Raw genomic sequence first — 56442 nt, forward strand, 5'->3', positions numbered from 1 at the left:
TGCGCCGCCGCCTGCTGCGCCGCCTGTCGCGGCCGCGCCGCCTCCCGCAGCGCCGCCGCGTCCCGGAGGGTCCACGGCCGGCACGCCTCCCCCGCGTCCCACCGCGGCGCCCGCGCCTGCCACGACGCGATCGGTGCCTCCGCCCGCAGCGCCTTTCCGCGCGAGCGAGCGCCCGCCGGCCCCGCAAGCGGCGGATACGGCGGAGCTCGATCGACTCCGCGCGGAGCTCGCGCGGAGCAAGGACGAGCTCACGCGGAGCAAGGACGAGCTCACGCGGAGCCGTGACGATCTCGCGCGTAGCAAGGACGAACTCACGCGCAGTCGTGACGAACTCACGCAAACGAAGGACGCGCTCACGCACGCGCAGGGGGAGTCCGCGCGTCGCGAAGGTGATCTGCCGCGGTTCCAGCAAGAGATCGAGTCGCTCCGGGCCGAGCTCGCGCGGACCCGCGACGAGAGCACGCGCCTCGACCAGGAGCTTCAAACCTCGCGCGTGAACACGTCGCGGCTCGAAGCCGATCTCGCCAAGGCGAGCGAGGGATCGGCCGACGTGGTGCGGCTCAAGCGCGAGGCCGAGGAGCTCAAAGCAAAGCTCTCCGCGGCCATCGCGGCGACGGCGACGATGCAAGGCGGAGGCGGCCTGACGGGCACGGCGGCGCTCACCGCCACGTCGCGCCTCGGCGGCGTGTCGAGCCGCGAGTTCCTCGATCTGCGCGAGGCCCTGAACAAGAAGGACAAGGAGATCCTCGCCCTGCGCGAGCAGGTCTCGCAGCGGGACAAGGAGCTCATCGAGCTGCGGGATCAGGCGCTCGTGCTGGAGCGCGAGAAGGCCGATCAGCTCGATCGCATGATCGAGTTCGAGGGCTCGCGCGAGCAGAGCGACGCCGAGCTGAGCAAACTGCGCGACGATCGCACGGCCCTCGAGCAACGCGTGACGAACTTCCAGATGCTGCTCGAGCGCGTCGAGGAGAAGCTCGCGACGCGCGACGCGGAGCTCGCAGCCGCGCGGCTCGATCGAGAGGCCGCGATCGCGATGCGCGAGGAGCAGCTCCGGACGTCGAGCGAGACGCTCGCGCAAGCGATCACCGACGCGGAGGCGCGGACGCGCGCGAGCGAGGCCGAGCGGCTCGGCAAGGAGCACGCGGCCGCGATCCAGAAGCTCGGCGAGGAGCACGCAGCGGCGATCGCGAAGCTGCGCGACGCGCACGCGGCCGAGATCGGTGATCTCAGCGCGGAGCAGGGCGCAGAGCTCGGCAAGGCGCGCGAGGAGCACGCGGCGGCGATCACGAAGCTCGGCGAGGAGCACGCGAAGGCCCTCGAAGCGGCGAGCGCGGACAAGGCGCAGGCGATCGCAGAAGCATCACGCGCGGCCGACGAGCGGCTCGCGGCGCGTGAGCAAGAGCTCAAGGACGAACACGCGCACGCCCTGGGGGATCTCGAAGCGCGGCACGCGGCGGCGATCAAGAGCGCCGAGGAGGCCACGCGGAAGGCCGTCGCGGAGCAGGAGGAGCGAACGCGCGCGATCGAGGCGGCGCGCGCCGCGGAGGCAGAGGAAGAGCGCGAGGTCCGAAAGCGCGCGCTCGCCGAGCAGGAGACGACCCTGCGCGCTGCCGCGGCCGAGCTCGAAGCGCGCATCACCGCGCTCGGGGCCGAGCTGGAAGAGGCCCGCAGCGCGATCGAGGCGGCGCGTCGGGACGAGGGCACGGTCCGCGCGGATCTCGCGGCGCGCGTGGCCGACGTCGCGCGGCTCGAAGAAGAGCTCAAGAAGCGGGAAGAGGAGCGCGACGCGCTCGCCGCCGAGAAGGCGACGCTCGTGGCCGACGCCGTGAACGCCGCGTCGCGCCTCTCGCGCGTCCGGGCGCGCTGGGACGAGGACAAGCTCGCGCTCGGACGCGCGCGCGAGTCGCTGCTGCAGGCCGTGGAGAGAATCCAGGACGTCGAGTCGCGCTCGATCGACGCGGAGTGAGCCGAGCGGCCGCGCGGCCGCTCAGCTCGATTTCGCGCGGAAGGCCTCCGGCAGGAGCGCCGCGAGCGACGTCATCCGCGAGAGCCCATCCCGATCGGCGACCGCCATCCGGATCGGCAGGTCCTCCGCGAACTCGGCGAGCGTCTGCCGGCACATGCCGCACGGCGCGCCGATTGCCGGGCTCTCCACGCCCGGCCCGAGCTTCGACGTCCCCGGCGTCACCACCGTGAGCGCGATCGGTGCCCGCTCGCCCGCGGCGACCATCTGCACGATCGCCGATCGCTCCGCGCAGATCGAGAGCCCGTACGACGCGTTCTCCACGTTGCAACCGGCGAAGATCCGACCCGACGCGGTGAGCACCGCGGCGCCGACCTGGTAGGCCGAGTACGGCGCGTGCGCGCGTGTTTGCACGTCGAGCGCGGCGCGCTCGAGCGCCGCCCAATCGATAGTCGTCTGCAGATCGGTCAAGCCGCTCCTCCTCGCCAGCTCCCACCGCCGGTGATCGCCACGCCAATCTTCTTCACCCAGGCCGAGAGCAGCGCCGTGAACCGGTCGCGCGACTCCCGCGCGGTCGCCTCGACCTCGGCGTGATCGAGCGGCGTCGGGCTCAGGCCCGCCGCGAGGTTCGTGATGCACGACATCGCCCCGCAGCGCACGCCCATGTGCCGCAGCGCGATGACCTCGTGCACCGTGCTCATTCCGACCGCGTCCGCGCCGAGCGTCCGCAGCATCGCGATCTCGGCCGGCGTCTCGTACGACGGACCGAGCAGGCCCGCGTAGATGCCCTCGTGGATCGACACGCCCGCGTCCGCCGCCGCCTCGCGCGCGAGCGCCGCGATGCGCCGATCGTAGGCGTGCGTCATGTCGGGGAAGCGCGGGCCGAGGCCGGCTTCGTTCGGCCCGACGAGCGGGTTCTGGCCTGTGAGGTTCAGGTGATCACGGAGGAGCATCAGGTCCCCGGGCTGGAACGTGGGCCTCGTACCGCCGGCAGCGTTCGTCAAGAGCGCCGCGCGACACCCGAGCCGCGCGAGCAGCCGCGCGCCGAACACCGCGCGCTCGGGCGCGTGGCCCTCATAGAGGTGCACGCGGCCTTGCAGGCAGGCGACCGGCACGCCGTTCGCGAGGCCGATCCAGAGCTTGCCCGCATGTCCGACGACGGTCGACACGGGCATGAACGGGATTTCGCTGTAGGGGAGCACGACGTGCTCCTCGAGGCGCTCGGCCCACGCGCCGAGCCCCGAGCCGAGCACCACGCCGACCACCGGGGTGAGCGGGCTCTTCGATCGGATGACGGCGACGGCTTCGTCGAGGTGGGAGATCAGGCTCATTTGTCGGAGGGTAGTACAGGCCGACGGGCGGGGGAAACGTTTGCCCGCGGCCGTCGGGCCGTCCGTCCTTTCCTTCGTCGCTTCGAGAAGGGTGCAGGGTTCGGGCGTCCGTGATAGGGTGCGCGCCCTCCTGCGACGTCGAGGGGCTCACGCGCCCAACCTCGCGCGTAGCCCGCTCCTCCAGAAGCTTCCCAAGGTGAATCCGATGAGCACGTTCGAAGAGTTCCTCAAGGCCAAGGCGATCAACCCGCGCAGGATCCTCGCGGCGTCCCAGAAGATCGAGAAGCTGCGCCCCGAGGATCGGGCGATCCGTCTGACCAAGCGCCTCGCCCGCAAGAGCGAGGACGGCGCGAAGAAGAAGGAAGGGCTCAAGAAGCCCCGCAGCGGCCGCCCCGTGACGGACCGCGCGATCGCGTCGGCGCTCGCGGGCAAGCCCGTCAGCGGCCCGAGCAAGACGCGCATCCTCCGCGCGGTCAACCACATCCTCGAGCAGAAGAAGCAGGAGAAGGTCGACCTCAAGGCGCTCTTCCCCGGCGAGAAGAAGGCCGCCGCCGCGGCCTGAGTGACGAGGCGGGGGTGAGGCTTCGGAAGACGAAGCTTCGCCCCCGAATTTTTTCGAAGGGTGCATCGCGGACGGCGCTCGGGCCGTCCGTCACAGATCGCCCAGGCGCCTCCGAGCGGACTTGCGCGAAGAGAGGTCGAGCAGGTCGGCGGTGACGAGGGCGACGGTCAATCCCACGGCGATGTAAAGCATGGGCCGACGTTGGGGCCGGCCGCGGGAAATGGACAAATTTCGTGCAAAAGGGCAGGCGGGTGAATGTGGCCCCGCCGCCGCGCAACGGAGCCCTTCGTGTACCCCGTGGCGCTGCCGCGCGCGATCCCCTCGCTGGTCTCGGCGCGTCGCATCATCCCCTCTGCGTCGTTTTTCGCATGGCCGAGCGCGAGCCTGGCCACTCGGGCCTTCGTGGACAGCGTCGACGACGTAGACGAGCTCGTCCGGCGTGCCCGGAGCGGGGACAGGGGCGCGTTCTCGGCGCTCTACCGGATGCACCGGGAGGCCGTGGCGCGGCTCGTGTTCCGCATGCTGGGACGCGCGAGCGACATCGAGGACGTGGTGCAGGAGGTCTTCCTGCAGGTGCACCGGAGCCTCGGCGACTTCCGCGGGCAGTCGAAGTTCTCCACGTGGATCCACCGCATCACGGTGAACGTGGTGCTCATGATCCGCAGGGCCGAGCGCAGCCGTCCGGTGTTCGCCGACGAGCCGCTCGCGACCGATAACGAGCGGGACGCGGGCCTCTTGCCCGACGAGGAGGCCACGCTGCGGCGCCGGCTCGCCGCGTTCAAGCGGCTGCTCGATCGGATCTCCGAGAAGAAACGTACGGTGTACGTGCTGCATGACATCGAAGGCTTGGCGCCGGCGGAGATCGCGACGATCGTGGATGCGCCCGTGTTGACCGTCCGGACGAGGTTGTTTTACGCGCGGCGCGAGCTCGCCGAGCTCATGCGGGAGGAGCCTGCGCTCGCGCAGCTCGTGGATGAAATCGGGGGCTTGGGGGCGCAGCTCGGCGCGTCCGAGCGGAGCCCCCAGGCGTCGAATGCTCTTCCGGCGGAGGGGAAAGCCACGTGAGCGACAACGACCCCGGCACGCGCGCCCTCGAGGTGATGCGCGGCGCGCTCGCCGACGAGATGCCGCCCGCGCTGCCCTGGGATGCGATCGAGCAGAAGCTCGACGAGCGCATCGATCAGGAGGAGCAAGCACGCGCATCCCGCGCGCTCCCTCGCATCGGGCGCGGCGCACGGATCGGCCTCGCGCTTTGCGCGGCCGCCGCGGCGGTGATCGCTGTCGCGAGCTTCGGCGCGCGATCGAAGCACGAAGCGCCCGCCGGGTTTGCCGTCCGGTGGCGCGCGCCCGAGACGATCGCGTTTCTCCCGGGCAGCGAGTCCGAGCGGGATCTCGCGCTCCTTCGCCCCGGGGACGGCGTCGAGGCCGGCGAGGCGCCGCTCACGCTCGTGCAACGTGGGATCGTCCGCGTCACGCTCGCGCCGGGCGCGCGTGCGACCGTCGTCGCAGCGGCCACCGAGGCCGGTGATGCGCTCGTCCTCGGCCTCGAACGAGGTTCCTTGCGCGCGGACGTCACGCCCCGAAAAACCTCCGCGGGCCTCGTCGAGACCTTCGCCGTCGACGTCGGCCGCACGCGTGTCGCCGCGCATGGCACCGCGTTCACCGTCGTCCGCGGGAGTGACGACGTCCTCGTCGATCTCGAGCACGGCGCGGTCGCCGTCGGCCCCGCGGGTCGCCCCGGCACCACCACCGGCCGCCTCCTCGTCGGCCGTGCGCGCGCGTCCTTCTCGCTCGACGGTGGCGAGATCGCTCGCATGCTCTCCGTGGAAGACGCGCCCCCTGCGCCGCCTGCACCCGTGGAGACCACGCCTCCGCCGAAGCCCGTGATCGCGCCGCCGCCTCCGAGCGTCGCGGAGCGCCCGCTGCCGCACGTCCCCGATCGTCCGGACGCACCCCCTCTGCCGCCTGCGCCCGTGGAGGCGCCCTCCGTCGTTCCCGAGGCGCCGCCTGCGCCCGCGCCCGCGCCCGTCCTCACGCGCGCCTCCGTGCACGCGGGCCTCTCGGGCTGCTTCGAGACGCACTACCGCGGCGGCGACCCTTCCGTTCGCCTCTCGGTCGCGGCCACGGTGACCGTCTCGCTCGACACGGAAGGCGCCGTCTCCTCCGTGCGCTTCGACCCGCCGCTCGAGCCTCGGTTCATGCAGTGCGTCTTCGCCGCGCTGCGCCCGGGCAAGTTCGTCGGGACGAGCGGGCCCGTCGCCGTGCCGTTCCAGCTCGGTCAGTGAGGGTTTGCCCGGGCAGCACCCGGGCATCGACAAACCCTCCCCGTTCAGCGGATCGACGGTGGCGCGCCCGTGAGGAGCTGCATCATCGCGTGCGTCTCGCGTGCGCCCATCAGACCGAACTGCACGCCCATTCCATCGGGCTCGGTCCAGCGCACCGTCGCCTTCACCATCACCTCTTGCTTCACGCCCGGTAGCTGCATGAAGAGGTTCACGTTCGCGTTGAAGGGCGCGGGCTTGTCGGTGACGATGAACATGCCGCCGATGCTCAGGTCGCGCGAGAAAGCATCGACGCGCGGACCATCCCCCATCTGGAACGCGACTGCCAATCGAACGACCCTGCGCGGGTGTCTTCGCTTATCGAGCAACACTTTCTCTCCTCGTGCCCCGACGGCGCCCTACAATAAACGGTCGGAGGTCGGAGCGCGGTGGCAAAAAACGAGGCGCGCGTCGCCGGGGGGTTCGGCCGGCATTTCGAGGGCTGGCAGCCGGGGCTCGTCGCCGTCTTCCTCGCCGGCACCGCGGCGCTGCTCGCCGTCCCCCGGTCGGTCCCGCCCGACGGCCTGCCTCTCCCGCTCGTCGAGCCCCAAAAACTCGCCGAGACCGCGGCCAACGACGACGCCCGCGCCCGCGCCGTGGAGGCAAAACCCCTCGACGCCGACGTCCGCGCGCTCGGCTCCCTCCTCCGCGCCTTCGGCCGCGCCGACGCGCGCGGCGACGACGCCCTGCTCGCCGAGCTCCGCCGCCAGATCGGCCCCGCCGCCGCCCGCGCCCTCGCCCAGGGGGACGCCGCCGTCCTCGCCCTCCGCGCCTACCAGCTCCGCGCCTTCCTGCGCGAGGTCGGGAGCTTCGTTCGGACCGGCGAAACCTCGGACGAGCTCGTCGAGCTCGGCGGCCCCTTCGCCGACGTCCTCGCGCGGAACGGCTGGTGCGAGGGCGGCCCGCCGTGCGTCATGCACATGGACGAGCAGGCGCTCCGCGCCTCCTTCAAGCTTCGCTGGAACGAGATCAGCGGCCTCTCGGGCAGCGCGCTCGCCCTCGGCGTCGACGAGAGGCGCGCCCTCTTCGCGTTCCTCCTCGCGCACCCGCCGCGCGTGAGCGCGGGCCTCGAGGAAGGGCGCGCCGCGCAGGATCCGGCGGCCTTCCTGCTCCGCAAAATCGACGAGCTTTCGGCCCTCGATCCTTCTTACCCGCGCGAGTTCGCGCGCGGCGTCGTGCGGTATCACAAGGGCGAGTTCGGCCGCGCGGCCGAGCATTTCGCGATGCACCTCGAGCTCTCGCCCGACGGACCGTACACGCTCCGCGCGCAAAATCACCTGCGCGCCGCGCTCGAGCGCTCGCTCGCCGACTCTCCTTAGCCCCCTGATTTCTGGCCTCGCGCCCCTTGCGGTACGCACTGCCTGGCAACACGTCGTGCCGTGATGTTCCGCCGCACGGTTGATGCAATTCCGTCCTCCGGGACGCCACGCTCGCTCGACACGACGCGGCTCCCGCTCCCCCAACCCATGGTTCCTTGCGCGCCTGCACCGAGCGCGCCCGTGGAGCCCACGATCGCCTTGCCGCGCGACGCCGATCCGAACGCGATCCTCGCGCTCGACATGACCCCCGAGGCGCGCGACTTCTTCGCCTCTGCGCTCCGCGCGCTCGCCGCGTCCGACGTTCCTTTCCTCGTCGGCGGCGCCTACGCGCTCGCGCATCACGCCGGCATGCGGCGGCGCACCCGTGACCTCGACGTCTTCGTCCGCCGTCGCGACGTCGGCGCGACGCTCCTCGTCCTTGAACGCGCGGGTTATCCGACGTGCATCGCCTTCCCGCACTGGCTCGCCAAGGCCTTCGCCGGCAGCGAGCACGTCGACGTCATCTGGAGCTCGGGCAACGGGCTCGCCGAGGTCGACGATCGTTGGTTCGAGCACGCGGGCCATGGCGAAGTCTTCGGCGTCGACGTCGGCCTCTGCCCGGCCGAGGAGACCATCTTCGCCAAATCCTTCATCCAGGAGCGCGAGCGCTACGACGGGGCCGACGTCGCCCACGTGCTGCGCGCGCGTTGCGAGGAGCTCGACTGGCCTCGGCTCGTCGCGCGTTTCGGTGATCACTGGCGGGTGCTCTTGAGCCAGCTCATCCTCTTCGGCTTCATCTATCCGGCGGAGCAGCGACGCATCCCGCCGTGGGTCATGCGCGAGCTCCTCGCGCGCCTCGAAGCCGAGCATGCGGCGCCGCCCGAGGCGGGACGCTTGTGCCGGGGCACGCTCCTCTCGCGCGCGCAGTACCTCGCCGACGTGAGCGAAGGCTGGGACGACGCGCGCCTCTGGCCCGCGGGCAGCATGACGTCCGAGGAGATCGCGCGCTGGACCGCCGCGATCGACCAGCCGCCCCCGCACCCCTGAGCCTCGCGACCCGGTGAGCACGATTCCGGTTGGCTTGTTTCGAGCGATTTGCCAACCATGTTGTCAAAATTTCCGTGTAGCTGAATAAAAACACCCAAAACCGACAAAATAGGACGGCATCCCTTTTGCGAAGAGGGTGGACGCGCTGCTGCTGAGGCAGCCAACCGCCAGGCACCTCGCAAGTTGAGAAAGGGAGCCCCCATGAACCGCCGTCCTCTTCGTCCAGGTCTTCCGGGCGTCTTCGCTGCCACCTCCAGCGTCGTCTTCCCCGGCCTCGTCACCGTCGCCGTCTCCGGGCTCGTGGCCATGGGTTGCCTGGACCGACCCATCGACGTCGTCGATCCGCGCATCACCTCGACCATCGTCGAGGTCGTCCCGCACAGCGGCGTCGACAAGATCGACATCGTCCTCGGCATCGACAACTCGGCCTCCATGGCCGACAAGCAGCAGATCCTCGCCCAGGCCGTCCCCGACCTCGTCGAGAGCCTCGTGAACCCGCCGTGCATCGACGAAGCAGGCTTGCCCCTCCCGGACGCAAACCAGCCGACGAGCCCCAAAGAGGACTGCCCCAAGGATTCGCGTCGCGAGTTCGAGCCCGTGCTCGACATCCACATCGGCATCGTCTCGTCGAGCCTCGGCGGCCACGGCGGCGCGGTTTGCCCCGACATCCAGGCCGAACCGAACTGCAACAACGAGAAGGTCTCCAAGAACGATCGAGGTCACCTCCTCTCGCGCGCCGATGCCTGCGTCGCCGGCGAGGTTGTCCCGACGTACGCCGACAAGGGCTTCCTCGCGTGGGATCCCGAGCAGAAGCTGAACCCGCCGGGCGAGGAGAACCTCGGCACGCTCGACGGCTCCGTGCCCGGCCTCGTGCCCGCGCTCGCCGACATGGTCAACGGCACCGGTCAGGTCGGCTGCGGCTATGAATCCCAGCTCGAGAGCATCTACCGCTTCCTCGTTGACCCCGAGCCCTACGACACCATCGAGGCATCGTCCGGCTACGTGAAGGTGAGCGGCACGGACGACGCCCTGCTCAAGCAGCGCAAAGACTTCCTCCGGCCCGACTCGCTCGTGGCGATCTTGATGCTGAGCGACGAGAACGACTGCTCGATCAAGGAGACCGGCTTCTACTACCGCGCCTCGCACTCCGACGCGATGCCGCGCCCGCGCGCCGAGTGCGCGATCGATCCGAACGACAAATGCTGCAGCTCCTGCGGCCTGAAAGCCCCCGAGGGGTGCCCCACGGATCCGGGGTGCTTCGACGCCAATGGCGACGTCATGGTGCTGACCAAGTCCCAGGACGCCGTCAACCTGCGTTGCTTCGACCAGAAGCGCCGCTTCGGCGTGGACTTCCTCTACCCGACGGACCGCTACGTGAAGGCGTTCTCGAGCCTCGAGATCTCGACGCGCAGCGGCGAGATCGTGGAGAACCCGCTCTTCCCCAAGGCGCGCCCCGCCGAGGGCGTGCCCGTCGTGCGCACGCCGGACCTCGTCTTCATCGCCGGCATCGTCGGCGTGCCGTGGCAGGACATCGCCCGCGATCCCGCAGACCTCAAGAAGGGGATCAAGAACGCGCGCGAGATGGGCGCGGACGGGACCTGGGACATGATCCTCGGCAACCCCGCGCAGGGCGTTCTGCCGACCGATCCGCTCATGCACGAGTCGCCCGACCCGCGCCACGGCAAGCACCCGATCACCGGCGAGCAGACCGACATGACCCCGGAGTCGCCGCTCGGCAACTCGATCAACGGGCACGAGTACGACACGCTGGGCGACGATCTCCAGTACGCGTGCATCTTCAAGCTGCCGCAGGCGACCGATTGCGAGAACGATCCGAAGTGCTCCGAGTGTCGCGACGGCACGGCGAACAGCCCGCTCTGCGATCCGGCCGACCCCATGATGCAGGTCCGCGCCAAGGCCTACCCCGGCCTGCGCCAGCTCGACGTGCTCCGCGGCCTCGGCGATCAGGGCATCGTCGGCTCGGTTTGTCCGAAGCAGGTCGAGGATCGCACCTCGTCCGACTACGGCTACCGCCCCGCGATCGGCGCGCTCATCGATCGGCTGAAGAGCAAGATCGGCGGCCCCTGCCTGCCGCGTACGCTCGACCGCAACGAGAAGGGCGCCGTGAACTGCCTGCTCCTCGAGGCGCGCGCGACCGGCGGAGCTTGCTCGTGTGACTCCGAGCATGCCCGCATCCCCGTTGATCCCTTGCACGCGGCCGCGATCGACGAGGCCAAGGCCCGCTCGCCCGAGTCGAACTGGGACTGCTTCTGCCAGATCCCGCAGCTCGAAGGGGAGGACCTCGCCATCTGCCAGAACGACGTCTCGGATGACCCGGTCACGCCCGCCGGCGAGCCCGTCAGCGGCTTCTGTTACGTGGATGCCTCGACCGACCCGGCCGTCGGCAACCCCGCGCTGGTCGCCCGCTGCGCCGCGTCCGAGCGCCGCATGATCCGCCTCGTCGGTGAGGGTGAACCCTCCCAGGGCGCCACCCTCTTCGTCACCTGCTCGGGGGATTCCAGCCCCTGAGCGGACCCGGACGCACCTTCCCGTCACTGCCCTGCGTTGACGCGCGCTCGGTCCCGGGCGAGACCCGTACCGAGCAGCGCGAAACCGGAGTCTTCACCGCATGGGCACGATCATCCGCCATACCTTCCTGGACTCGAACGGCATCCGCATGCACGTGACGGATGCGGGCCGTGGCTATCCGATCCTCCTCTGCCACGGCTTTCCGGAGCTCTGGTACTCCTGGCGCCGCCAGATCCACGCCCTCGCCGAGGCGGGCTTCCGCGTCCTCTGCCCGGATCTGCGCGGGTTCGGGGGGACGGACGCGCCCGAGGAAATCGAGAGCTACGTGATGCGCGAGCTCGTCGAGGACATCCACGGCCTCTTCGACGCGCTCGGCATCGACAAGGCGGGCGTGGTCGGGCACGACTGGGGCGGCGCGCTCGCGTGGCAGTTCGCGCTGCGCCATCCCGAGCGCACCGAGCGCGTGGCGAGCCTCAACACCCCGTACCTCCCGCCGGGCCCGCAGGCGCCGAGCCTCATGTACCGCGACGCGTTCGGCCTCACGGACAAGACGTTCTACATGCGCCACTTCCAGGAGCCGGGCGTCGCCGAGCGCGAGCTCGAGGCCGACGTGCGCGACACGTTCCAGAAGCTCATGCGCCCTGCGAAATACGCCGACGCCGTGGCGTCGTTCATGACCGTAGGAAATGGCTCCTCGTTGCTCGACAAGATCGGCCCCGGCGAGACGTTCCTTTCGAAGATCGACCTCGACACGTACGTCCGCATCTACAAGCGCACCGGCTTCCGGGGCGGCCTGAACTGGTACCGCGCGATGGATCTCTCGTGGGAGGAGGAGCGCGAGCTCCCGTCGACGATCGACCTGCCCGCGCTGCTCGTGGTCGCGGACAAGGATCCGGTCCTGCGGCCCGAGATGGCCGAGCTCTCGAGGCCGCACGTGAAGAACCTGCGCATCGAGCGCATCGCGGACTGCGGCCACTGGACGCAGCAGGAGAAGCCCGGCGAGGTGGCGAGCCTCCTCATCGACTTCTTCGGCGACCTCCGCGATCCCGCGATGGACTGACGGCGAACCCAGGTTCGTTGGTGCAGAAACCATTCGCGCGTGGCGCCCGCGAGGCCACGCGTCTCGTTCAGGCCGAGCGCGCGATCCGCCGGAATTTCTCAGCGATGCGCCAGGCGATGCGCGTCGCCATGGCCATGATCGGCACCTGCGAGTTCACGCCGATGCTCGTCGGCAGGATCGAGCCGTCGGCCACGAAGAGCCCCGGCAGCTCGTAGGTCTGGCCGTCCGGATCCACGACCCCGCGCCGCGGATCGTTCGCGGCGCGCGCGCTCCCGAGCGGGTGGAACGCCATGCATTCGAGGCGGCGCGCGTCGTAGTTCGATCGTTCGAGCGCGAGCGCGTCGTCCATCGTGCGCACCGGATCTGCGCCCGTCACCGACGTGTAGACCTCGCGCGCGCCGGCCGCGAGCGCCATCTCCGACACGATCGTGATCCCGCGCCGCAGCCGCGCGAGGTCCCGCGGCGCCATCGCGTACGTCAGGATCGGCTCGCGTCCCGGCCCTGTTCGCACCGTGCCTCCGCCCTCGTCGTGCACCATCGCGCCGAACACCGCGAGCCTCTTGACCTCGCGCGCCATACGCCGGAGCCGCGGGCCCACGCCCGGCATGCCTGCCGCGAGCACGTTCACCGCGCTGTACACGCCGACGAGCTTGATCCCTTCGGGCGCGAAATCGTCCGAGTACACGCTCTGCATCGCGCCGTCCCAGCCGCCGATCTCGTCGTCGAACATCGCCACGCAGCGCACGCCCGGGTGCAACGTCACCCGTCGCCCGAGCTTCTCGCTCGCCCGCCCGACGCCGCTCGCCCCGAGCAGGAGCGGCGTGTGCAGCGTCCCGCAAGCCGCCACGACCACCGGCGCGCGCACCACGAACCGGAACGACGGCCGCCCGCCCGCGCCGCCGAGCAGCCGTCCCTCGACGCCCGCTGTGCGCCCGTGCTCGGTGAGGATGCGCGTCGCGAGCGCGTCCGACACGATGCGCGCCCCGCGCGCGAGCGCGCTCGGCAGGTAGGAGATGTCCACCGATCGTTTTGCGCCTGCGGGGCAGGTGAAGTTGCACCGCGCGTTGCCCTCGCACGCCTCGGCGTTGCGGCGCATGGGCTTCATGGTGATCCCGAGCTTCTCGGCGCCCTCGACGAACTTCAGCGTCGATCGCGAGCGCAGCGCGGCCGGCACCTCGCGCACGGCGAGCCGCCGCTCGACGTCCTCGTAGGCCGGCTCGAGCGCGCGCTCGGAGAGCGCGTCGAGCCCGAGATCGGTGACCCAGTGATGATGCACGTCGCTCGGGATCCGGAAGCAGACGCCCCCCGTCAGCAGCGACGAACCTCCCACGGCGCGGCCCATGGTGATCGCGATGATCGGCGTCTGCCCGATGCCGAACGCCGTGGCCATCCCGGACTCGCGGAAGAGCCGGCGCAGCGCCTCGCTCGGCCGGAACCGCTGGTACTCCTCGGGCCGGTAATACGGCCCCTCTTCGAGCACGATCACCCGCAGGCCCGCCTCGGCGAGCAGCGTCGCGACGACCGAGCCACCCGCGCCCGACCCGACCACGACCACGTCGCACGACGCGTCGAACGGCCCCGACAAATCCCGCCCGTGGACGACGGGTTCGCCCGATGGAAGGTCGCTCATGGCGCCCGCTCCGGCGCGGTGGGCAGCCGCCTTCGTGCTGTGGTGCTCGGCCGATCGAACCCCGTCGAGGTGAGCTCCTCGCCCTCCTCGAACACGGCCACGCTCGTCGGCACCTTGAAGGCCACGAGCAGCATGGCGAAGAGCCCGAACCGGCTCCGTTCGAGCGCCTCCAGGTAACTGACCCGCCGCGCGATGGGCAGCCGGCTCATGCGGGAGAAGGCGCCGATCACGAAGAGCGGCATCATCTCCAGCAGCCACGTGAGCACCGCGAAGCCACGGCGTAGATCGCCGCTCGCGCGCCCGACGGAATGGTCGAGCCACGACGCGGCGCGCTCGCAGACGGCAGGGCTCGCCGGCACGATCGCGCCCTTTTCGTCCTCGTCCGCGTACATGGCCTCTGCGTAGGCGAAGACCACCCGACGCGCCCGGGGCGACAGGCCCCGCACGGGCCAATCGAGCCGATCGAGCGCGACGTCGGTCCTCGACGGCTGTCCCGAAGCGACGTCCGACATCGGGCGAAGCGTAGCACTTGTTCGAGAGAATACAGGTTAAAGGGCCGACGAAACCATGCGGCGGGGGGACAAACGCAAAACGCCCCGGGGTTTCCCGGGGCGTTCGACGGGGTGTACTCGCCGAGATCAGTCGATCAGAAGGGGAGGACGCACTGCGTGACGCAGCTACCGCCGTTGCCACCCCAGATGCTCACCGTGCCCTTCGGCGCAAGGATACCGCCGCAGGTCGTGACCTCGACGGCGTTCGGCGGGCAGGGGGGCTCCTCGTCCGGAACGCAGATGCACTCCGGCGGGGCGATGATCGACTGAACGCCGCCCGGCGCCTTCACGCTGCATTCCTCGTGCTCGCCAGGCGGGCACGGATCGTCGCTCGGCGGCTCCTCGACCGGGGGCTCCTCGACCGGGGGCTCCTCCGGCGGCGGCTCGCACTCGCAGGGCGGCGCGACGATGTTCGACGCGCTGCCAACGACCGACGGGCACTCGCAAGGCGGCTCGGCGAGCGACTGCTCGCTCTGCCCAACCCGCTCCCCCTCGCTGACGCTACACCCAGCGGCGAACGCGAAGAGAGAAGCCATCGCAAAGAGCCCGGTGATCGAACGAAGCGTATTCATGGAACGACTCCTACGCGCATTCTCTCGCGCGTCATGAGAACCAGAAACTTCGGATACACGTTCACCGCACAGTGACGCAGCAAGCCGTGAACCCGAATACCTGCGGAGCCCAATTTGGAGTTCCGCGATGACTCTTCTTCTTACCAGCTCCCCTCCCGGAAGAGCAAGGACTTTCGTTTTCCAGCGCTCTCGGCCCGGAGCGATGAGCAGGAATGTGTCACGGACGCCGCTTCGTACGTTTGAACTTCCGTAATGGGACCGTCCGCAGGCATCATGGGGGATTTGGCGCTCGTCCCGACGGCTTCTTTGCAGTTCTTCACGGCCGGCCCCGCAGGGCCTTCATGAAGCGCACGCAAGCTCGGATGACGGCCGGTTTCATGGGCCTGGTACTCTGTCATCGCCATGGCGCTCCGCGTGCTCCTCATCGACGACGACGTCCGGCTCTTCGACCTCCTGTCGAGTTACCTCGAACAGAATGGATTCCACGTGACCGGAGCCCCGGACGGACCCCGCGGGCTCGCCGCGTTGGAAGCCGGCACGTTCGACGTCGTGCTCCTCGACGTGATGATGCCCGGGATGGACGGGATCGAGGTCTGCCGCCGGATCCGACAGAAAAACACGATCCCCGTCCTCATGCTCACGGCGCGCGGCGACGAGACGGATCGTGTCGTCGGCCTGGAGATCGGCGCCGATGACTACGTCGCCAAGCCCTTCAGCCCGCGCGAGCTCGTCGCCCGCATCAAGGCCGTGCTCCGCCGGGCCCGCCCCGAGGTCGCCGGCGAGCGGATCGTCGCGGGCGACATCGTGATCGACGTGCCCGGCCGGGTCGTCACGCGCGAGGGCGAGCTCGTGGAGCTCACGGGCCTGGAGTTCGATCTGCTCTGCGCGCTCGCCCGACGCCCGGGGCGCGTGGTGGCGCGCGATGCGCTGCTCTCGGAGGCGGGGCGCGGGGACGTGATCGTTGGGGAACGAACGGTCGACGTGCACATCTCGCACCTCCGGCAGAAGCTCGGCGATGATCCGCGTTCGCCGCGGCTCATCAAGACGGTGCGCGGCGTTGGCTACGTACTGGCGAAAGAAAAGTCGTGAATCGTCTGTCGTGTTACGTGCGCGCCCGGTTGCAGCGCCGCCTCTTCTTGTGGTTCGGCGTGGCGATCCTGCTTTCGGGCGTGGCGTTCTCGATCGTGATGCTGCTCGTCTCGGCCCCGGGGGGTCCGGCCTGGGCACGCGAGATGGGCCGCGCGCGTGTCTTCTTGGGCGCGCGCTTCGGCGAGGTGTGGAACGACGACCGGGCCCGCGAGGCGCTCGCCCGCGCGATCGCAGACGACCTCGAAGTGAGCGTGATCCTGCGGAACACGAGCGGCGCCGAGCTCCAGGCGTTCGGCCACGGCTGCGGGCGGAAGGCGTGGACGCTCGATGCGCCCGCGGTGCGCGAGGGGCACCGGCTCGGGTTCGTGACGATCTGCGCCGAGCGTCCGCGCGTCGCCGGCCCGTTGCGCTGGCTCGCGCCGCTCGTGGCGGCGGGCATCATCCTGTGGGCGCTCTCGGGCACGGTGGCGCGCAGGCTCTCGCGCCCGCTCGAAGAGCTCGCGCGCGTCGCGGGCGAGATCGGTCACGGCAACTATGGCGCGCGGGCGCGGATGGGCCGGCACGATCACGGCGAGGCGGTCGTGCTCTCGGTGGCGATGAACGAGATGGCCGCGCGGATCGAGCGGCAGATCAGCGATCAGCGTGAGCTGCTCGCGGCGGTCTCGCACGAGCTGCGCACGCCGCTCGCGCGGATCCGCCTGCTCACGGAGCTCACGCGGGATGGCGTGAACGTGCAGAAGAACCTCGACGAGCTCGATCGCGAGATCTTCGAGATCGACGCGCTCGTCGGGGATCTGCTCGCGCAGAGCCGGCTCGATTTCACGGCGCTCGCGAAGGAGCGGCTCGATCCGGTGGAGATGGGCCTGCGCGCGCTCGACCGCGCGGGGATCGGCGCGGAGATGCTCGTCGTCGAAGGGACCCCCGAGCCGGTCCTCGCCGATCCCACGCTCTTCGCGCGGGCGCTCGCGAATTTGATCGACAACGCGAAGAGGCACGGGGGCGGCGTGGTCGCGCTCCGGATCACCGGGGCGCCCGGCGTGGTCGTGTTCGAGGTCGAGGACGCGGGCCGTGGCCTCGAGCCGGGTGAAGAGAAGCGGATCTTCGAGCCGTTTTATCGGCGTCCCGACGAGAAGGCGCGGGAGCAGGGCTCGCTCGGGCTCGGGCTCGCCCTGGTCTCGCGGATCGCCGAGGCGCACGGCGGCAGCGCGCGCTCCGCGAACCGGGAGGAAGGCGGCGCGCGGATCGGCCTCGAGCTTCCGACGGCCCCGCGCCCAAGGGCGTGACGGCTGTGCTAAGCGTGGCGCCGATGTTCCACGTCGAGGCCATTTCGGTTCGCCCCCTGTCGGTCCCGCTGCACGATCCCTTCGTCATCGCGACGGGGCGCGTGACCGTGACGCGCTCGGCGGAGGTGCGCGTCACGCTCGCCGCGGCCGGCGCGCGGGCCGAGGGGCTCGGCGAAGGCGCGGCGCTCTGGCCGGTCACGGTCGAGGATCAGCCGGACGTGCTCGCGGCGCTCGCTGCCGCCGCGGAGCGTTTGTCCGGCCAGTCGATGGTGCTCCCGCAGGTGGACGGCGAGCGCGGGGTCTCGCTCGCGGGCCTCGTGGAGCTCGGGGCGGCGCTCGACGAGGTGCTCGCTGGGAAGCCGGTGGCGCGGGCGGCGCTGGAGACGGCGCTGCTCGACGCGTGGGCGCGGCTCGTCGGGATGCCGCTTCGGCGCCTGCTCGGCGGAGCGCGGGGCGAAGCGACGCGCTGGCTGGAGACGGACATCACGATTCCGATCGCCGAGCCCGCGCGGATGGCCGAGCTCGCGCAGGGCTGGGCGGCGCGGGGCTTTCGCCATTTCAAGGTGAAGGTCGGCAAGGACATGGCCGAGGACCTCGCGGCGCTTTTCGCCATCCAAAGCGCCGTGCCCGACGCGAGGTTTCGGATCGACGCGAACGCGGGGTTCTCCGCAGCGCAGGCCATCGCGATGGGGCGCGCCGTGGAGGCCCGAGGGCTCGTCGTCGAATGCTGGGAGCAGCCCTGCGCCGCGGACGACCTCGAAGGAATGGCGGAGGTGGCCGCGGCGCTCGCGCCGCCGGTGATTGCGGACGAGTCCGTGAAGACGCTCGCCGATCTCGGGCGGGTGCGCGCGGCGCGGGCCGCGGATGGGGTGAACCTGAAGCTCGTGAAATCGGGCGGGCCGCTCGGGGCGCTCGCGATCGGGCGGGCGGCAAGCGAGGCGGGGATGCCGATCATGATCGGCGGAATGGTGGAGACGCGGCTCGGCATGACGGCCGGCGCGCACGTGGCGGCGGCGCTCGGGGGCGTGGATTTCGTTGATCTCGATACGGCGTGGCTGCTCGACGGGGATCCCTACCGCGGTGGATACGAAGCCGACGGCCCGCGGTACGAGCTTTCGGCGGAGCCGGGGCTCGGCGTGATGGCTATCGGGTGATCAAGACGGGCAAACCATCCCCGTCGTCGAGCACGCGGCCGAGGGCCACGTCGCGATAACCTTCGCCCGCCCTCCTCTCCTGCCGCGCCGTCCCCCAGGCCTCGATTTCGTCGCCTTCTCGAAGGCAGGTCTCGGCGAGATCGACGAAGCGAGGTTCAACGCGGAGTCCGCGCGCGGAGAGAAATGCCTCAATGCGCGCGGCCGCTTGGGGGGCGAGCGACCGTGCCCTCTCCTCGGGTGTTCCGAGCGCGACGGCAACACGTTCGCCGCGGACCTCCACCGATTCGGCGCCGTCCACGAGGGTCATGCAAACGGCCTCGCCGTCGTCGAGGAGGAGATCGTCGATGCGGCCCACGAGCCGGAACGCGAGGCAGGGTTTGCCCGAGAGCGGGGCGATGAGCGCGGGCTTCGAGCCGCGTGACACGCGTCCCCGCGCCGAGGCGCGCGCGGCGCGGAGCGGCTCGACCGAGGGCGTGTCCTCGATACGCGCGCTTTTTCGTGCGTCGAGGAGCCGAAGGGCCGCGACGAGCCGCTCGGTGATGCGGGTGGAGGCATAAAGCGGGAAGATCAGGGCGATCCTCGCCACCACGGCGAGGGGGATCATCATGACGAACAGGGGGCCGACGGAGTTTGCGAAGGCCTTCCAGCTCGTGAACGCGACCACGGGTCTCGACGCCGTCACCTCGGCGATCCCCATCGCCGCCACCAGCATGAGCAGCGGGATGCGCAGGCGCGGCTTCTGGGTTCCCTTGTGCCACGCGTCGAGCTTCCCGTGGAGGGCATCGAGGCGCTCGGTAGCTCGACGCAGCAAGCTCCGCCGAAGGGGCGTGGGGAGGGGCAGCGGCACGAGGAGCGGCGGAGGCAGGGGCTCGTAGCGAAAGCGGCGATAAATGGCGAACGTGAGGAGGACGAGCCCTGCCCAGAGGCCCCACGGGAGCGCGAGCAGCATGCACCAGATGCCGAAAAAGCACAGGCCCGCGAGCAGCAAGAGCCCGACCCCGAGGGCGTTTTGCTCGAAGCTGGGTACGTGGACCACCTGATCCCACAGGAAAAACGCGTCGACCACCACCGAGAAGAGGAGGCCGAGGGCCGCGGGCACGTAGAGCGCGAGGGTGCGCGCGACGTCGAGCCACCTGTCCATTTCGACACGCCCACGCAGGGTCCGCAGCGCGTCCGCGGCGGGCAGGGTCGCGGCGCGGCAGCGCGGGCAAACTGAATCCGTCGCCGGGAGGCGGAGCTTGCAGCCGAGGCAGGCCTTGTCGAGATCGTTGCGCACGCGATGCGTCAGTCTACCGCCCTGAACGGGTGGCGCGCGAGGGGCGCGAAGGCGCGTCGTTCGGGCAGGTTTCCGCCCTCCGCGGCGTCTTGTGGGGGCGCGCGGCCCGTGTACGCTTACCTTGAACGCATTCAGGGAGGTATGAATGTCCGAAGGACCGCTTGTCTCGCCGCAGCTCGTCATTCACAGCCGCATGCTCTACACGAGCTGGATCCCCGCCGATCCCAAGGCCTGCGCGCGCCTCTTGCCGGCCACGCTCCGCCCGGCGAAGAACCACGCGATCTACATGAACCAATACGTGGTCGATTCGCCCGAGCAGACGACGGGCTTTGGCGCGTATTCGCTCACGTACCTCGGGCTCGATCTCGACGGCCACGTCGCGCCCGACGGCGTGACCCCGGGCCGGTTTTTCACGCATTATCTGAACTCGTCCGAGCGCGTCCGCACCTACGCGCGCGAGCGCGGCGTGCCGGCCTCGTCCGGCGAGACCTCGCTCGCCATCGAGAACGACATCCTGACGGCCACGACCTCCGTGGACGGCGTCCCCGTGATCCGCTCCCGCGCCCGCGTGGGCAAGGAGATCGGCATGGTCGCCCGTGGCCACCTCTTTTATCTGACGCGCCTCGGCCATCGCATCCTGGGCGGGCGATATCCGTACATCGGGGATCTCGTGACCCCGTTCGAGGTGCTCTCGATCGAGATGCTCGCCCCCGATCATCCGGTGTATGCGCTGCGCCCCGCGTCGCCGCTCCAGGTCGTGCCGGGCGCTTGTTTTTATTCGCCGAGCGACTCGTTCGTGTATCCCGGCGGCGAGGTGGACCTCGGCCCCGCCGGCCATTGAGCGGCGGGGCTCGAGGCGCGGAATCCGGTCAGTCTTCGTTGCCGTGCACGGGGTCGGTCCTCGGCTTGCCGCGGAGGAAGGCCCCGACGGTGACCACGTCGTAGGCGTTTTCCCAGTGCTCCGTGATCAGGCCCCCGCGGAATCGCCACACCCCGCAGAAGGGCACCGCGAGCGTCGCCCCGTCGCGGTGGGCCCGCAAAACGCCGAAGACGGCGCCGAAATGGTCGTTCGCGACGATGTGCTCCACGTCCATCACCAGGGTGCCGCCGGTCATGCGGACGAGCTCGCGCTCGTGGGCGACGGCGGCCTCCCTGCCGACGGCGCGGCCGGCGGCGGCATCCCGGACAAATGCCCGATCGGCCTTGTGCAGGACCATATCGTCGGCCGCGTACTCCCCGATGCGCGTCAGATCGTCGTAAATGGCGCGCAGCGATCGGACGTTCGGATGCAGGGCGGCGGGATTCATGACTGCTCCTGGGTGGAAGACTCGGCGGGCGGCGTCGGACGCCACGTCGGCACGCTCGCGGCAATGTTCGCGATTTCGAGCATCTCCTTGTCGTCCAGCTTGACCTGCGCGGCGCGGAGGTTCTCCTCCAGGTGGGTGATGGAGGAGGTGCCGGGGATCGCGAGAATGGCCGGGGACTTGTGCAAGAGCCAGGCGAGGGCGAGCTGGGCGGGCGTGAGGGCGCGCTTGCGGGCAAACCCGGCGAGGATGCTGTTCGGCCCGGCGAGGGCGCCGTGTCCCATGGGGAACCACGGGATGAACGCGATTCCGCGCTCCTCGCAATAACGCAGGACCGGCTCCCCGGCGCGGTCCGCGACGTTGTAGAGGTTCTCCACGGCGACGATCTCGGTCATCGCGAGCGCCCTTTCGAGTTGCTCGATCGAGACCTCGGGTTGCCCGGAGAGCGCGATATGGCGGATCTTGCCCTGCTCCCGGAGCCGGACGAGCTCGCCGAGCTGATCGGCCAGCGGGACGGCCGGGTCGATGCGGTGGAGCTGATAGAGATCGATTCGCTCGACCCCGAGGTTGCGCAGGCTCATCTCCACCTGCTGGCGCAGATATGCCGGGCGCCCGCAAGGGACGATGTACGGCTGGTCGCGGCGCGTCCAGTCCTCCGGTCCGGAGCGCAAGAGCCCACCCTTCGTGGTGATCACGAGCCCCGCGGGATAGGGGTGCAGGGCGCGGCGGATGATCTGCTCATTGGCGTCCGGGCCATAGGAATCGGCCGTGTCGATGAAATTGACGCCGAGGTCGACCGCGCGGCGCAAGAGCCGGATGGCCGCGTCCGGGTCGGTCGGCGGTCCCCACATGCCGGGCCCGGTCAAGTACATGGCGCCATAGCCGAGGCGTCGCACGGGAAGGTCGCCGCCGAGATGGAACGTCGACGACGGAGCTTTCAGCGCAGTATTCATGGCAGTTCCCCCTCCTGTCTTCTCGATGCACGACGGCGGCAAAATGCCCGCCGTCCTTGTCGGCCGTCCTAGGCCCTCCAGGAACCGACGGCCATTTCCGCCGTGATTCCAGGGCCGAACCCTGCGATGACTCCATGCCCGCCGTCGTGAACGTGGTTGTCCGCGAACAGCCGTCCAATGGAGTCGAGCACCACCACGCTGGCGATGTTGCCGTATTCCGTCAACGTCGCCCGGCTGTACCGGAACGACTCCTGCGGTACGCCGAGGTACTTGCACAGATCGTTGAGGATGCGCGGCCCGCCGGCGTGAATGATGTAGAAATCCAGGCTGCCTACGTCCCAGCCGTGACGTTCGACGAGCTCCCGCAGCACGGGCGCGAGAGGCTTCATCGTCCCCGGGACGCGCTTGTCGAGCCTGAAATGGAATCCCGTTTCTTTCACGAGATACGAGATCCAATCCTCGGTGTTCGGGATGAGATACGCCGCATTCCGCTCCAGCCGGATGCCCTTGCCACCGCTGCCCCGGACGACGACCGCGCCCACCGCGTCGCCGAAGAGCCCGTCGGAGAGGAGCGAGCCGACGTCGTCGTCGGGCGGCTGGTAGCATAACGAGCAGAACTCGCAGGCCACGATGAGCACGTTGCTGCCGGGATGCGCCACGCAGAAGTCGTGCGCGCGGCTGATGGCCGCCGCTCCGGCCGCGCACCCGAGCTGCGCGATCGGGATCTGCCGCGTGTCGTGACGGAAGCCCATGGCATTCACGAGCCAGGCCGTCATGGCCGGCATCATGAAGCCCGTGCACGAGACATAGATGATCGCGTCGATGTCCTGCGCCGTCAGTTCTGCATGTTCGAGCGCTTTTCGTATCACCGGAGGTACCCGGTGCTTGGCCTCGGCTTCGTAAATCTTGTTGCGGCTCTCGAAGCCATGGTGCTCGAGGGTCTGCTCGAGCGGCTGTACGATGTGCCGCTTCTGCACCCCGGTGCTGCTGATGAGCCGCATCGCGAGCCTCAACTGCGGTTTGCCCGCGTGGAGCTGCTCAGCCATCTTCAGCGTGTCTGCCATCGTGACGATGTTCTCCGGAACCGCGACTTCCGGCCTGCACAAGGTGGCCATGATCCCCTCCATGTGTTCGACGCCCGAGAAAGGTCCGGTCGAAGAAAATAATCGCGTGGCCAGCGACGGTGTCTTCTGCCAGGACGAGAACGAACTCTGTGAAAATGGGAGACCGATCCCGTTCACACGGCGTTTCCGCGGGCCCGGACGCCGGGAAGGCTCGCTCTCGACGACATCATTTGGCCTCTTCCCCTGGAGCTTTTCGTGATTCTCGCAGGGCCGCCGCCGCATCCGATTTCGCATATCGCAGGTTCGCGATGACCAGGTCCAAGAGCTCGGTCGCGAAGGTGATGACGTCACGAGCCTGGTACCCAGCGTTCATGAAATCGCGGAACATGGTCTTCGCGAGGACGTGGATCTCCGCGCCTGACATCGATCCTCGTACGGCGCGCGATTCGTCGCTGTCTTCCGGCGGCATGGCCCTGCTCTCCGATCTCTCCGCTCGTGGGAAGACCCATCGATTGCACGGAAGCGAGCAAGCTCCAGACCAGGCGAGCGCGCCCCGGGCGTGGATGAAATTACGGTCGCCGGACTCCACCGTTGTCGCTCATTCAATCGATGAGCGCGAGCGCGACTACGTCTTGTGCGGCATTGTGGGATATCGCGCGAGGCGGCCGGGTAAATGCTGCGCGTTTCATTCGCGGCATATGGGTGCGCCTTGCCCGGCCTCGCTCCGCCGCCGTGGCCATCTTCGAGGGTAGATGCCGGGTCGGGAGCGGTCCCTCTCCACTACGCGCGCCCCCCTCAGCCGCATGGACGGCGCCGTCCTCCGCCACGGGGCCCCTCGCCCTTGCGCGCGTCGGGAGCCGCGCAATCGTCCGTCCGCGTCGCAGATAGTCGCTGCGTCCGCCGCCGTCGTGCCGCGCCGCGCGTGCACATCCGCGCGCTCCGCCCGAAGCGGTTCGGGCGATGCTCCAGGAGGGTCGCTTTCATCCACGCTCGGCAGGTCGCCGAGGGGGCCGATCAGAGGTGCGATTTCAGGAATGCGAGCGTGAGCGCCCAGGCCTGGGACGCGGCGGCCGCGTTGTAATTGCTGCGCGCGTCGCAGAAGAAGCCGTGATCGTGCTCGGAGAACTCGATGTTGACGAAGGGCTTTCCGTGCTTCCGCAGCGCGTCGACCGTGCTCTGCGCCGCCTCCTGCGGGATGAACGGATCCTTGCCGGCCCAGATGAGCAGGATGGGCCCCGCTTGCGTCGCGGCATAAGAGAGCTTGTCGGGCGCGATGCTCCCGTAAAAGGAGACCGCGCACTTGAGCGGGGCGACGCCGTTCGTCACGAACGAGAGGCGCCCGCCCATGCAGAACCCGAGCGCGGCGACGCGGGCCTCCGCCACGGCCGGGTGCTTGGCGAGGTAGTCGGCGGCGGCGCGCACGTCGGCCTCACTCTGCTCGCCCTTGTATTGACCCGCGAGCTTCAGGCTGGGGGCGAAGTCCGCGTAGTTGCCCTCGTAGCCGGGCGTGGTGCGGTGGAAGAGATCCGGCGCGAGCGTTACGTACCCCTCGCGCGCAAAGCGCTCGGCGACGTCGCGGATGTGCGCGTTGACGCCGAAGATCTCCTGCAGGATCAGAATCGCGGGGCGGGGCCCGTCGCCCTCGGGCCGGCAGAGATAGCCGTCCATCGTGGTGCCGTCGGCGACGGGGATCTGAACACGCTCGGTGCGAATGGTCATCGGTTTCTCCTTCAAGGGGTTTGGCTAGGCGAACTCGACGCAGGGGTTTGGCCCGGCTCTTTCGTCGGAGCCGGCTCGGCGTCGGGCTTCGCGCGGAGGACGAGCCAGAGCGCCGCGGGCAAGGCGGTGAAGTCCGCGATCATCGAGAGGACGAAGGCCACGGCGGAGAGGAGGCCGAACTGCCGGATCGGCGGCAGATCCGCCATCCCGAAGGCTACGAAGCCGCCCGCGTTGATGAGCGTCGCGAAGAAGATCGCACGGCCCGAGACGAAGAGCGTGTGCCGGAGCGCCTGCTCCACGGAGCCTGCCTTTCGGCCCTCCTGGAAGTGATAGAAGAAATGGATCTGGTCGTTCTCGCTCGTCCCGAGCACGGTCGACGCGATCAGGATCGTCGCGACGTTCAGCGTCATGCCGGAGATGCGCATCACGCCGAACATGACGAGGATCGCGAAGAGCGAGGGGATCATGGCCATGAGCCGCGCCGCCCCGCTCCGGAACACCACGAGGAACGTGACGAAGATGATGCCGACCGTGAGCTCGAAGCTCTCGACCAGCGTGGGCACGAGGCTCTGCGAGACGCGCGCCTGGAGCGGCGCCATGCCCACGGTCCGGAGCTCGAACTCCTTCAACGCAGGGTTCTTCGCGACGGCATTCTTCCAGTGCTTGTCGATGCTCGCCTGGAGCCGCTCGAAGGCCTCGTGCTCGGTCGCCTTCGAGATGATCGTGAAATGCGTCTGGCCGAGGCCGTTTTTCTGGACGAACCGGCCGAGGAGCGGATCCACGGGCGCGAGGGACTCCAGCGTGCCCGCGAGCTCGTCGAGCGCCTCGGGGTCCTTGGGGAACGCATCGCCCGCGCCGCCGAGGTACTGCATCATGCGCAGGATCGTGGTCGGGCCGATCGCCGCGCCGACCTCGGGATCGGCGACGAGCCCCTCGTGAAACGCCTGAAATCCTTTCAGCGCGTCGGGCTCGGAGACGCTGCCGACCCCGCCTTTGAGCCAGACCTCGGTGACGGAGAGCCCGGGGATCTTCGTCTCGATGGCCTTCGTGTCCGCATAAAGCCGTGATCCCGAGTTGATGTATTCGACGGGATCGGTGAGCAGCCGCATCGGCTTGACGACGCCGGGCAGCCCGAAGAGCGCCACTGCGCCCGCGAAGGAGAGCACGATCGAGCCGAGGACGAGCGGCCAGCGATACCGATAACTCCACCGGGGCAGCGCCTCCGTGAGGCGGACGAACCACGCCGCCGCGACCTTTTGCTCGATCGCGGTCGGGGTCTTCAGGATCTTCTGCAGCGCGGGGAAGAGCGTGAAACAGACGACGTAGCTGAGCGCGAGCCCAACCGCGACCCAGACGCCCATCTGCCGGATGGGCTGGATGCTCGAGACGACGAGCGCCGTGAAGCCCACGGCCGTCGCGAAAACGGACGCGGTGCAAGCCAGCCACTTGTTGGCGAGGGAGAAGACCTGGTGCTCGTCGACGCTGCGATCCGCGGGGCGCTCGACGAAACGCGACTGCAAGTAGACGAGCGTCGCCGTGGTCGTGACGAGGATCGTCATCGGCACCATGGGCGAGACGATCGTGAGGATGCCGCCCGTGAGGCCGATGTAGCCCATGGCGAAGGCGATCGAGACGCCGAGCGTGATCAAGAAGGCCGCGAGCGTGCGCGCCGAGCGATAGAGGAAGAGGCAGAGGCCGATGATGAACGCGGCGAAGAGGCCGAAATACTTCGGCCCGGTCTTCTGCATGTCCTCGTCGAGGTAGATGTTGACGTAGGGCTGGCCGACCTGGCGCAAGGTCTTCAGCGGGGCGCCGTCGCCGCCCGTCGCCTCGATGGCGCGACGCACGGCCGAGAGGGTCTCGCGGCGCTCCTGGCTCGTGTGCACGTCGAGCACGAGGGCGATGGCGAGGTAGCCGTCGCCGGCGAGGCCCTGATCCTGGAAGAGCTTGGTGCCCGAGACGAACTTGCGGAGCGCCTCGGACTGCTCGGGGGTCGGATCGAAGCCGGCCTTGGCGCGGCGGTAAATGGAGAGCGCAGAGTTCGGCTCGACGCGCGGGATCTCCTTCAGCGCGCGTTCGAGTTTGTCGAGACGATCGAGCACCGCAGGCGCGAAGGGATCGTCGGCCTCGGCGAGCAGGACGGCGAACTCACCGGCGCCGAAGACCTGCTCGAACTCGCGTGTCTTGACGTAGTCGGTGTCGCTCGTCGCGATGAGCCGCTCGATCGCGTTGTCCTGCTGGACACGCGCCGCGAACCAGGCCGCGGGCGGGAGGACGAGCGCATACAGGGCGATGATGATCCAGCGGGCCGAGATGATGCGGGTGAAGAGCCGCACGAGCCACCCGGGCGCGTCGTGGCTCGGGCTCGCGGGGCCGTTCGGAGGGCTCGAAGAAGTCGACACGGGACGCTGCTATCACGATCCCGCGCAGGCCGCCCGTCGATCCCGCGGCGTTTCAAGGCGCGGGCGCGGTCGCAGCAGGCTTCGGGCATGTCGGGTTGCCCGCGTCCTTGAGGAGCTGCGCGAGGAGCGCCTGATCGTCGCGGCGGAGCTTGCCGCGGTCGGCCGAGCAGCGGCAGAGGTGGGGCTTGGCAGGATCGACGTCGCCGAGCGCGATGTAGGCCTCGGCGACGCGCAGGTGGTTCTCGATGACGTCGGGGTCCTTCTGCACGAGGCCTTCGAGCAGCTCGAGTCCCGTCTCCGAGTCTCCATTCCGCAGGAGCGCGGCAGGCGCGACCACGTAGAGCGTGCCGAGCATGCGCGTCGCGGCGCCGTTGCGGAAGTTCGGATCGAGCGCGCGGCTGCGGCGCGCGTAGTGCTCGACCTCGCCGACCATGTCGGCCCCGAGCAAGCCCTTGAGCTGCACGAGGCGCCCCGTGACGACGGCGCGCGCGTACGTGTACGCGGCCGTGTCGACCGCGCGCGCGCGCACCTCCGCGTACGCGAGCTGGCGATCTTCCGGGGTGTCCACGCCCGCGGCGATGAGGTCTTCGAGCGCGTCGGCGATGACGAGCGCGTCTTTCGTGGCGACGGCGGTCTCGAGCGCAGCGTTGGCGGGGCCCTGCGCGCCGGTCACGCCGCCCCAGCAAGCGGGCAAGGCCGCGAGGGCAGCGACGAGGAGGAAAAAGGACCAGCGCACGGGCGGGAGAAATAACATCGTCGGCGGGGAGAAGCGCCCCCGCGCAGGCGAGCGAAGAGGCGCTACTTGTCGTACGCAGTGACGACGCCGGCGTAGTCGGCGGATGTCGCGGACTTGAGGGCGAGGATGCCCACTTCGCCGCACGTCGCTTTGCCCTCGCCCTCGCAAATCTTGGCGAGGTTTGCCTGGAACGCTTTGCGTGCGTCCGCGGGCGCGGAGGGGAAGGCGACGACGACCATGGGCGGGAGCTTGTCGCTCGACCAGACGGACTTGATGCCGGCGGCGCCGTCGATCTTGCCGAGCTCGGCGAGCTGCGCGTCGTCGACGAGCGCGCACGCCGCGTCGCCGCTCACGACCTTCTTGATGGTCTGGATTGGGCGGGTCGTCGTGACCAACGTGAAGTCGCCGAGCTTGAAGGCGCCCTTCGAGACGACCTTGTCGATGAACTTGGGATCGTCGGCGTGGTCGCTGGCGAGCGCCTTGCCCTTGCAACCGGCGAGGTCCGCGGCGCTCTTGCTGATGAGGTGATACTGCTGGCCGCCGGCGCGATTGACCGCGACCTGGCCGATGATGTCGAGGTTGTGCTTGGCCTTGAGGCCGAGGAAGGCGCCGAGCGAGAGGATGCCGTACTGAGGTTTCTGCGCGGTGATGAACGCCTCGGCGTTGCCGCGGCTCGTGTGATACTCGCCCTTCGCGCCGCCCCAGCCGTTCTGCTTGGCGGCGACGGAGACGAACTTGTCGACATAAGGCTGGGCTTGCGCCGCGCTCCCCACCCCATGCTCCCGGAGCACGAGGACCCCGACCGTCCCCTCCGCGGCCGCGTCCGCGCACAAGAAACCAGAGGCGGAAGCGATCACGGCGGTGGCGAGCAGGGAGCGAATGACAGTCGTTCGCACGGGTAGACCTCCTGGCTGACTTGGACGAGGGAGCCGGGAAGGTATGCATCGGGAGCCGTACGGACATCGGAAAAAATGAGGGGAGAGAGTTGCTCGGGTGCGCAAAGGTGGGACGGGCGGCGCCATGGGTGAAAATCCTTCATGAATTCGTACTGTTGGGTGGGTACGTCCCGTCCTCCTCCCAGGTGTCCACGAAGGTCACCCTTACATCTCCCCGCATCGCAGCGACGTCCACGGCAGTATGCTCCTCCACACGTTGGTACCGAAGGTCGACTTCCCCACGGCCGACGGGGAGGCGCTTGATCTCGACCCAGTGGAGCCAGCGCGGGAGGGTGGGGCGGACGATCCGAAGCTCGTTGCCCGGCGCGTTGGGCGAGAGGCCGAGGAGAGCGGCGAGGAGGGTGGCCCACGAGGCAGCGGCCCAGGCCTGGGGGCTACAAGCGACGGGGTAACGGACGGGGACGCCGAACGCGCTGCGCGCGAAGCCGCAGAAGAGCTCGGGCATGCGGTAGGCAGGGAAGTGCTGCGAAGCCTCGAAGAGCGCCGTGACGAGCTCGAGGGCGAGGGGCTCCTGGCGGTAGCGCTTGAAGCCGAGGGCGATGAGCGCGTTGTCGTGCGGCCAGACGGTGCCGAGGTGGTAGCCCGTGGGGTTGTACCGAGCCGCGCGCGTGGAGAGGGTGCGGATGCCCCAGCCGGAGAAGAGGTCCTCTTCCATGAGCCGTCGCGCCATGAGCTCGCCGCGCGCGTGCGGGACAACGCCGGCCCAGAGCGCGTGGCCCGCGTTCGAGGAGACGGTGGCGACCTGCCGTTTGTCGCCGTCGAGCGCGATGGCGTAGGCGTTGTCCGAAGGCATCCAGAAAGCCGCGTCGATGGCGTCGCGGAGCTTGGCGGCGCGTAGCTCCTCGGAGGCGGCAAGCGCAGGATCGCCGAGGGCGCGGTAGATGCGGGCCGCGGCGCGGCGGCTCGCGTAGGCGTAGGCCTGCACCTCGACGAGCGCGATCGGCGGTTCGGCGAGGGTGCCGTCGGGATGCGTGATCGCGTCGGTGGAGTCCTTCCAGCCTTGATTGACGAGGCCCGCGTCCGAGCGGCACGCGTACTCGAGGAAGCCGTCGCCGTCGCGATCGCCGTAGCGATCCATCCAGAGGAGCGCGGCGTCGAGGTTCGGGCGGAGCTCGCGGACGAGGTCGAGATCGCCGGTCGCGCGGTGGTACTCGGCGAGGAGGATGATCCAGAGCGGCGTGGCGTCGACGGTGCCGTAGTACGGCGAGAAGGGGACGACGCCGAGGCGCGCGAGCTCGCCGCGGCGCAGCTCGTGCATGACCTTGCCAGGCTCCTCGTCGCGCATGGGATCGTCGCGGCTGCCCTGGTGGCGGTGGAGCAAGCGCAGCGCCTGGCGCGCGGGTTCGGCGGAGATCCAGAGGTAGAGCAGCGCCGTGAGGATGGTGTCGCGCCCGAAGAGGCACGCGTACCAGGGGATGCCAGCGGCGATGAAGGGCGCGTCGGGATCCCCGGAGAGGAGGACACGGAGGTCGTTGCGCGCCTTCGCGAAGATCGCGTTGAAGAGGCTGTTGCTCGTCTCGACGCCGACCTGGCCGGCGAGCCATTGCTTGTAGCCCGTGAGCGCGCGGCGCGGGACCGCAGGGCCGTTCGGGTTCGTCAGCGGCGAGGCGTCGACGCTGACGCCGAGCGTGATGCACGTGGAGCCGCCGGGGCGGAGTTCGATGCGGTAACTCGCGGTGCTCGCCGCGAGCCGGTCGGGCTTGGGATCGAAGCGGACCTCGGTGCGCCGCGCGAGGCCGTCGGCGCCGTCGTACCGGAAGCGCAGGACGGCCGGCATGTGCTCGGGCGCGTGTGGCTTGCCCTTGCGCGCGCCCTGCACGATGCCGCGGACCTCGAACATGTCGGAGAAGTCGGCCTCGAAGTGCAGCTCGACGTCGAGCGTGACGGGGAAGCGGTTGTAGTTCTGGAACGTGAGCGACTCGTTGACCTCGGTGGGACGAACCAGGCGGTAGCGGCGGATCTGGATGGTCTGCTCGTGGACGGCCTGGCCCTCGGGCGTGACGAGGTTCGGGTTCGTGAGGACCTGCGCGCCGAGGAAATGCGCGTGGTCGCTGGAGAGGAGGATGGTCGGGCGGAGGCCCTGGATGGCGAGCTCGTAGCTGCTCAAGAAGCGCGTGTCGCCGAGGTAGAGGCCGTACCCCTCGCGGTTCTTGCGCGGGACGTTGCCCTCGGCGTCCGTGAGCAGGAAGAGGTCGCCTTCCTTGAGCAGGGTGGCCTCGCGGATGTCGCGCGCGGAAGGCGGCGCGTCGAGGGAGACGATGCCGGCGGGCGTGTTCGCCTGTGGCGCAGGCAGGGGAGCGGGCGGGGCGCGGTCGACGGGGGGAGCAAGGTCGCCGCGCGCAGGGCCGTCGTCGGGAGGGCCGTTCATCAGGCCACCTCTTCATGGGGACGCTCGACTTCGCGCGCGACGGCGTCGAGGAGGTCGCTCACGTCGAACGGCTTCGAGAGGACACGGCGGACCTGCGGCGTGAGCCTGAGCTGGGCAAGGAACGCGGAGACGACGATGACGGGCGTGCGCCGCGTCTCCGCCTGCTCCGACAGCTCTTCGAGGACCGCGTTGCCGTCTTTGCCCGGCAGCATGAGGTCGAGCAGGACGAGGTCGGCGCGCTCGCGCTGGACGATCGCGGCGGCCTCGATGCCATCGGCGACGCCGACGACGTCGTAGCCCTCGGCGCCGAGCAGGAAGGTCTCGAGATCCCGCAGCTCGGGGTCGTCCTCCACGACGACGATCTTCTTCCTCGGCACGAAAAGGCTCCTCCAGTCGGTGGGGAAGGCAAACGCGCCCGCAGCGTCGAGCGCGCGGCCGGCCGCTGCACGAGCGACCCCCAGAGACCCAAGGTGCTCGCGCCTCGCCATCAGGGGTTCGCGGAGCACGTACGGTGCCGCGCCCGTGTGGCGGACGCGCACGTGCAGGCGTGCTCGGCGAGGCGCGAGCGCTCCGAAGCGCGAGGAGGCGCACGCGGCGCGGTTTTTCGCGGCGCTTCGGGGGGCGGCCGTGAAGGAGACGAAAAGCGAAATTCGTCCTTGCGCGCGGGGCTTCGGCCGATCTATCTATACGCCCCCGTTGGCCGAGGGGCCGGCGGAGCGATGTCCTTCACGGGAAGGCATCACGCGAAGATGGCGGAATTGGCAGACGCGCTGGATTCAGGTTCCAGTGCCTTAACCGGCGTGGGGGTTCAAGTCCCCCTCTTCGCACTTCTTAAGATCATCTCGCACCGGGCTGATCCTTCCCACCCCCTCCAACCCGACGGCGCCGGCAAGTTCCAGCGGGTTCGAGGGGGTTTCGCTTTCCATGGCCGCGTCAAAGGCTGCGTTGATGCGGTCGACCGTGGCCTGCACGAACGGCGTCACCATCCTGGCCGCGATCTCGCGCTCTTCCGGCGTGTGCTTCGACATCGTCTCCTCCTCCTTCTCGCCCTCGTCGGGCAGCTCCGGGGCGTCTCGCTGGATCCCCCCCGGGTGAACCTTTTCGCTTCCCACCCCCGCAGGCGGCAAGACTGAACGGACGGACCGTCCGTCCGGGGCCGGCGTGTGCGCCGGACCGCTGGACGGGTGCGCCGTGGGGATGGCAAACATGTCGGGGGCGCTGGCGAACATGTCCGGGCTCCAGCAGCCCTTCGGGCTGTAGGCGCTCGCCGGTGGCACCATCCGAACGAACGCCCCGTCCTCAGTGTAGAGCGGCCCGTCTGCGCGGTCCCACGCGTATGCGCTCATCGCACCCGCTTCGCTGACGAATGCCGCATGCAAGTCAGCGTCGTCCTCGTGCTGCCACTCGTCGCAGACGAGACCCGAGGCGTGGCGAGCGCCGCAGCAGATCGCCACCGGCGGCCGCTCTTCATGGAAGACGAGGCCGCCCGGGTGGGGCCCCTCGGCGGCGCGCTCGCCCCGCTCGACCGTGAGGTTTCGCGGGTACATTTCCAGCAACTCGGGGCCGCGCTCCGTCTTGACGACCACCGCCACCAAACGGAGGTCCTCGCCGGGGCGCGCATACGTGGTGTCCCACTTGACGCGGCCGACGGCTCCCGCGTTTTGGCCTCGCACGATGCGCACCCACGTCCCGAGCACGAACCGCTCCGTAAGCTCGCTCCCGCTGGGCTGCTCCCCCTCGGTCTCGCGTTCGCCACGCGCCCTGGGATCCGCCGCCGGTTTGTCGGCGCCCGGTGCCGCTCCGGTGGGTTGGGCCGCAAACTGGTCCGGGTACCACTCGGTCCACGGCCTGTCGACGTCCCACCGATCGGCCGGATTGACGATCCACTCGTAGTCACCCTGCGCGTGCGTGTCGCCGGTCGTCGTCGCCCAGGCGACCCTAACGCCGTCCGGCCGCCGTGCCCCGTGCGGCTCCTCCCCGTCGCAGCGTCCGTTGATGAACGCCTCGCGGTCACAGACGAGGCCCGAGGCGTGGCGCGCGCCGCAGCGCTGAACAGGTGTGCCGCTGCTCTCCTGCTCAGGATCGCGGCTCGCCCGCTCGGGCGCGCTCGTCTCCTGGCCCGTCTCGGTCGGCACCCAGGTGACCCCGCTGTAATGGCACGAGCGTGAGGGTTCTACGTCCGGAGCGTGTTCGGCCAACCCCTGAACGGACGGCTCCCCGTGCTTGTCCTTCTCGCCCTCCTCTACCTCCGAGGCGCGCAGGAGCTGCCAGTCGTCGTCCCCGAACACCTCGGCGTAGAGCCCCTCGCCGCAGTGGATGCAGTCGAAATACGTGCCCGCGAACACTTCGCCGTCTGGCAGGTCGGCCAGCCGCTCACACGACGGACAGACGTTCCACGCCGTCACATCATCCTTGACAGATGCAACGTTCTCTGCATTCGCCTCTGGCTGCACGCCTCCGGCGTTGCCGGCTTGGTCGTCTCCGCCGCGCACCTCGGTCGCCTGCGGCCAGCGGCCGTGCCTTCCGGGAACGGGCGCGTTCGGCTCGGCGAGGTACGCCGTCAAGTCGTCGTCTTCGCGCCACAGCGCACCTTCCGCGCGCCACCATACGAGCCGACCGAGCACACCGTCGCCAGCATGCGGGCGCGCGACACGCTCGTGGCCCGCTTGTTCGCCGCAGGTGTAGCCAAGGCTGGAGGCGTGCCGTGCGCCGCAACGTCCCCGCTCCGCGCGGCTCCTCCCGTCCTGCGCGCTCGAAGCGACCGCCACCGCGCCGAACATGCCCGGCGCCCACGTCTGGCTGCCGTCGCCCGACGTCCCCTGTTCTCCTTCGACTGCGTTCGCCTGGACCCTCCAGACGGGCCCCCTGGCGCCATCCGCCCATGAGCGGAAGAGCGCCCCCGTCTCCACGTCCCACAAGACCGCCGCGAAGCCGGCGTACGCCCGATGGTCTCCTTCCTGGTGCTCCGCCAGGACACACGCGAGACCTGAGGCGTGCCGCGCGCCGCATACACGCTGCCCCTCGCCGCTCGGTTCACCTTTTTCGCGGTCGCCGGCTTGGTCGTGCCCGCCCGACGCACCGAAGCGCTTGGCGAGCACAGCCCGCTCCTTCTCGTTGAGGCTTGCCACCATCGCCTCCGCCTGGCGTCGCAGTGAACCGCCTTGGCGCGCAGGTCGCTGCGGCTCACGTGCGGCCATGGCTTCGACCTTGGCCCACAGCTCGGCGATCGAGGCACGTGGGGCCGCCTCGCCGCTCGGTGCACTTTCGGGTTCGCCGGAGGACGCTCGCTCCACGTCATCACGCCGCGCCCTCTCGCTCTCGTCCCCGTCCTCCGACGTGCGCACAAGTTGCTCGCTGTCGTCCTCCCCTTGCCATCCGAACGCCCAACCGTTCTCCGCTAGCGCCTCGTGATCTCGGTCCTCGTGCGGCTCTCGTTCGCACGTGATGCCGCTCTCCTGGTGAACTGCGCCGCAGAGCGCGCCCAGTTTGTCTTGCTCAAACTGCCCTGGGGCCCAGAGGCGCGCGCCTGCGGGCGCTCGGCCTTGGTCGAGCGCTGCGGGCGACCAGAAGATCGGCCGGCCGTCGTACTTGCGCCGCAGCTCGTCGTTGTCGCCCGCCCACATCAGCAGCGGCCCCATACCGTACGCGCCCACATGCATCCCCGTCGTGTGCGGCGGCTCGTGGCACCTGAGGCCCGAGGCATGCTTCGCACGGCACACCATCTGCGGCTGAATAAGCTCGCCCTCCTCCGCCTGGGCCGCGTCGCGCTGCTCCGCGCGCCGTTCGTTGTCGACCACGAGCCGCAGCGTCGGCCGCTCGTCGGCGCCGGCCTCATCCACCCAGCCGTTGTAACTCGTGAGGCGCGCGCGCCACCCACCATGCTCATCTTGAGCCCACAGCGCGCCGCGCGTGTGCTTCCACCGCACACGCAAGCGCACGACCGGCCCCGCCGTCGTCGCCTCGTGTTCGACATGCTCAGCTTCGAGATCGCAGACGAGCCCCGAGACGTGCCGCGCGCCGCATCGCGCGTCCTCGGTCGCTTGCCGCTCTTGGGCGCGCCTCGCTACGCGCCGAACCGCGCCGAGCATCGCCACGTCCTCCGGAAAGCGCACCACGTTCGAGCCTGCGCGCTCAACGTCCGCGTCGAGCTTCGCCGTGCGCTTCGGCGGCAGGTTCTCCTCCGGCACGGGGTCTCCTTCGAGCGCCCGGTCGGTCCGCTTCCATGGATGTCTGCATTCCGGCGCATCGCCCCACAGCACACGCAGACCGCCGGGGAGCGTCGCGCCGTGTAGACCCGCGGGCCCGTGCTCGGTGCAGACCAACCCTTCCCGCTCGCTCTCGGCGCCGCAGCCTCGTGCCGCGCTCGACGCGCTCACCGTCGCCGTCTGCGGCACGACCCACGACCAGCCCGCGGGCGCGCGCTCGCCCGCTGCTTCCCACGCGACAGGATCACCAGCCACGAGCCCCGCCACTTCCTCGAGCTCCGTGCGAACGAGAGAGGCCGTCGCCGTCTCCGACGCATCCGGCCAGGCCCTCACGCGCCGCTCCACGAGGCCCGCGGCAAGCGCGCGGCCTAGCGCGGTGGGGTCGGTCGTGTTCGCGGGATGGCGCGCAAGCTCCGCGCCGCATCTCTCGCACACGGCGTAGCGCGAGACGTGCCCGCACCACGGGCAGCTTCGTTCGCCGTCGCGCGCCTCGCTCTCGGCGAGCTCGGCCGCGCGCACGACCGCCACGAGCCCCGCGCGCGCCACCTCGCGCGTCATCTCGCGACGCTCCGGCGTCGTATGGTCCCAGTGCGAGCAGTGATGGCCCGCGCCCATGCCCTGCTCCACCGACGCCGCTTCGCTGATCTCCTCCGCACGCTCGTGCATCGCGATCGCCATCCGCTCCAGCGCTCCATCGGCGCGCGCGTCGAGCACGAAGCGCGCGAGCAGTCGCGCCCACGACCCACGCGCGCCCGGCGAGCGTCGCAGCACCCTCCGGAGCACGTCCTCGGCCTCGCGTCCCCCGCTCGGCACCTCTTTCAGCTCGTGGGCCCCACGACGCTCGGTTTGCCGGTGGTCCGGATGAACCGCTGCGCTCTTCTTGGACACGTCGTCCAGCGCGCCCGCGGCCCCCGTCACGCTTCCGCATTCCCCGCACGCAAGTACGCTCGCGGCGCGATCGCCGCACCGCCACCCCGCCAAGACCGGGCGTAGCGAGCCCCCGCAGTCGCACGCAAGCGCCACGTCGACAGCTTCCTCTGACTCCGGCCGCTCGCACGCCGCCTCGCACACCGCGCAATACCCCCACGCACGGTGGTCTTCGCGCGGCGCCGCCTCGCACACCATCGGCCGCCCTCGATCACATGCGGCCTCCTCGCTCCCCGCCATCGTCCAATGGTTACTCGCGCCATAAACCCCCGACTCCGGCGCCAGCGGACAGGCGTCCCACACCCCGAGCACCCAAAATACCCACTGCGCCACAAACCGCTGGATCACGCCGCAAACCTCGCCGAGCGGTCCGCAGCTTTCACGCTCTTCCATTACCGTTCCTCCGTCTTGAACATCTTGAACAACTCCAACTGCACCCCACGCGCCACCTTTCGCCGCTTTTGCCACACCGACCCTCGCCAATTCGCCTGCCGAATGTCCGCGCCCGCTTCTTGCTCCAGGGCGTCCGCTCGCTCCATCTCCATCATCGCCAAGCCCGGGAATTCCTTTCTAAGCCCTGCGGCCGCCCGACGCGCCGCTTTCGCATACCCAAGCGCATGCAAAGCGCTCGCCGGAATCGCCAGCACCGGCCCCATTGCTACCTCCTATTCCGCCGCGCGCGCTCTGCGGCGCTGCGCTAATGTCTACGCGCGTCGACCCTTTCTTATTCTAACCGGTCGGCACCTGTCCACCCATTTTGCTTGACGTGGAATTGTTTTTGGTGTGCGCGCGGCGCCTACCTGGTCGCGGGTTTTTCGTGGCGCTCTCGGGTTCGGCGTCGAGTAGTTCGCGCCAGCCGGCGTTTGTCAGGCGCCCGTCGCGAAGAAGCAGCGCGCGGGCCGCGCGATACCTCCGCTCGACGTCGCGCACCCGCCTTCGACCCGGCAGCGCCACCCAGCGCACGAGCCTGTAGGGCGCCCCAAGGTTGTCTAGCTCCTTGCCCCACGTATCCCCGAGGTCCGCGATCCGCCGGTATTGCAGCCGCTGCTGCTTGCTGAGCGGGAGCCGCACAAGGGGATTTGCCCTGCGCCACTCCACCGCCCGGTAGTACGGTCGATCCACACGCTCCCTCTGGCCCCCGTGGTTTACCTTTTTGGCCTCCGCCGCACCTGCCATGGTGTGGCGAGCGTACCGCCCGGGATCCGGATGGCAAAGCGGGCAATTTTTCGGGTCGGTAGTCCACGTGGTTTACCGCCTGGGCGTGGTTTACCACCTGCGCGGACCGGTCGCGGCGCCGTGGTACCCCTCTCCCGTCGCCGCGTTTCGGCGTAACCCGGAGAGTTTTTATGGCTTCGCTTCCCGCCCTCCCCCCCGCCGCGGCCCCGGCGGCATCCACCCTGGTGCCCGCGCCGCTCATGGCCGCCGAGATGCGGATTCAACATCTCGGCCAGAACAACTCGTACCTGAACCGGCAGCTCCAATTGCTCAAGACCGAGATGCCCAACAGCTTCCCGGCGCGGCTGGCCAGCTCGACGATCCCGGCGCTCGGCCTCGTCGCTGCGGACGCGTCCATCGGCGACGGTGAGGGCTACACGGCGCGCGCCGTCGGGACCGTCGCTTTTGGCGCCGCGGCCGGGTTCTGTCACCTGTTCGGCTGGCACACCGCGACCAACGTGGCGCTCGATGCCGCGAGCGGTACGGCGCTCGTCCTCGCCGCCGAGGGCCTCAAGGGCAGCATCATCGCGCGGCGCTTCGCGGAGAACGCGCCCGAGGCGAGCGGCCCCCAGCCCCCGAAGCCGGCCGCGCGCGCCGCGTGACCCGTTGTCGTCTCGTCGCTCGGAGCTGTTCGCTATGCGCCCCTCCCACCGCTCGGCTTTTTTTGCGTGCGCCGTAACAACCCTCGGCCTCGCCTCGTCGCTACTTTGGCTCGGTGGCGTGCTGCCCTGGTGGGCGGGGCTCTTCGGACTCCTGTGCGACGCGGCGGACGGCGAGATCGCGCGGCGCTCTGGTGGAGTGACCACCTTTGGCGCTCTGTACGACTGGAGCGCTGATTTGGTGCTCTGCGCGCTTGGTTGGGCGCATCTTGGCGGCACCTTCTCGCCCGCCTCGCTCGTCTTGCTCGCGTTCCTTGTGCCCGTCCAGGTTGCCTTGCACCTCAAGCAAGTGCATTTCAGCGGGCGCACCGGGGTTTTTGTCGCCGGCATCTTGCTGGAGGTTTTCGGGCCGTGAGCGATTCCACGAGCCCCGATTTCGACGTCCTGGGCGCTTCGCGCTCTCTTTCAACCCTCGCCAAGGGTGCGCCGGTTGACCGACTGATGCGCGAAGTGCGGGAGGCTGTGGAGGCAGGCTACATCCACGGCAGCCGGGCCGGCGATCAGGCGATCTCCTTCAACGCGCACCTGATTCAGCACAACACCGACCTTCTCGCGGCGAATATCCAGCTTTCAAAGCAGTATTCGGAGCTTTCCGCGAAGCACGAGGCGACCGTCCGGATCGAGGCGGAGCGGAGCGTCGCTCTCAAGCAGATCGACGCGGAGATAGCGCGCAACAAGGAGCTTTTCTCGACCCTAACCGGGCTCTGGAACGATCCGCGTATCGCGCTACTGGTGCAGCGGTTTATTGGCACCGCTGGGCTTGCGCCTGAGGTGCGCACCAAAGCCAAGGTCGTGATTCTTGCGCTCAGCGGCCCCGAGGGCGCCGCCGCGCGTGCGGAGATCCGCAAGCTCTGTCCGGATGCCCCGCATTGGGACGCCCTCGTTAGCTTCCTTTCCACCGTGGAGTGACCCCAATGTCTTCTTTCGGCTTCAATCTCGAAGAGTACGTACGTGACATGTTTGGCACCGGCCTCAACGAGGTGGGCGCCGCCCTCGACGAGGCGATCCAGCTCGATCCCGAGCTGGCGAACATCATCTTCAACGATGGCGACGTCGGCGCCGCGATCGCGGCGCGTGCGCCGGGCGTCCCCGCGAACCAGATCCAGGCCCTCGTTTCCTCGTTGAAGACCACCAACGACGTCAATTCGCGCTTCGCGCTCACGGCGGCGATGCTCACGCGCGGCCCGGACAAGACGAAGCCGAACTCGGCGGCGACCCTCTACGCCACGAACGCGGGCGTCGAATGTGTGGCCTATCCCGACCTACCCGCGCGAAGCTACGACCTCATGCCCCGCGCCCACGGGGTGCTGGACGACAAGGCGATCAGCTTCGACAACGACACGATCCTCGTGCGCGTGATGGCGCACGAGGCGTGCACCGTCCGCAACTTCGTGCTCGTCGGCGGCGGCGGCTTCGAGACGGATCGCCTGTCGCCGTTCCGCAAGGATACGTCGTTCGTGTCGCTGCAACCGGACGTGCCGTGGGATGAGACCCCGTGGGTTTCGCTGCGCTACGCGCGGCCGAAAGAGAAGACCTCTTTCCTTTTCCGCGTGTACCTCGACGAGCCCACCGGCAGCACGTCCGTCTTCCCGGGCCTCGTCGTCCACTACCAGGAAGCCGGCTGCATGCCGATGTGGCGCAAGTGGAACCAGGCGCAGCCCGCCGACCCCGCCACGATCGCAAATGCGCTCGGTCAGTACGCGCAGCAGCGCACCCGGCTGGTTTTGCCCCAGGCCAAGGCCTTCAACCCGCTGAGCAACGTGCTCAACAACAAGCTGCGCTAACGTCTCTCTTCGGCCACCGGCGCGGGGCCTTTCGGCTCCTTTTGCCCCGCGCCGGTGGCCCCCTTTTCGTTTGGCTGTTCGTTCTGCCCTTTTTTTGCAGAGGTGGCCCGTGGCGATTCAAGACGATTCAGGCGCGCGCTTTGGTGAGGTGGGGCGCGGTGGTTCGAGCGGCAGCGGTGGCACGACGAGCCCCGCGCCCACGACTCCCACGGGCCCCACTGGGTCCACGCCTGGGCATGGGCGTCCGGCAAGCGGGCCCCCGCACGGCTTCGGCCAGGACGCCCACGCCGCGTTTGCTGGGTCCGGCGCATCTGACAGCGACGTCGGCGCCAACCCGTTCGTGTTCCGCGTCAACCTCCGCAAGCGGCCCGCCCCCAAGAAGGGCAGCGCGAACAAGAAGCCCACCAAAACCGAGGAGTTCGATCCCCAGGCGGCCATCAACCCGTGGGGTGCGCCGAAAATCGAAAAGCTGCCGGATGGCAGTATTCGCATTTCGTCACCGACGCCTGCGCCCAAGCCGGCCTCGACGAGCTCGACCACGAGCAGCAGCGCCGCGCCCCGACCGGCGCCGCCTCGGCAGATCCCGCGCCCCACCACGGTGCCGGCGCGGCCCACCGTCACCGTCACGCCGAAGCCCGCCCCGGCTCCCGCTCCCGCGCCCAAGCCGGCGAGCCCGCCGCCGGGCGTGCGTCCGCGGCTCGTGCTCGAACCGGTGCGCCTCGACGCGTCGTTCCTGCATCCCGTGGTGTCGCTGCCCCGCGACGACCGGGCCATCGGCGCCTTGCTCTCGTTCCTGATCTACCTCGACCTCGCGACCGGGACCGCCGTGCGCCCGCCGCCGGGGGCCCGGTTTATCCCCGACGTCTCGGCCGACTATTGGGCCGCCCCGAAGGAGGTCTCGACCTCGAACGGCGGCGACTGCGCGCGCCTCGTGCGCGCGTGGGGCGCGTTCCGCGGGGACAGCATCGGGATCGGTCGGACGGAGGCCGGATGGCACGTCTGGCTTTGGGACAACGGCCGGGTTTTCGACCCGTGCGTCGAGGCGGGACACCCCCCGATCCCCTCGCACTGGTACTACGACGCGGCCCATTACCGCATCCAGCTCCCGCCGCGGGACGTCCAACCGCTCTACACGCTCGACGCGACGAGCAGCCAGCCGACCGACGACGAGGCCGCGCTCGTGGCCGAGCTTGAGGCCGCGCTTAACCAGTTGATGGCGGCCGGCTATTCGCCCGATGAAGCCTGGGACGCGCTGGGCTTGCCTCCCCTCGACGTCGCCGGCTTTGCACCCCACGAGCTTGCGGCGGCGACCCCTCCGCCGGCCGATTCGCCGCCGCCGGCAGCGGAGGAGGTAGGCGGCTCGGGCACCTTCGCGCGGATTGCGGGCCAGATCGGCGGGCTCGTCGCGACCTACTTCGGCGGCCCCGTGGCCGGCGCGGCGGTCGTGGGAACCGCCGAAAAGATCGGCGTGGAGCTCGACCGGATGGAGGCCGCTTCCAAGAAGAAGCGGCCAAGCTCGCGCAACCCGCGCAAGGCTACCACGGACGAACTTCACGCCACCGCGCGCGCCGAGCTTCAACGCCTCAGCCCGACCGATCCGCGAAGCAAGCCCGTGGCGGCGATCGCCGCCATGACCGACCCGAACCCGCGGCGGGCTCCTCGGATTCGCCTCTTGTTCAAGCAAGACCCGAAGACCGACCCCAACCCGGTCGACCACGCGCTGATGATGAGCGCCGCGCTACTCCTTGATCAAGCCGGGTTCGAGATCCCGAGCGCGATCGTCGCGCCGTCGCCGGAGCCGAGTGCCTCCGTTTCGTTCGAGTCGCCCGCGCGGAGCCTTGCTCGCTTCGGGCAGGAAGTAGCGGGGCGTCTCCACGCCGCTGAGCCGGGGTGCCCCGGCACCTGCGCGGTGCCATGAAGTACACCGCGACAACGAGTCGGTCCGTGTCTCTCGGAATCGGGCGCGGCTGCGCGCCCCGCCCGGTGCGCCTCGTCGCGGTCTACGAGCCGCCCGCGGGCAGCGCGCCGGGCCCGGATCTTCGCGGCGAAGCTCCACACCTTGTTTTTCGGAGCGCCACGCTCGGTTCGTCGGATTCCGTTTTCACAGGGCTCCAGCGTGGTCGCGAAGGCGACGACCCCAACCTGCCGTTCACGTGGGAGGCCGATTTTGGATCCTACATCGTCCGCCTCCCCGCGGAAGTCTCGGTTGTGGGCGGTCGCGACGAGCACGCGGTTGACATTCGTTGGGCACCCGAGCCCAACGTGTTCAGCCAATGGTTTTGGCTGACCCGGCGGTGCGCGCTCGACGCGCCGGCCTCACAACGTCCGCCGGCCTGGGCGACCCATGTGGAGTTCCTTGCGGGCACGTTCACCGCGGGCCCGATTCCGCTGCCGACCTACCAGCGACTTTCGGTCGCTGCCCTTCTGGCCACGGCCTACACGCTCGACGGGTTCGTGCGCTGGGGGATCGAGCTATGAAACGCGCACCGAAAGCGAAACGGCGCAGGTCTCGCAGCGAAACCGCCTCGGAATACTTCGAGGCGCAGCTCCGCAACGTGCCGGAAGACCTCCAGCCCGTCTTCCGGCGCCGGTGGTTCCTCCTGCGGAAGAGCAAGCGCAAGGAGCCGTGGGAGGCCTTCATGGAGTGGGCCGCCACCGATCAGGGCGAGTTCGAGATCGCTGAGTTTCGCGAGTCGACCGTGCCGAGCGATCGCACGCTCGCCAAAGCGGAAGCGGAAGCCGCGGGCTACTCCGGGGACCTTCCCACCCTGCGCAAACAGCTCGCCTCGCTTCGCAAGTCGCTTAGCGCCGACATGAAGGCCGTGCGAGCCGCCTGCAAGCGCGACGGCGACGAGGCTCGCAAGGTCGCCCATGACCTTCGAGTCGACGCGGCGAAGCGCAAGGCCTCGACGGGGCCGCGCTGTGATTCGGCGCTCGAAGACGGTCTTTCCCCCACGGCCGCGCGCCGCGTCTGCAATGCCGCTCGTGCGGATCTCTTGACGGAGATTCGCCGCGACAGCGCGCGCGCGAGCGCCGAGCTCGCCTTGGCCCGCAGCGCTTGCCGCGTGCGCGTGGCGGGCGTCCTGTCCGAGCACGCTCCGCAGCTCGTCGACACCGCCCGCCAAATCGAAGCCCTTGAGCGCTCCCGTCCCGCTCCCCGCAAGCCGCGGAGGGCGCCGCGTCGTTCTCCTTCCACCCCGTTTTGAGGTTTCACATGCGCTGCTCTTCTTGCGGTTCGGAGTCTTTTCGCCCTACCACCTCTGGTTTCCGCTGCAATCGCTGCGGCGCTCGTGCGCAACGCCCCGCGGCTCGCGCCGCTGCCCCCGAGCCCACGATGCCGCGACCGGAGAGCGCGCAGCACGCTCCCAAGGTGGCCCACGCAGTCCCGCTCCCCGCGACGGAACCGACGCCGGGGCCGTCCGTGTCGCCGGGGCTGCGCGCGCTCATGGGCGAGCCGGCGGCCGCCGTCGTCGAGATCGGCGCGAGGCTGCTGGCACAGGAGCTCGGTCCGGAGGGTGTGGCGGACGTCAAACGCGGCGCGGTTCGACTCCTGGGCGCCCTCAGCCGCGGCTACCAGGAGGGCCAGGCGGCGGCGCCCGAGGTCGACCAGGCTCTCGAACGCATCAAGGCCCTTTTCCAACGCTGAGGAGCTTCTCATGGACCCGTTCACGCTCTCCGCACTCTCCCTCGGCGCCTTCGGGCTCGGCGCGGGCGCGCTGGCCTGGTGGGAACAGCGCGGAGGCGCTCGGGCCAGTGCCGAAGATCCCCCGCTCGCTCCCGCGTATACGCGGTTGACGACCCCGGATCCGAGCGTGCGCAAGGCGCTCCATGACGTTTCGCGCGAACTCGGGTTGCCGGCGGACGCGCTCGCCACGGTGATTCAGTCGGAGAGCGATTGGGATCCCACGGTGCCGCACACGAAAAGCGGCGTGCCTCGCGGTGGACTGATCCAGCTCACCCAGGGCGCAAACTTCCCCGGCTTCACCACGGCCGACGCCGTTTGGGCCGTGCGCGCGATGCCCGCAGACGTGCAGCTCCGGCAGATCGTCTTGCCGCTCTACCGTCGCTACGAAGAGCGCTCGCCCGGCTGGGCGGCGCGCATTCGCGCGGCCGACGATCCCGCCCTGGAACTCTACAAGTGGAACTTCCTGCCCGACGACTGGAAGAAGCCCCTTGATTTCAAGCTCGGCGAACGCGACTCGACGGAGCTCATCCACCCAAAGAGCACCATCACCCGGGGGCAGGTCTACTCCGCGAATCCCGTCTTCGACCCGACGAAGCGCGGGTATTTCACGTGGCGCGACGTCGCCGCGAAGCTGCGCCGCACGGAAACCCACGCGATTCCGGTCCGCTCTTACTTCCCCAAGGCCCGTCCGGAGGACCTCAACAAGCCCCTGTGGGTCACCCTTTCCGGCCGGAAGGTCTTGCCGCCGGTACGCCCCGCTGCGCCGGTCGCTTCGTCTGCCAGCGGCGTCGTTGGCGCCGCCGCCACGACGACGGCGGCAACGAGTTCGGCGAAGGCGTCCGCGACGGCGGCGGCCGTGGTGGCCTCGGGCGCCGCGTGCAGCCCGGCGCAGTCGCTCCTCCAGCTCCGCCGCCAGGTCGATGAGCGATGGCCCCGCCGGTCGAAGGCCTCGGACGGGCTCTGCGGCGACGCCGCCCACCAGGCCCGCGAGAGCGACCACAACAAGGGGCTTGCGCTCGATCTCACGCACGACCCGACCCACGGGCCGCCGCTCGAAACCCTCGCCCAAGCGCTGCTCAAGGATCCCCGCGTCACCTACGTCATCTGGAACGCGCGGATCGCCTCGCGGGACCGCGACGGCGGCGCGTGGCGACCTTACCCGCAAGATCCCGCGCAGCGCGGCAAGGTCAACCCGCACACGCGTCACCTCCACCTGTCGATTCGCGCCGACGCGCGCGACGACGCGCGCTCGTGGACCTTGCCGTCCGGGAGCCCCGGCGCGCGGCCCGCCGACGTCGGCAGCACCAAATCCGTGCAGCGGCGCGCCTGGGATGACCCGGTGGGCGCGTGGTTCGACGGCTTGATCGATAACATCTGGTGGGTCGAGATCCCCGCACCTGGCGGCTACCTCATCCGCGTGGCGGGCGACCCGCTCTCTTGCCTCGGCTTGCGTTTGCCGTTCACGTTCGCCGAGGTCGTCTCGATCTGCCGGGGCGCCGACTTGCTGCCTCACACGCACGTCACGGCCGACGCGCGGTGGCGCGCGGCGAGCCGGCGCCTCGTCGTGCCGCTCCTCGGCACTGGCGCGCAGGACTACGAGTCGTCGCTTAAATGGAACGCGCAGATCGGTCGCCTTGGCACTCCCGGTGAGATCGTCGACGGACCGTGGAAGGAGTGGATCCTCACGGACGATCGGTTGAAGCGCCTCCCCACGCCGGACACGTCCATCAACTACGGCGGGCGACTCTCGGACGCCGAAAATGCGGCCGTCGTGCAGACGCCCGGCATGCGGCACAACTGGGTGCACAAGGACTATTCGCAGCTCTTCGCGCCGCTCGCGCGAAAGGCCCTCAAGAACGGGCAGCCCGTCGACCTTCTGGACGAGCTGGCGCGCGGGTGCGAACTCGGCGGCCCGCTTCCGCCGTGGCTCATCGAGCGCCTCCGATAACTTTGGCGGCCGCTCGTCGGCCACGAAAGGAACACGCACCATGGCTTCTGTCACCCGTGACGAACTCGAACGCGAAGCTTTCCACCATTTCACACGTTTGACGTGGTGGGCTACGGGCCGCGAGCAATACCCCGACGACGACAACGAGGACGTGCTTCCCGACTACTTCCAGGGGATCGAAGCGCTCTTGCGGCTTTTCCCGCACCACCACGACCGCATCACGCAGCTTCGCAACTATTTGCCTTTCAAGGACTCAGACTTGCCGCTGCTGCGCCGAGACCTCTACGAACTCGAACAGATTGCCCGCGCCGAGCGGGAGTATGTGCCGCCTGCCTGGGACTACCCGATCGTCCCCGACGTGGGCGCGCCCCCTTCGGTCCACGATGTGCCGATCTTCCGTCTCCAGGCCGAGGCACACGCGCACCGCTCGGACCTCCGCCGGTGGGCTCTTCAACGCGTCGGACCCCAGCCCGAGAGGGATGACCGCGAAGAGCACCTTCACGCCGCGCTGCTGCACCTGTTCCCCGACCAGGAGGAACGCGTCGCGATCGTGGTTTTGGGCTCGAACACCGGCTATCCGCCCGAATGGGCCGACGTGATGCGCTTTCGCGTCGCCGTCTACGAGCTCGAACAGCTCGCCGCGCAGCGCCATGGATTCGCGCCGGTTCCATGGGACGCGCCCATCACGAGCCCGGAAACCTGGGACGTCAGCGGCGCCCCCACCGTGGTCACTCGACTTTCGCTGGCTGACTACCCGGTGTTCCGGCTCCAGGATGAGGCAAGCGAGCACTTTACCGCCCTCGGCCTTTGGGCGCTCGAACGCGGCGGGGCGCCGGCCGAAAGCGCGTTGTCGCTTCCGGAGGGCTCCGTCCGTTCCGTGCTGTTGCGGCTTTTCCCTGACCAGGCGGAGCGCATCACGATCGCGAGCGGGGGCCCACATCTCGGCCACCCGCCCGAATGGGCCGACGTGATGCGCTTTCGCGTCGCCGTCTACGAGCTCGAACAGCTCGCCGCGCAGCGCCATGGATTCACGCCGGCTCCATGGGACGCGTCCATCACGAGCCCGGAAACCTGGAACGTCAGCGGCGCCGCGGGCACCCCGAAGTGCGGCGGCGGGGAGGTCGGATGGCTGCCTGGCTTCGGGCCGACCGAGGCCGAGCGCGCCACCTTCGAGGAATGGCGCGCGCGCTTCCTCGCCGACGTGCCACCCAACGTCGAGCAGCTCCCCGGCGCTGCGGAGGCCGTCGATTGGGTGCGACGCTTCATCGCTTCGTGGGACGCGGGTAGCGCTTCCGTGGGAGACCTCGGGGCGTTCCGAGACGAGGTGAAGCGCCTGATCGATCGCGTGAGCGCCTTCGACGCGGCCGACCGCGCTGCGCTCAGCGGCGGGGATGTCGCCGGTCTGCCGATCGTTGGCCCCAGCGCCGCCGATCGAAACCGGGTGCAGAAGCTCCGCGCCAGCGCGGACACCCACAATATCGCCGTCCAAGAGGGGCTCAAGCGCGCGGGAGAGCTGCCCGAGGTCCGCGAATACAGCGCCTTCTGGACGTCGTACCTGGAGCGCCTCGCCAGGGCCGAAAAAGAGGCGGACGACGCGTGGATCGCCACGAACCTCGACAACGAGCTCGACGTACTCGAAGCGTCGTTCCGCTTGCTGCTCGTGCAGTGGGCCGCGCTCGGACCTCGGATCGCCGTTCGCAAAGGCGGCGAGCAGATCGGCACGCTGAACGACGCTGTCCGGGCCGCCAAGGGCGGCAACCTCGCCGACGCGGCGATCTCCGCTGCGGAGGAGATTCGCGCGCAGCACGCCGCGGGCAAGGGCCTCGATCCGAACCTGCCCGCGTCTGCGGCAACGGCGCCGCCGCCGTTCGTGCCGCTGCCCGGCGTCACCCAACTGGCCGGTGACGCCTTGTTTGGGGGCGGACCCTCGCGTTCGCTGTGGGACTCGATCCCGACCGGGGCCAAGGTTTTCGGCGGGGTGGTCGCTCTTGCGGCGCTCGCGATCGGCGGCGCCGCCGTGGCGCGTGAAGCTCGTTTCATCACCGATCGGGGGCGCCGATGAGCGCGCGCGTCTTCGTGGCGCTCTGCGCGCTCCTCGTCTGCGAGGTGTCTGCCTACCTGACGATCGCGCTCCTTGCGGTGCGCGGCGTGCTCGACGGGTCGCAGCTCTTCGCCCTGCTCGGCGTGGTGGTCGGCCTCTCGCGGCGCGTCTGGCTGCGCGCGCTCGACCTGCGCGAGCCACCCGGCCCGCCGAGCAGCGTTCGCGCGCGCCGGTCGCCGTCGAGCGCCGATGCGGCGCCGCTTGCTCGCGTCATCGCCTGGCGAGGCTGGACCTACCTACCGGGCCCGCTGCTGCTGCTCCTCTGCCTGCTGACGCACAAGGTCCCCGGGCGGGCGGTGTGACCATGGCGAGAACCAAGCAGCGCTCGCTTTTTGACGTGGCGACTTTGGCCGGACAGGCGCCGGGGATCGCACCTGCGCCGATCAGGCCGACGCCGCCCGCTCTGCCGGCCGTTCGTGGCGCGCCGAAACGACGCCGCCGCGCGGGCGCCCGCGAGGCGGTCCCGGCGCTTGCGCGGCGCGCTCGTGCGCTGCGCGGCTCCCCCGAGGCCCTGGCCCGTCGCGGCGATCGGCAAGCCTCTCGCAGCCTGCTCGCTACGTGCGAACGCGAGCGCGCCGCCCTCCGCGCCGAGCTCGCCAAGCACAAGGGCCATGTGTGCTCCTGCAAGACGACGACGCCCGAGCCCAGCGGCGGGCCCCGCGCTCGCCCGCCGGAGCCCTCCGCCGAGCCCCACGCGTGGGAGTGGACCTCGACCCCGGCAGGGCCGGTGCCGGCGCGCGCTGGCCGCCTCCTGACGCCGCTGGAGGTGCTCGCCCGTGTGCCCGCCGCTTCGCTCTCCGAGGCGCGCGCCGCGCGGCTGCGGGACTCGCTCAGCCGTGGAAGCCAGCCCAAGGTAGAGATCGAGTTCGACGCGGAGGGCGGACTCAGGGTGCTCGAAGGCGCCGGGGTCCTCGGCGTCGCGCGCGAGCTCCAGGTGCCTCACCTTTGGGCCGAATGGAAGCGCGCGGCGCGCTCCTCGGGCCGGCCCCGTGGCCGCCCCAAAAAGGAGCCCGCGGCGCCGCCTTCGCGCCGCCTCCCAACCGACGACACCGCGTTTGCAGACCGCGTGCTTTCGGCCGCGCGCGCGTCGAAAACCGGTCGGTTCGGCGAAAACAAGGTGTTTGTCTCGCACGTGATCCGCCAGCTCGAACGCGAAGGTTTCACGATCGGCGACGTCGACACGTTCAAAGCGCGCCTCGTCGCGGCCCACCGTGCGCGGCTCCTGGCGCTGAGCCGCGCCGATCTCGTGCAGGCGATGGACCCCGCGGACGTCGCCGAATCCGAGATCGTCCACCTCAACGGCTCTTTTCACTTCGTGCGAATCCTCTGAGGTTCCCACCTGATACCGATTTCCCGCAAGTCTGTTCTTCAACCTCACAACCCCCAAGGACACCCGTCATGAACACGAAGCAACCCTCGACCCCGAACGTGAACACCGACCCGACGGCAAAGCCCCGCCGCGGCCGCAAGCCGAAGCAGGCCGACGCGAAGGCGCCGTCGGCACCGCAGGCCAACGGCGACGAGGTGTTCGAGCCCATCGCCGACGTTACCGACGAGACCGCGCCGCGGCGCTGCGTCAAGTTGACGCTCTTCGTGCCGCCCGAGGTCGCCGCGCGGCTGCGCGTCGAGCAGTTCTTGCGCCCGCCCACCGAGCTCTGCGCGCTCACGCTGTCGTCCACCGCGTTTCAGGTCCTCATGGAGGGCCTCGACCATTCCGACGCGGTGCGCGTCGAGCGGCGCCAGGGCGCCGCCGAGCACCGAGTCAAGCGCGTGCTCCTTCAAGACGCGTTCCACCAGCTCGCAAACGTCGTCTCGGCTGGGATCTGACGCGCCGCCCTTCCGTTCGTCCTTCCCCTCCCCGCCTGTCCGATCCCGCCCCCACCTGGCCCGGCCGCCACCACATGCGCGGCCGGGCCTTTTCCTGCCGTGACTCTTCGCGATCTCGTTAGAGGTAGCTCGACCCGAGCAGCGCGGGCGCTGCCCCTAACCAGCTCACCCAGTCCTCGGCCGACATGGTCACCTCAACGCGGTCGCCGTGCTCGTCATACTCCATGAGCGCGGCGGCTTCGTGCAATTCGTCCGGCAAATCGGCCTTGTCGAACACGAACGTTATCTGCCCCGTTTGTTCCTCCCAATCCTCGGGCTCGCTCTCGTCAGGCGTGCACCCCAATTCCTCTCGCATGAAGAGGATCAGCTCGTCCAACGAGTGCGCCACGTAGGTCTCTTCGCCGTTCGTCCACACCTTCGCGCGCTCCTCGCCCGGCTGCGGCGCCGCAAGCGCCGGATCGTCACCTTGCCAGAGGACGCCGCCGTCTCGGGCGGGCCCTCTTTCGTCTCTGCTGGTTAGTTGGTGTTTCATTGCCGCTCGTCTCCTACTCGCCGCGCTTCCGCGGCTGCTTTGTGCTGCCATCTGAAAGAACGGCGCGACGTCACTGCCGCCCGCCGCGCCGTTCACCGTCTCAGCCGCCCTCGACACACACGCTTTCAAACGTGTGCGCGTGTCGCTCGGCCGCCTTGCGCGCCCGATCGCGCCCGAGCGCCGAGCGACGCCAGGGCACTGCAACAAGCACCGGCACGAGGCCGAGACGCTTTGCAGCTCTCAGCCGGTGGGTCCCCTCTCGGGCGCGCCAGCAGTTCCCCACCGGATCCCACGCCGCGCGGATCCTCGGCGGGCCACGGCGCCGCATCTCCGCTACCACCCTTTCCAGGTGGTCCGCACGAAAGTGCCCGTGCGGCGGATTTACTCGCACGTACACGATCCCTGCACGGGGCTCTTGCACTTCCCCACGCTTTTGCCCTGGTACTGGCACATCTTGGTGCCGCACTCCTTATTGCAGCACTCGCCGAGGCATTTGTACTTCCAATCGTCGCACACGAGCGGGCCCGGACCCGCGTCCTCGCCGCCGCCGGAGGACGACGAGGACGACGAGGACGACGAGGACGACGAGGACGACGAGGACGATGCGCCGCCCATGCCGCCCATGCCGCCCATGCCGCCCATGCCGCCCATGCCCGACGAGGACGACGAGGACGATGCGCCGCCCATGCCGCCCATGCCGCCCATGCCCGACGAGGACGACGAGGACGACGAGGACGACGAGGACGACGAGGACGACGAGGACGACGAGGACGACGACGAGGCCGCCCCACCGCTGCCCGCGTCGATCGGTTCCGTGATCGGCCCGGTCGTCACGCTCGTCGTCGTCGTCGCTGAGCCCTCGCCCGCGGCACCCCCTGCCGCCCCGCCCGCGCCCGCCGCTCCGCCGGCACCCGCTGCGCCCGTCGAGGATGCCGCGCCTCCGCTGAACGCTCCCCCTGTTTCCGGCTCGCACGCCACGACCCCGAGCACCACACCTTGGACGAGCGCAACCAGCGCCACCAAAATCACCGTTCGCATTGCTATTCTTCCACTTCCTGCGGCTCGTTCGCCGCCACAACCGGCACGATCTGCGCCGGAAGTTCCTTCGGGGCTCGCGCCCCATAGCCCTTGTAAAAACGCGTCCAGTTCGCGAGGACGCCCGCAAAAGCCCGCCGGCCCTTCTCGCGCGCCACGATCTTCGCGAGGGTTTCCAGCTCCTTTTGCGTGAGCTGCTCCCCGTCGCCCGCAAGCACCCGCTCTAGGCGCTTGCGCATCTCGCGCACAAACGGCGGCCGCTTCTCCCCTGCCATCAGCTTGACGAAACCCTGCAAGTCCACGCTTGAGCGCGTTTTCCAGCCGTTTCGCTTCGCGTTCTGGGCCCCGTAGTAGTGATCGGCGTACGCGCGCCGCCGCGATTCCTCGGCGTACGCCGTGACGGCCGGCGGGCGCTTGTGCGTGCGCGGATTCCAATCCGCTGCGGCCCGCTCCATCGACTCAAAGCCCGACGCGCCCTTCGAGCGGCTCTTCTGGACAATCTGCTTTCGCCGATCCTCGCGCTCGGCGCGCGCACCGTCTTCCTCCGCCGTCGTCGGGCAGACGAGGTCCACGATCGTGCGCACCCTCGCGGGTTCGAGCGCGACGCGCGCGAGCTCTTCTTGGAGATCGACGTCCGGCGGATCGTCGTCCTCCTCGCCCGCACCTGGCGCGACTCCGGCAAAATTGAGCTCGCCCCGGCGTCCCGCCAGCACCACACGCTCGCCGCCCGGCACGTAGCCTGCCGGAATTTGCAGCACCGGCGGGGCCATCGCCTCGCCCGGCGTGTGCAGATAGACCTCCGTGACCTCGAGGGCGTGGTGGCCCATCAGATCACGCACTTCCGTCAGCGGCCTTTGCCGGCTCTCCGCTGTGCCGAAGAAGTGCCGCAGCGCGTGCGTTACCAGCTCGTCGGCATACGGGAGCCCCGCGCGCGTCGCGAGCGCTCGCAAAACCTCCGGCTTGACCAGATCGGCGTGGGTGCGCCACGCAGGGCCCGGTGAGCGGTGGGCGGGAAAGAGCGGGCCGTGTGGCGCAAACCGCCCAAATCGAGCAAGCACGGCTTGCTGTGCTCGGAGCAGTCGCTCCCCGGCGTCCGACAGGGGGATCGTCCGCGAGCGCTTGCTCTTCGGTAGACTCGGCGGCTCCATCGCGCCCGGGAAACGCGTTGGCCACTGATCCACCGCTTGGCGCCGGATCCGCAGCACAAACGGCGTCTTGGCGCCCGGCTGAATGTCGTGGTTCCCGAGCCCCGACCCTTCGGCCTGTCGTAGCCCAAAAGCCGCGATCACAGCGCACCGCGCCGCGAGATCCGCATAACGCGGGATCGCCAGCTCGCTAAGATCCCGGCGCTTCGCCTCCGTCAGGATCGCGAACAGCGCATCCTCGTTGTGCGGGATCGTGCGCTGCTTTTCCGTTGGCCGCTCCGGCCGCCACCCTCGCCACGGCAGTTCGGCCAAACGCCCATCTTCGATGGCCATATTCGCGGCCGCTTGCAAAACCGCGTAGATGTTCCCGATCGTGGTCTGCGCGAGTGGCTTTCGCTGTAGCTCCTTCTCCCACTTCGCAAGCTTCGACGCGTCGAGTTCTACGGCTCTACAATCCCGAAACTCCGGGAACACGTGCAGCCGCCAATACGACCGAGCAGCCTTGCCCCAATGGTCGTCCACCGTCGCGATGTAGGTTTCCCACATCTCCCGCAAGGAGAGCGGCCCCTTGGCCGCGTTGCGCACGGCCACGAGCGTGTGCGGATCCGAGATCGCGCCCGCCTTGTAGTCGTGCCTGAGCTGAATCACGCGGGTGTATCTCGCGATCAGATCCTCCGGATCGGTGCCGTAGATCGAATCACGCTCGCCCGTCACCGGATCGCGGTATTGCTTGCGAAATCGGTTGGGCCCGACCTGTTGCAGCGTAACTCCCTGTATTGTTACGGTTTTGCCCTTCACCTTGATAACCTTCGGCATGCGCTCGCCGATACCAACCGGCGCGCGCGCTTGCGTTTGTCCCAGCGTCCACACGCGGGCGCGCGGTCCCCAACCCGCCACGCGCCCGCCCCTTCGAGTCGCTACCGGCGCCCGCCGCTCGCGCGCGCCGACTGCGCCGCGTTGAGCTCTGCGAGCGCTGCGCGCGCCGCCTCCGCTTGTCCTTCACGCTGAGCTGCTCGGCTCCGCGTGTGGTCGCCCGTCGACGCCGGCCCGGCGTCGCTCTGGCCACGCGTCGCCTTCGCTGGCTTCGTGGGCCATCTCGGTTCTTCGGGCGCGCGCCCGCGTGGCTTTGCCCGCCGTTCGGTCACGCCCGAGGCCACGGGCATGGTGACGACGATCCCGCCACCCGTCTCGCGCTCCTCGCCCGTGAAGTCGAGCACGAGCACCCGATCGGCGTAGGTCTCCGGATACCGTGCCTCAACAAGCCGCGCCGTCTCGACCCCGTCTTCGCGGCACCATTCGAGGACTTCCTTGCCCGTCACCGGCACGTAGCCACCCGGCTCGCGCCGGTGCCGATGCCTGTCGTCGCAGAGCCGGCACGCCGCCCGCATCTCGCCGTGGCGTGTTGCCCCTCGACCCGGTTCGCAGGTGCGGCCGTGCAGGCACGCATGGTGCGTGCGGACGATTTCTGCGTAGACCCCCGTAACCACGAACGCCCGGAGGCACCGGGAGCACGTCACGTATTCGCCCGAGAACTTCATGGGCGGACCTCCAGGAAGCCCCAGCGGCCCGCGTGCGCTGCGCCGCGCACGCGCCAGGCGTAGGCTTTGAGGTCGGTCCCGTCCTGCTCGTACACGATGCGGCCGTCCGGCTCCTGCCAGGCGCGCAGGAACGCCGGCCGCATCGCGAGGTCGTACCGCCCGCCTGCCGGATCACGCAGCAGTCGCGCGCGCTGCGTGATCTTGGCCTTGCGGGATCCGCGATTCGCCTCGAACGCCGTGGAGGGCAGGAGCAGCGCGACCTGTTCCGCGTCCATCGCCATCGCGGCCAGCTCGAACGCCTCCCATTGGGGAAATGGTGGGTTCGAGATCGCGAGCCCCGGCATCGGGCCGAGGTCGAGCTCTTGCACCAGCTTCCGCACCCGCCATTGCACGTCGGCGTCCGCTACGTCGCCCACGAACACCCCGTGATACGCGCCGGTCGCCAGCGCCTCCGCCGCTCGCGCCTCCGAGAACTCGATCCCGATCCCTCGGATGCCCCAGGCCGCATGGAGCACGGCCCCGATCGCCCCACGGCCGGCGCCGAGGTCGATCCATATGCGCGGGCGCCCGAGTCGCGCGAGCAGCGCCGTCACGGCGCAGCGCTCCGGGTGGGGCTGATTTAGCCGCGTCGGCGTCTCGTAGAAGTCGAGCGGCAGGCGCGTGGGCTTGGCCGGCTCGCGCTTTCTGCCCATCGGAACCCGCGACGGCTCGCTGACGCCGCACATGCCGATCGGTTTGGTGCCGCTCATTGCCCACCCCCACGCCGGATTGCTTCGAGCTCCATGACGCGGCGCCCCCAGAGCTCGGCGACGTGCGGAACCACCGCGTTACCCAGCGCTTTGAGCCTTGCAACGCGCAGCCGACGCGCCGCCCGCCCTTCCGGGCTCAGGACCGTGCGCGGGGGCTCCCACGTTTGCGGCGCCTCTCCGGGACCGGCGGGCCATCTGTCCACCCGGGCGGGCAGCCCATCAACGTCTCGACCCACGCCGGATTCAGCACTCCGCCCGCATTCGGCTGTCTCACCGCTGCATCCACCAGCGTCGTCCCCGCGTGTCGCGTCTCCGTGCTGTACCCGGCGGCGCCCGACGCCTTCGCGTCGCCGCATGTCGGTGTCGGCCACAGCTTCACGGCGATCCCGAGGGGCGTTCCGCAGCCGTTGCCGTTGATTCCCTTCGCTCGCAGCTTCGCCTGTCGCTCCTTGAAGGTCTCCACCGCCTCGCGCTCGTTCGCGCACGAGGCGTCCGGCGTCGGCCACAGCTTCACCGCCTGCGCCAGCGGCGGCGAGCCCTGCGCTCGCTTCCCTCGCGACGGACCGCGCGCGTCCCGCGTCATCGGTGTAGGCCAGAATGAAGAGTCGCTCTCGTCGATGGGGAGCGCCGACGTCACTTGCCCGAACACACGACCATTCCGCATCGTACCCCGCTTCGGCCAGGTCACCGAGGACCCGATCGACTCCGCGAACAAGCAGAGCTGCGACGTTTTCCACGAGCACGTAGCGCGGTCGTAAAAGGCAAATGATTCTGCACTGTTCGCGCCAGAGCCCTGAACGTTCTCCCTCGATTCCGGCTCCATTCCCGGCATAGCTGATATCCTGGCAGGGAAATCCCCCGCAAATGAGGTCGACTTCCTCCAGCTCCGCCCCAACGGCGCGGACGTCCTCGTAGCGCTTCGCCCGCGGCCAATGCCGTGCGAGCACACCTCGGCACCACGCGTCTTGCTCGACCTGCCACGCCACCGGCCCGAGCCCGGCCCATTCCAAGCCGAGTTCCAGCAGGCCAATGCCCGAAAACAGCGAACCCATCGTGAGCGCGCTGCGCTCTTGCGTTTCCTCGCACCGCAACCCACGAGAACGCCTCGAACCATGTCCGGGCGTCCTCGATGTGTTGGCGGCGCGGCGCATGGCCGCGCCGCTCATTGCGCACCTTGCCCGAACAGCTCGTCCGCGAGGGCTTCCGCTGCCTCGCAGCGCTCACGCCATTCCTCCGGCGTGCTGACCTTTGTCGCAATCGCGTACCAGACCGCTCGCGTGACGGCGCTTGGTTCCCAGGGCGCGCACCGCTTATCCGCGTCGAGTAGCGCGAAGATCACCTCCGACGCCGCTTGCAGCTCCCTCGCTGGCGCACGGAGACAAGGCGGCCCCTTCGCCGCCAACCGGATCCCCTGCCTGACCTCCTCGACGCTCCCACCGTGGAGCCGACTTGCGTACAAGGTAAGTAGGTTCGGGAGAGATCCAGACTCGTACCGCTCCGCCCACACCTTCAACCACGTCAGGAGCGGATCGCTTACCTGAACGTCTGGCGCACCCCCCTCGTCGTGACGCACCGCGTGCCGTTCGAGGCTCCGGCACTCGTTTGGCACTTGCTCTTTGATAATGTTTCGACTACTTCGTGTTTCCTCGCTGTTTGCGGGGACGTGCGAAGAGTCCCCCTCTTCGCACAGTTGTCGATTGGACAAACACGTCGCCGAGGGATTCGCGACTTCGCTTGGATGAGGTAGGCAGCCGTGATCCCTCGTGGTTCACGGTGCCAGCCTTGACGAGGACGATCCAATGTCGCATGGCGCGCCGGGGGGCTCGGGGGGGATGAAGCAGGTTCGCTCCCCAGCGGTCGCGGCCGGCGCATGGGCCTTCGGGGTCGTCGGTGTCGTGACGAGCCTGCTTCTCGGCCTTGTCCC

The 56442-nt window shown here is 69.5% G+C and carries 51 protein-coding genes and 1 tRNA gene (1 of these 52 only partly in view); 27 read left to right on the forward strand and 25 right to left on the reverse strand.

All coding sequences use genetic code 11. From position 1 onward, the window contains the following. Window positions 1-1966 (forward strand): coiled-coil domain-containing protein (locus E8A74_RS53055; protein WP_211365510.1); only part of this gene is annotated, 1966 nt, incomplete at its 5' end. Between the two features lie 21 nt (window positions 1967-1987). On the opposite strand, the gene cdd is transcribed toward E8A74_RS53055, so the two are convergent. Continuing rightward, window positions 1988-2434, reverse strand: a complete 447-nt coding sequence (cdd, locus tag E8A74_RS34375; protein ID WP_232379885.1) for a cytidine deaminase — start codon at window positions 2432-2434, stop codon at window positions 1988-1990. Beyond that, window positions 2431-3294, reverse strand: a complete 864-nt coding sequence (locus E8A74_RS34380; RefSeq protein ID WP_136933307.1) for a purine-nucleoside phosphorylase — start codon at window positions 3292-3294, stop codon at window positions 2431-2433. Before E8A74_RS34380 ends, cdd begins: the two co-directional genes overlap by 4 nt. 205 nt (window positions 3295-3499) lie before the next feature. On the opposite strand from E8A74_RS34380, the gene E8A74_RS34385 reads away from it, so the two are divergent. The 3 genes from E8A74_RS34385 (at window position 3500) to E8A74_RS34395 (ending at window position 6141) form a co-directional block, all read left to right on the forward strand. After that, window positions 3500-3856: a hypothetical protein gene (locus E8A74_RS34385; RefSeq protein WP_136933308.1), complete on the forward strand. Its 357-nt coding sequence runs from the start codon at window positions 3500-3502 to the stop codon at window positions 3854-3856. 288 nt (window positions 3857-4144) lie between these two features. Beyond that, entirely contained in the window at window positions 4145-4921 is a 777-nt protein-coding gene (locus E8A74_RS34390; RefSeq protein ID WP_232379886.1) for an RNA polymerase sigma factor, read from the forward strand. Next, the gene (locus E8A74_RS34395) at window positions 4918-6141 is read left to right on the forward strand and encodes a FecR domain-containing protein (protein WP_136933310.1); all 1224 of its coding nucleotides are present in this window, start codon (window positions 4918-4920) and stop codon (window positions 6139-6141) included. The genes E8A74_RS34390 and E8A74_RS34395 overlap by 4 nt, the downstream gene beginning before the upstream one ends. Window positions 6142-6185: 44 nt before the next feature. Here the strand turns inward: E8A74_RS34395 and E8A74_RS34400 are convergent, their stop codons facing one another. Beyond that, on the reverse strand, window positions 6186-6509 hold the full coding sequence (locus tag E8A74_RS34400) for a PilZ domain-containing protein (RefSeq protein WP_269749910.1): 324 nt from the start codon (window positions 6507-6509) through the stop codon (window positions 6186-6188). Window positions 6510-6566: 57 nt separating this feature from the next. Between E8A74_RS34400 and E8A74_RS34405 the strand changes: the two genes are divergently transcribed. The 4 genes from E8A74_RS34405 (at window position 6567) to E8A74_RS34420 (ending at window position 12111) form a co-directional block, all read left to right on the forward strand. Further along, on the forward strand, window positions 6567-7496 hold the full coding sequence (locus E8A74_RS34405) for a hypothetical protein (protein ID WP_136933312.1): 930 nt from the start codon (window positions 6567-6569) through the stop codon (window positions 7494-7496). A gap of 180 nt (window positions 7497-7676) precedes the next feature. Beyond that, window positions 7677-8522 carry a nucleotidyltransferase family protein gene (locus tag E8A74_RS34410; protein WP_211365511.1) on the forward strand — a complete coding sequence of 282 codons (846 nt, stop codon included), beginning with the start codon at window positions 7677-7679 and terminating at the stop codon, window positions 8520-8522. Between the two features lie 201 nt (window positions 8523-8723). Beyond that, window positions 8724-11051 (forward strand): hypothetical protein, encoded by a 2328-nt coding sequence (locus tag E8A74_RS34415; RefSeq protein ID WP_232379887.1) that lies wholly within the window; start codon window positions 8724-8726, stop codon window positions 11049-11051. 100 nt (window positions 11052-11151) lie between these two features. Next, entirely contained in the window at window positions 11152-12111 is a 960-nt protein-coding gene (locus E8A74_RS34420) for an alpha/beta fold hydrolase (protein WP_136933313.1), read from the forward strand. A gap of 67 nt (window positions 12112-12178) precedes the next feature. On the opposite strand, the gene E8A74_RS34425 is transcribed toward E8A74_RS34420, so the two are convergent. The 3 genes from E8A74_RS34425 to E8A74_RS34435 form a co-directional block, all read right to left on the reverse strand. Further along, window positions 12179-13741, reverse strand: coding sequence for a GMC family oxidoreductase N-terminal domain-containing protein (locus E8A74_RS34425; protein ID WP_136933314.1), 1563 nt, complete (start codon window positions 13739-13741; stop codon window positions 12179-12181). After that, window positions 13738-14253, reverse strand: a complete 516-nt coding sequence (locus E8A74_RS34430; protein ID WP_136933315.1) for a hypothetical protein — start codon at window positions 14251-14253, stop codon at window positions 13738-13740. Before E8A74_RS34430 ends, E8A74_RS34425 begins: the two co-directional genes overlap by 4 nt. Window positions 14254-14387: 134 nt before the next feature. Further along, window positions 14388-14864 (reverse strand): hypothetical protein, encoded by a 477-nt coding sequence (locus E8A74_RS34435; protein WP_136933316.1) that lies wholly within the window; start codon window positions 14862-14864, stop codon window positions 14388-14390. 402 nt (window positions 14865-15266) lie between these two features. Here E8A74_RS34435 and E8A74_RS34440 point away from each other — a divergent pair, with 402 nt between their 5' ends. From E8A74_RS34440 to E8A74_RS34450, 3 genes are read left to right on the forward strand one after another with little or no spacing between them, the layout of a single operon-like run. Continuing rightward, on the forward strand, window positions 15267-15953 hold the full coding sequence (locus E8A74_RS34440; RefSeq protein WP_136933317.1) for a response regulator transcription factor: 687 nt from the start codon (window positions 15267-15269) through the stop codon (window positions 15951-15953). Then, on the forward strand, window positions 15950-17236 hold the full coding sequence (locus E8A74_RS34445) for a HAMP domain-containing sensor histidine kinase (RefSeq protein ID WP_136933318.1): 1287 nt from the start codon (window positions 15950-15952) through the stop codon (window positions 17234-17236). Before E8A74_RS34440 ends, E8A74_RS34445 begins: the two co-directional genes overlap by 4 nt. A gap of 23 nt (window positions 17237-17259) precedes the next feature. Continuing rightward, the gene (locus tag E8A74_RS34450; RefSeq protein ID WP_136933319.1) at window positions 17260-18390 is read left to right on the forward strand and encodes a dipeptide epimerase; all 1131 of its coding nucleotides are present in this window, start codon (window positions 17260-17262) and stop codon (window positions 18388-18390) included. Here the strand turns inward: E8A74_RS34450 and E8A74_RS34455 are convergent. After that, window positions 18380-19666, reverse strand: coding sequence for a hypothetical protein (locus E8A74_RS34455; RefSeq protein WP_136933320.1), 1287 nt, complete (start codon window positions 19664-19666; stop codon window positions 18380-18382). The genes E8A74_RS34450 and E8A74_RS34455 overlap by 11 nt on opposite strands. A 145-nt stretch (window positions 19667-19811) precedes the next feature. Here E8A74_RS34455 and E8A74_RS34460 point away from each other — a divergent pair, with 145 nt between their 5' ends. After that, entirely contained in the window at window positions 19812-20507 is a 696-nt protein-coding gene (locus E8A74_RS34460) for a hypothetical protein (RefSeq protein ID WP_136933321.1), read from the forward strand. Window positions 20508-20535: 28 nt separating this feature from the next. Here E8A74_RS34460 and E8A74_RS34465 read toward each other — a convergent pair whose 3' ends face one another. From E8A74_RS34465 to E8A74_RS34510, 10 genes are all read right to left on the reverse strand, one after another. After that, window positions 20536-20973 carry a nuclear transport factor 2 family protein gene (locus E8A74_RS34465; RefSeq protein WP_136933322.1) on the reverse strand — a complete coding sequence of 146 codons (438 nt, stop codon included), beginning with the start codon at window positions 20971-20973 and terminating at the stop codon, window positions 20536-20538. Continuing rightward, the gene (locus tag E8A74_RS34470) at window positions 20970-21923 is read right to left on the reverse strand and encodes an aldo/keto reductase (protein ID WP_136933323.1); all 954 of its coding nucleotides are present in this window, start codon (window positions 21921-21923) and stop codon (window positions 20970-20972) included. The genes E8A74_RS34465 and E8A74_RS34470 overlap by 4 nt, the downstream gene beginning before the upstream one ends. Window positions 21924-21991: 68 nt before the next feature. Continuing rightward, complete coding sequence (locus E8A74_RS34475; protein ID WP_136933324.1) at window positions 21992-23038, reverse strand: type III polyketide synthase; 1047 nt, start codon at window positions 23036-23038, stop codon at window positions 21992-21994. A 175-nt stretch (window positions 23039-23213) separates the two neighbouring features. Continuing rightward, entirely contained in the window at window positions 23214-23456 is a 243-nt protein-coding gene (locus tag E8A74_RS34480) for a hypothetical protein (protein WP_136933325.1), read from the reverse strand. Window positions 23457-24001: 545 nt separating this feature from the next. Further along, window positions 24002-24706, reverse strand: a complete 705-nt coding sequence (locus tag E8A74_RS34485; protein WP_136933326.1) for a dienelactone hydrolase family protein — start codon at window positions 24704-24706, stop codon at window positions 24002-24004. 11 nt (window positions 24707-24717) lie between these two features. Beyond that, window positions 24718-27108 carry an efflux RND transporter permease subunit gene (locus E8A74_RS34490; protein WP_136933327.1) on the reverse strand — a complete coding sequence of 797 codons (2391 nt, stop codon included), beginning with the start codon at window positions 27106-27108 and terminating at the stop codon, window positions 24718-24720. A 52-nt stretch (window positions 27109-27160) separates the two neighbouring features. Further along, entirely contained in the window at window positions 27161-27862 is a 702-nt protein-coding gene (locus tag E8A74_RS34495; RefSeq protein ID WP_136933328.1) for a tetratricopeptide repeat protein, read from the reverse strand. Window positions 27863-27906: 44 nt separating this feature from the next. After that, window positions 27907-28740 carry a substrate-binding domain-containing protein gene (locus E8A74_RS34500; RefSeq protein ID WP_136933329.1) on the reverse strand — a complete coding sequence of 278 codons (834 nt, stop codon included), beginning with the start codon at window positions 28738-28740 and terminating at the stop codon, window positions 27907-27909. A gap of 139 nt (window positions 28741-28879) precedes the next feature. Further along, the gene (locus E8A74_RS34505; RefSeq protein WP_136933330.1) at window positions 28880-31168 is read right to left on the reverse strand and encodes an amylo-alpha-1,6-glucosidase; all 2289 of its coding nucleotides are present in this window, start codon (window positions 31166-31168) and stop codon (window positions 28880-28882) included. Continuing rightward, window positions 31168-31545 (reverse strand): response regulator, encoded by a 378-nt coding sequence (locus E8A74_RS34510; RefSeq protein ID WP_170229585.1) that lies wholly within the window; start codon window positions 31543-31545, stop codon window positions 31168-31170. The genes E8A74_RS34505 and E8A74_RS34510 overlap by 1 nt, the downstream gene beginning before the upstream one ends. Window positions 31546-31911: 366 nt before the next feature. Here E8A74_RS34510 and E8A74_RS34515 point away from each other — a divergent pair. Beyond that, a tRNA-Leu gene (locus E8A74_RS34515) sits at window positions 31912-31995 on the forward strand. On the opposite strand, the gene E8A74_RS34520 is transcribed toward E8A74_RS34515, so the two are convergent. Together E8A74_RS34520 and E8A74_RS34525 are read right to left on the reverse strand one after the other, a co-directional pair. Beyond that, on the reverse strand, window positions 31960-36693 hold the full coding sequence (locus tag E8A74_RS34520; RefSeq protein WP_136933332.1) for a hypothetical protein: 4734 nt from the start codon (window positions 36691-36693) through the stop codon (window positions 31960-31962). The two genes, E8A74_RS34515 and E8A74_RS34520, sit on opposite strands and share 36 nt — an antisense overlap. Continuing rightward, window positions 36693-36956, reverse strand: coding sequence for a hypothetical protein (locus E8A74_RS34525; RefSeq protein WP_136933333.1), 264 nt, complete (start codon window positions 36954-36956; stop codon window positions 36693-36695). Before E8A74_RS34525 ends, E8A74_RS34520 begins: the two co-directional genes overlap by 1 nt. A 690-nt stretch (window positions 36957-37646) precedes the next feature. Here E8A74_RS34525 and E8A74_RS53060 point away from each other — a divergent pair. The 13 genes from E8A74_RS53060 (at window position 37647) to E8A74_RS34585 (ending at window position 49519) form a co-directional block, all read left to right on the forward strand. Continuing rightward, a complete protein-coding gene (locus E8A74_RS53060) occupies window positions 37647-38117 on the forward strand; it encodes a hypothetical protein (RefSeq protein WP_170229586.1) in 471 nt (156 codons plus the stop codon). A 34-nt stretch (window positions 38118-38151) separates the two neighbouring features. Beyond that, window positions 38152-38529, forward strand: coding sequence for a CDP-alcohol phosphatidyltransferase family protein (locus tag E8A74_RS34530; protein WP_170229587.1), 378 nt, complete (start codon window positions 38152-38154; stop codon window positions 38527-38529). Continuing rightward, the gene (locus E8A74_RS34535) at window positions 38526-39083 is read left to right on the forward strand and encodes a hypothetical protein (protein WP_136933335.1); all 558 of its coding nucleotides are present in this window, start codon (window positions 38526-38528) and stop codon (window positions 39081-39083) included. The genes E8A74_RS34530 and E8A74_RS34535 overlap by 4 nt, the downstream gene beginning before the upstream one ends. Window positions 39084-39088: 5 nt before the next feature. Continuing rightward, the gene (locus E8A74_RS34540; RefSeq protein WP_136933336.1) at window positions 39089-39958 is read left to right on the forward strand and encodes a hypothetical protein; all 870 of its coding nucleotides are present in this window, start codon (window positions 39089-39091) and stop codon (window positions 39956-39958) included. Window positions 39959-40298: 340 nt separating this feature from the next. Then, window positions 40299-41876, forward strand: coding sequence for a hypothetical protein (locus E8A74_RS34545; protein WP_136933337.1), 1578 nt, complete (start codon window positions 40299-40301; stop codon window positions 41874-41876). A gap of 65 nt (window positions 41877-41941) precedes the next feature. Beyond that, the gene (locus tag E8A74_RS34550) at window positions 41942-42436 is read left to right on the forward strand and encodes a hypothetical protein (RefSeq protein WP_136933338.1); all 495 of its coding nucleotides are present in this window, start codon (window positions 41942-41944) and stop codon (window positions 42434-42436) included. Beyond that, window positions 42433-43164 (forward strand): hypothetical protein, encoded by a 732-nt coding sequence (locus E8A74_RS34555; RefSeq protein WP_136933339.1) that lies wholly within the window; start codon window positions 42433-42435, stop codon window positions 43162-43164. The genes E8A74_RS34550 and E8A74_RS34555 overlap by 4 nt, the downstream gene beginning before the upstream one ends. 128 nt (window positions 43165-43292) lie before the next feature. After that, entirely contained in the window at window positions 43293-43604 is a 312-nt protein-coding gene (locus tag E8A74_RS34560) for a hypothetical protein (protein WP_136933340.1), read from the forward strand. Between the two features lie 10 nt (window positions 43605-43614). Further along, window positions 43615-45591: a VldE C-terminal domain-containing protein gene (locus E8A74_RS34565; RefSeq protein WP_136933341.1), complete on the forward strand. Its 1977-nt coding sequence runs from the start codon at window positions 43615-43617 to the stop codon at window positions 45589-45591. 40 nt (window positions 45592-45631) lie between these two features. After that, entirely contained in the window at window positions 45632-47653 is a 2022-nt protein-coding gene (locus E8A74_RS34570; RefSeq protein WP_136933342.1) for a hypothetical protein, read from the forward strand. Further along, a complete protein-coding gene (locus tag E8A74_RS34575; RefSeq protein WP_136933343.1) occupies window positions 47650-47994 on the forward strand; it encodes a hypothetical protein in 345 nt (114 codons plus the stop codon). Before E8A74_RS34570 ends, E8A74_RS34575 begins: the two co-directional genes overlap by 4 nt. A 2-nt stretch (window positions 47995-47996) precedes the next feature. Then, the gene (locus tag E8A74_RS34580; RefSeq protein WP_136933344.1) at window positions 47997-49022 is read left to right on the forward strand and encodes a hypothetical protein; all 1026 of its coding nucleotides are present in this window, start codon (window positions 47997-47999) and stop codon (window positions 49020-49022) included. 68 nt (window positions 49023-49090) lie between these two features. Beyond that, complete coding sequence (locus E8A74_RS34585) at window positions 49091-49519, forward strand: hypothetical protein (RefSeq protein WP_136933345.1); 429 nt, start codon at window positions 49091-49093, stop codon at window positions 49517-49519. A gap of 118 nt (window positions 49520-49637) precedes the next feature. Here the strand turns inward: E8A74_RS34585 and E8A74_RS34590 are convergent, their stop codons facing one another. The 6 genes from E8A74_RS34590 to E8A74_RS56110 form a co-directional block, all read right to left on the reverse strand. After that, window positions 49638-50051 (reverse strand): hypothetical protein, encoded by a 414-nt coding sequence (locus E8A74_RS34590; RefSeq protein WP_136933346.1) that lies wholly within the window; start codon window positions 50049-50051, stop codon window positions 49638-49640. Window positions 50052-50432: 381 nt separating this feature from the next. Further along, window positions 50433-51089 carry a hypothetical protein gene (locus tag E8A74_RS53065; protein ID WP_170229588.1) on the reverse strand — a complete coding sequence of 219 codons (657 nt, stop codon included), beginning with the start codon at window positions 51087-51089 and terminating at the stop codon, window positions 50433-50435. Between the two features lie 2 nt (window positions 51090-51091). Beyond that, window positions 51092-53047 carry a tyrosine-type recombinase/integrase gene (locus E8A74_RS34600; RefSeq protein WP_136933347.1) on the reverse strand — a complete coding sequence of 652 codons (1956 nt, stop codon included), beginning with the start codon at window positions 53045-53047 and terminating at the stop codon, window positions 51092-51094. 101 nt (window positions 53048-53148) lie between these two features. Beyond that, window positions 53149-53769 (reverse strand): hypothetical protein, encoded by a 621-nt coding sequence (locus E8A74_RS34605; protein ID WP_136933348.1) that lies wholly within the window; start codon window positions 53767-53769, stop codon window positions 53149-53151. Continuing rightward, window positions 53766-54518 carry a hypothetical protein gene (locus E8A74_RS34610; RefSeq protein ID WP_136933349.1) on the reverse strand — a complete coding sequence of 251 codons (753 nt, stop codon included), beginning with the start codon at window positions 54516-54518 and terminating at the stop codon, window positions 53766-53768. The genes E8A74_RS34605 and E8A74_RS34610 overlap by 4 nt, the downstream gene beginning before the upstream one ends. Next, entirely contained in the window at window positions 54515-55684 is a 1170-nt protein-coding gene (locus E8A74_RS56110) for a DNA cytosine methyltransferase (RefSeq protein ID WP_420814225.1), read from the reverse strand. Before E8A74_RS56110 ends, E8A74_RS34610 begins: the two co-directional genes overlap by 4 nt. A 666-nt stretch (window positions 55685-56350) precedes the next feature. Here E8A74_RS56110 and E8A74_RS34620 point away from each other — a divergent pair. After that, window positions 56351-56442 carry the start of a hypothetical protein gene (locus E8A74_RS34620; protein ID WP_136933351.1) on the forward strand. The gene runs 1267 nt beyond the window's last position, so the window shows 92 of its 1359 coding nt (coding positions 1-92); it begins with the start codon at window positions 56351-56353; its stop codon lies off the right edge, out of view.

Origin of the sequence: Polyangium fumosum (assembly GCF_005144585.1) — a bacterium.
Lineage (GTDB): Bacteria > Myxococcota_A > Polyangia > Polyangiales > Polyangiaceae > Polyangium > Polyangium fumosum.

What these genes read in the sequence shown, in the direction of transcription:
- E8A74_RS34385 (WP_136933308.1), top strand. Translation starts at nt 3,500, where the DNA reads ATGAGCACGTTCGAAGAGTTCCTCAAGGCCAAGGCGATCAACCCGCGC.
- E8A74_RS34460 (WP_136933321.1), top strand. Translation starts at nt 19,812, where the DNA reads ATGTCCGAAGGACCGCTTGTCTCGCCGCAGCTCGTCATTCACAGCCGC.
- E8A74_RS34465 (WP_136933322.1), bottom strand. Translation starts at nt 20,973, where the DNA reads ATGAATCCCGCCGCCCTGCATCCGAACGTCCGATCGCTGCGCGCCATT.
- E8A74_RS34525 (WP_136933333.1), bottom strand. Translation starts at nt 36,956, where the DNA reads ATGGGGCCGGTGCTGGCGATTCCGGCGAGCGCTTTGCATGCGCTTGGG.
- E8A74_RS34570 (WP_136933342.1), top strand. Translation starts at nt 45,632, where the DNA reads ATGGCTTCTGTCACCCGTGACGAACTCGAACGCGAAGCTTTCCACCAT.
- E8A74_RS34520 (WP_136933332.1), bottom strand. Translation starts at nt 36,693, where the DNA reads ATGGAAGAGCGTGAAAGCTGCGGACCGCTCGGCGAGGTTTGCGGCGTG.
- E8A74_RS34605 (WP_136933348.1), bottom strand. Translation starts at nt 53,769, where the DNA reads ATGAAGTTCTCGGGCGAATACGTGACGTGCTCCCGGTGCCTCCGGGCG.
- E8A74_RS34540 (WP_136933336.1), top strand. Translation starts at nt 39,089, where the DNA reads ATGTCTTCTTTCGGCTTCAATCTCGAAGAGTACGTACGTGACATGTTT.
- E8A74_RS34430 (WP_136933315.1), bottom strand. Translation starts at nt 14,253, where the DNA reads ATGTCGGACGTCGCTTCGGGACAGCCGTCGAGGACCGACGTCGCGCTC.
- E8A74_RS34560 (WP_136933340.1), top strand. Translation starts at nt 43,293, where the DNA reads ATGCCGCGACCGGAGAGCGCGCAGCACGCTCCCAAGGTGGCCCACGCA.
- E8A74_RS34565 (WP_136933341.1), top strand. Translation starts at nt 43,615, where the DNA reads ATGGACCCGTTCACGCTCTCCGCACTCTCCCTCGGCGCCTTCGGGCTC.
- E8A74_RS34415 (WP_232379887.1), top strand. Translation starts at nt 8,724, where the DNA reads ATGAACCGCCGTCCTCTTCGTCCAGGTCTTCCGGGCGTCTTCGCTGCC.
- E8A74_RS34495 (WP_136933328.1), bottom strand. Translation starts at nt 27,862, where the DNA reads ATGTTATTTCTCCCGCCCGTGCGCTGGTCCTTTTTCCTCCTCGTCGCT.
- E8A74_RS34440 (WP_136933317.1), top strand. Translation starts at nt 15,267, where the DNA reads ATGGCGCTCCGCGTGCTCCTCATCGACGACGACGTCCGGCTCTTCGAC.
- E8A74_RS34610 (WP_136933349.1), bottom strand. Translation starts at nt 54,518, where the DNA reads ATGAGCGGCACCAAACCGATCGGCATGTGCGGCGTCAGCGAGCCGTCG.
- E8A74_RS34585 (WP_136933345.1), top strand. Translation starts at nt 49,091, where the DNA reads ATGAACACGAAGCAACCCTCGACCCCGAACGTGAACACCGACCCGACG.
- E8A74_RS34580 (WP_136933344.1), top strand. Translation starts at nt 47,997, where the DNA reads ATGGCGAGAACCAAGCAGCGCTCGCTTTTTGACGTGGCGACTTTGGCC.
- E8A74_RS53065 (WP_170229588.1), bottom strand. Translation starts at nt 51,089, where the DNA reads ATGCGAACGGTGATTTTGGTGGCGCTGGTTGCGCTCGTCCAAGGTGTG.
- E8A74_RS34575 (WP_136933343.1), top strand. Translation starts at nt 47,650, where the DNA reads ATGAGCGCGCGCGTCTTCGTGGCGCTCTGCGCGCTCCTCGTCTGCGAG.
- E8A74_RS53060 (WP_170229586.1), top strand. Translation starts at nt 37,647, where the DNA reads ATGGCTTCGCTTCCCGCCCTCCCCCCCGCCGCGGCCCCGGCGGCATCC.
- E8A74_RS34485 (WP_136933326.1), bottom strand. Translation starts at nt 24,706, where the DNA reads ATGACCATTCGCACCGAGCGTGTTCAGATCCCCGTCGCCGACGGCACC.
- E8A74_RS34505 (WP_136933330.1), bottom strand. Translation starts at nt 31,168, where the DNA reads ATGAACGGCCCTCCCGACGACGGCCCTGCGCGCGGCGACCTTGCTCCC.
- E8A74_RS34555 (WP_136933339.1), top strand. Translation starts at nt 42,433, where the DNA reads ATGAAACGCGCACCGAAAGCGAAACGGCGCAGGTCTCGCAGCGAAACC.
- E8A74_RS34530 (WP_170229587.1), top strand. Translation starts at nt 38,152, where the DNA reads ATGCGCCCCTCCCACCGCTCGGCTTTTTTTGCGTGCGCCGTAACAACC.
- E8A74_RS34470 (WP_136933323.1), bottom strand. Translation starts at nt 21,923, where the DNA reads ATGAATACTGCGCTGAAAGCTCCGTCGTCGACGTTCCATCTCGGCGGC.
- E8A74_RS34425 (WP_136933314.1), bottom strand. Translation starts at nt 13,741, where the DNA reads ATGAGCGACCTTCCATCGGGCGAACCCGTCGTCCACGGGCGGGATTTG.
- E8A74_RS34480 (WP_136933325.1), bottom strand. Translation starts at nt 23,456, where the DNA reads ATGCCGCCGGAAGACAGCGACGAATCGCGCGCCGTACGAGGATCGATG.
- E8A74_RS34450 (WP_136933319.1), top strand. Translation starts at nt 17,260, where the DNA reads ATGTTCCACGTCGAGGCCATTTCGGTTCGCCCCCTGTCGGTCCCGCTG.
- E8A74_RS56110 (WP_420814225.1), bottom strand. Translation starts at nt 55,684, where the DNA reads ATGAGCGGCGCGGCCATGCGCCGCGCCGCCAACACATCGAGGACGCCC.
- E8A74_RS34475 (WP_136933324.1), bottom strand. Translation starts at nt 23,038, where the DNA reads ATGGCCACCTTGTGCAGGCCGGAAGTCGCGGTTCCGGAGAACATCGTC.
- E8A74_RS34420 (WP_136933313.1), top strand. Translation starts at nt 11,152, where the DNA reads ATGGGCACGATCATCCGCCATACCTTCCTGGACTCGAACGGCATCCGC.
- E8A74_RS34600 (WP_136933347.1), bottom strand. Translation starts at nt 53,047, where the DNA reads ATGCCGAAGGTTATCAAGGTGAAGGGCAAAACCGTAACAATACAGGGA.
- E8A74_RS34380 (WP_136933307.1), bottom strand. Translation starts at nt 3,294, where the DNA reads ATGAGCCTGATCTCCCACCTCGACGAAGCCGTCGCCGTCATCCGATCG.
- E8A74_RS34590 (WP_136933346.1), bottom strand. Translation starts at nt 50,051, where the DNA reads ATGAAACACCAACTAACCAGCAGAGACGAAAGAGGGCCCGCCCGAGAC.
- E8A74_RS34435 (WP_136933316.1), bottom strand. Translation starts at nt 14,864, where the DNA reads ATGAATACGCTTCGTTCGATCACCGGGCTCTTTGCGATGGCTTCTCTC.